At 36.5% G+C, this 54,773-nt stretch carries 37 protein-coding genes (1 of these 37 cut by a window edge); 24 read left to right on the top strand and 13 right to left on the bottom strand.

The window, feature by feature from the left end:
- The first annotated feature begins 346 nt into the window (after positions 1-346).
- The 9 genes from FLA105534_RS04890 (at position 347) to FLA105534_RS04850 (ending at position 14,084) form a co-directional block, all read left to right on the top strand.
- Entirely contained in the window at positions 347-805 is a 459-nt protein-coding gene (locus tag FLA105534_RS04890; protein WP_173964912.1) for a hypothetical protein, read from the top strand.
- Positions 806-1,369: 564 nt separating this feature from the next.
- The gene (locus FLA105534_RS04885; protein WP_173964911.1) at positions 1,370-2,842 is read left to right on the top strand and encodes a hypothetical protein; all 1,473 of its coding nucleotides are present in this window, start codon (positions 1,370-1,372) and stop codon (positions 2,840-2,842) included.
- A 35-nt stretch (positions 2,843-2,877) separates the two neighbouring features.
- Positions 2,878-3,048: a hypothetical protein gene (locus tag FLA105534_RS04880; protein ID WP_173964910.1), complete on the top strand. Its 171-nt coding sequence runs from the start codon at positions 2,878-2,880 to the stop codon at positions 3,046-3,048.
- 33 nt (positions 3,049-3,081) lie between these two features.
- Complete coding sequence (locus FLA105534_RS04875) at positions 3,082-3,258, top strand: hypothetical protein (protein ID WP_173964909.1); 177 nt, start codon at positions 3,082-3,084, stop codon at positions 3,256-3,258.
- A 55-nt stretch (positions 3,259-3,313) separates the two neighbouring features.
- A complete protein-coding gene (locus tag FLA105534_RS04870) occupies positions 3,314-4,657 on the top strand; it encodes a PKD domain-containing protein (RefSeq protein WP_173964908.1) in 1,344 nt (447 codons plus the stop codon).
- Between the two features lie 7 nt (positions 4,658-4,664).
- Positions 4,665-7,121, top strand: coding sequence for a hypothetical protein (locus tag FLA105534_RS04865; RefSeq protein ID WP_246253165.1), 2,457 nt, complete (start codon positions 4,665-4,667; stop codon positions 7,119-7,121).
- Between the two features lie 22 nt (positions 7,122-7,143).
- Positions 7,144-11,808 carry a hypothetical protein gene (locus FLA105534_RS04860; RefSeq protein WP_246253164.1) on the top strand — a complete coding sequence of 1,555 codons (4,665 nt, stop codon included), beginning with the start codon at positions 7,144-7,146 and terminating at the stop codon, positions 11,806-11,808.
- Positions 11,809-12,091: 283 nt separating this feature from the next.
- The gene (locus tag FLA105534_RS04855; protein WP_173964907.1) at positions 12,092-12,958 is read left to right on the top strand and encodes an AraC family transcriptional regulator; all 867 of its coding nucleotides are present in this window, start codon (positions 12,092-12,094) and stop codon (positions 12,956-12,958) included.
- Between the two features lie 70 nt (positions 12,959-13,028).
- Positions 13,029-14,084, top strand: a complete 1,056-nt coding sequence (locus FLA105534_RS04850) for a hypothetical protein (protein WP_173964906.1) — start codon at positions 13,029-13,031, stop codon at positions 14,082-14,084.
- A gap of 166 nt (positions 14,085-14,250) precedes the next feature.
- Here the strand turns inward: FLA105534_RS04850 and FLA105534_RS04845 are convergent, their stop codons facing one another.
- From FLA105534_RS04845 to FLA105534_RS04835, 3 genes are all read right to left on the bottom strand, one after another.
- Positions 14,251-15,009, bottom strand: coding sequence for a class I SAM-dependent methyltransferase (locus FLA105534_RS04845; RefSeq protein WP_173964905.1), 759 nt, complete (start codon positions 15,007-15,009; stop codon positions 14,251-14,253).
- 84 nt (positions 15,010-15,093) lie between these two features.
- Positions 15,094-16,854, bottom strand: coding sequence for an alpha-keto acid decarboxylase family protein (locus FLA105534_RS04840; protein WP_173964904.1), 1,761 nt, complete (start codon positions 16,852-16,854; stop codon positions 15,094-15,096).
- A gap of 1 nt (position 16,855) precedes the next feature.
- Entirely contained in the window at positions 16,856-18,577 is a 1,722-nt protein-coding gene (locus FLA105534_RS04835) for a flavin monoamine oxidase family protein (protein WP_173964903.1), read from the bottom strand.
- Positions 18,578-18,969: 392 nt separating this feature from the next.
- Between FLA105534_RS04835 and FLA105534_RS04830 the strand changes: the two genes are divergently transcribed.
- The 9 genes from FLA105534_RS04830 (at position 18,970) to FLA105534_RS04790 (ending at position 25,710) form a co-directional block, all read left to right on the top strand.
- On the top strand, positions 18,970-19,278 hold the full coding sequence (locus tag FLA105534_RS04830) for a hypothetical protein (protein WP_173964902.1): 309 nt from the start codon (positions 18,970-18,972) through the stop codon (positions 19,276-19,278).
- A 23-nt stretch (positions 19,279-19,301) separates the two neighbouring features.
- The gene (locus FLA105534_RS04825) at positions 19,302-20,447 is read left to right on the top strand and encodes a hypothetical protein (protein ID WP_173964901.1); all 1,146 of its coding nucleotides are present in this window, start codon (positions 19,302-19,304) and stop codon (positions 20,445-20,447) included.
- 95 nt (positions 20,448-20,542) lie between these two features.
- Positions 20,543-21,289: a hypothetical protein gene (locus FLA105534_RS04820; protein WP_173964900.1), complete on the top strand. Its 747-nt coding sequence runs from the start codon at positions 20,543-20,545 to the stop codon at positions 21,287-21,289.
- Between the two features lie 87 nt (positions 21,290-21,376).
- Positions 21,377-21,838: a hypothetical protein gene (locus FLA105534_RS04815; protein WP_173964899.1), complete on the top strand. Its 462-nt coding sequence runs from the start codon at positions 21,377-21,379 to the stop codon at positions 21,836-21,838.
- 64 nt (positions 21,839-21,902) lie between these two features.
- Positions 21,903-22,313 carry a hypothetical protein gene (locus FLA105534_RS04810; RefSeq protein WP_173964898.1) on the top strand — a complete coding sequence of 137 codons (411 nt, stop codon included), beginning with the start codon at positions 21,903-21,905 and terminating at the stop codon, positions 22,311-22,313.
- Between the two features lie 28 nt (positions 22,314-22,341).
- Positions 22,342-22,635 carry a hypothetical protein gene (locus tag FLA105534_RS04805; protein ID WP_173964897.1) on the top strand — a complete coding sequence of 98 codons (294 nt, stop codon included), beginning with the start codon at positions 22,342-22,344 and terminating at the stop codon, positions 22,633-22,635.
- Positions 22,636-22,641: 6 nt separating this feature from the next.
- Positions 22,642-23,640 carry a hypothetical protein gene (locus tag FLA105534_RS04800; protein ID WP_173964896.1) on the top strand — a complete coding sequence of 333 codons (999 nt, stop codon included), beginning with the start codon at positions 22,642-22,644 and terminating at the stop codon, positions 23,638-23,640.
- A 73-nt stretch (positions 23,641-23,713) separates the two neighbouring features.
- Positions 23,714-24,745, top strand: coding sequence for an oxidoreductase (locus FLA105534_RS04795; protein WP_173964895.1), 1,032 nt, complete (start codon positions 23,714-23,716; stop codon positions 24,743-24,745).
- 122 nt (positions 24,746-24,867) lie between these two features.
- The gene (locus FLA105534_RS04790) at positions 24,868-25,710 is read left to right on the top strand and encodes a hypothetical protein (RefSeq protein ID WP_173964894.1); all 843 of its coding nucleotides are present in this window, start codon (positions 24,868-24,870) and stop codon (positions 25,708-25,710) included.
- A gap of 2 nt (positions 25,711-25,712) precedes the next feature.
- Here FLA105534_RS04790 and FLA105534_RS04785 read toward each other — a convergent pair whose 3' ends face one another.
- The 8 genes from FLA105534_RS04785 to FLA105534_RS04750 are packed head-to-tail and all read right to left on the bottom strand — an operon-like array spanning position 25,713 to position 43,477.
- Positions 25,713-26,261, bottom strand: coding sequence for a hypothetical protein (locus tag FLA105534_RS04785; RefSeq protein WP_173964893.1), 549 nt, complete (start codon positions 26,259-26,261; stop codon positions 25,713-25,715).
- 7 nt (positions 26,262-26,268) lie between these two features.
- A complete protein-coding gene (locus FLA105534_RS04780; protein ID WP_173964892.1) occupies positions 26,269-27,522 on the bottom strand; it encodes a condensation domain-containing protein in 1,254 nt (417 codons plus the stop codon).
- A complete protein-coding gene (locus FLA105534_RS04775) occupies positions 27,519-28,790 on the bottom strand; it encodes a condensation domain-containing protein (protein WP_173964891.1) in 1,272 nt (423 codons plus the stop codon). The genes FLA105534_RS04780 and FLA105534_RS04775 overlap by 4 nt, the downstream gene beginning before the upstream one ends.
- 3 nt (positions 28,791-28,793) lie before the next feature.
- Complete coding sequence (locus FLA105534_RS04770) at positions 28,794-31,199, bottom strand: glycosyltransferase (protein WP_173964890.1); 2,406 nt, start codon at positions 31,197-31,199, stop codon at positions 28,794-28,796.
- Entirely contained in the window at positions 31,192-31,974 is a 783-nt protein-coding gene (locus FLA105534_RS04765; RefSeq protein ID WP_173964889.1) for an alpha/beta fold hydrolase, read from the bottom strand. The genes FLA105534_RS04770 and FLA105534_RS04765 overlap by 8 nt, the downstream gene beginning before the upstream one ends.
- Positions 31,965-32,264 (bottom strand): phosphopantetheine-binding protein, encoded by a 300-nt coding sequence (locus FLA105534_RS04760; protein WP_173964888.1) that lies wholly within the window; start codon positions 32,262-32,264, stop codon positions 31,965-31,967. The genes FLA105534_RS04765 and FLA105534_RS04760 overlap by 10 nt, the downstream gene beginning before the upstream one ends.
- Complete coding sequence (locus FLA105534_RS04755) at positions 32,252-36,490, bottom strand: type I polyketide synthase (RefSeq protein ID WP_173964887.1); 4,239 nt, start codon at positions 36,488-36,490, stop codon at positions 32,252-32,254. Before FLA105534_RS04755 ends, FLA105534_RS04760 begins: the two co-directional genes overlap by 13 nt.
- A gap of 21 nt (positions 36,491-36,511) precedes the next feature.
- Positions 36,512-43,477, bottom strand: a complete 6,966-nt coding sequence (locus tag FLA105534_RS04750; RefSeq protein WP_173964886.1) for a type I polyketide synthase — start codon at positions 43,475-43,477, stop codon at positions 36,512-36,514.
- 990 nt (positions 43,478-44,467) lie between these two features.
- On the opposite strand from FLA105534_RS04750, the gene FLA105534_RS04745 reads away from it, so the two are divergent.
- The 6 genes from FLA105534_RS04745 to FLA105534_RS04720 all read left to right on the top strand — a co-directional run bounded on the left by FLA105534_RS04745 (position 44,468) and on the right by FLA105534_RS04720 (position 53,368).
- A complete protein-coding gene (locus tag FLA105534_RS04745) occupies positions 44,468-45,301 on the top strand; it encodes a universal stress protein (protein WP_173964885.1) in 834 nt (277 codons plus the stop codon).
- A 124-nt stretch (positions 45,302-45,425) separates the two neighbouring features.
- Positions 45,426-46,526: a sensor histidine kinase gene (locus FLA105534_RS04740; RefSeq protein ID WP_173964884.1), complete on the top strand. Its 1,101-nt coding sequence runs from the start codon at positions 45,426-45,428 to the stop codon at positions 46,524-46,526.
- A 1-nt stretch (position 46,527) separates the two neighbouring features.
- Positions 46,528-47,283 carry a LytR/AlgR family response regulator transcription factor gene (locus tag FLA105534_RS04735; RefSeq protein WP_173964883.1) on the top strand — a complete coding sequence of 252 codons (756 nt, stop codon included), beginning with the start codon at positions 46,528-46,530 and terminating at the stop codon, positions 47,281-47,283.
- A gap of 333 nt (positions 47,284-47,616) precedes the next feature.
- Positions 47,617-48,735 carry an efflux RND transporter periplasmic adaptor subunit gene (locus FLA105534_RS04730; RefSeq protein ID WP_173964882.1) on the top strand — a complete coding sequence of 373 codons (1,119 nt, stop codon included), beginning with the start codon at positions 47,617-47,619 and terminating at the stop codon, positions 48,733-48,735.
- A gap of 71 nt (positions 48,736-48,806) precedes the next feature.
- Entirely contained in the window at positions 48,807-51,956 is a 3,150-nt protein-coding gene (locus tag FLA105534_RS04725; RefSeq protein WP_173964881.1) for an efflux RND transporter permease subunit, read from the top strand.
- A 2-nt stretch (positions 51,957-51,958) separates the two neighbouring features.
- Positions 51,959-53,368, top strand: a complete 1,410-nt coding sequence (locus FLA105534_RS04720) for an efflux transporter outer membrane subunit (protein ID WP_173964880.1) — start codon at positions 51,959-51,961, stop codon at positions 53,366-53,368.
- A gap of 269 nt (positions 53,369-53,637) precedes the next feature.
- Here the strand turns inward: FLA105534_RS04720 and FLA105534_RS04715 are convergent, their stop codons facing one another.
- Positions 53,638-54,234 (bottom strand): hypothetical protein, encoded by a 597-nt coding sequence (locus FLA105534_RS04715; protein ID WP_173964879.1) that lies wholly within the window; start codon positions 54,232-54,234, stop codon positions 53,638-53,640.
- 75 nt (positions 54,235-54,309) lie between these two features.
- Positions 54,310-54,773, bottom strand: partial view of a hypothetical protein gene (locus FLA105534_RS04710; RefSeq protein ID WP_173964878.1) — the end only. 571 nt of this gene lie beyond the right edge of the window; 464 of the gene's 1,035 nt are visible here — the last part of the coding sequence; its start codon lies off the right edge, out of view — the gene reads right to left on this strand; its stop codon occupies positions 54,310-54,312.

Below are 54,773 nucleotides of genomic sequence, written 5' to 3'. Positions count from 1 at the left end.
GGTCAGATAAATGATGATTTTGGCTGGTTTTCTATTGAAAAATATCGAAAGGTAAAATTATTTGAGAAGGTTATAATTGAACCTTTATCAAAGAAATATAAAAGAGTAGAAGTTGATTGAATTGTATGCCGATTACTTTACTAAAAACCATTTTTCATCCCGCCGCTCTTGCACGAATCCTTTCGTGTGGCAGTATGTATGTCAAGGCCTAGTCTCGTTATAAAGGTTTAAAATATTAAAAACGAGTAGAAACTATAATTTTCGTAATTCTGAGAGTGCAAGTAGAACGTACCAAACGAAAGGATTTGTGCGGGAACGGGGGAAAAAAATGAAAAAATATTAAATTATGAAAGTTATCAAATGGTCGATTGTTTTAGGTGTTTTAGTATGTAGTATAATTATTTTGTACTGGATTGGTTTTGCTTTTCTCTATTCTTATGGTGCTGGATCTGGTGGAACTGGAAAAATCAAAAATTATAAATTTGAAGCACATGCTAAAATTAGTATAAATGAATTTAGAAAAATTTTTGAAGGACAAAACATTATTATATATGATACTATTGTTAAAAGCAGTGCTTTTGAAAGAGAAAATGTAATAATTTATTTAGAGAAAGAAAAGACGAGATATATAATAAGTTTTCCGAGTGAGGATGGTGATTTTTCTAGTTTTATGTTGATTAAAATTAATGGTCAGATAAATGATGATTTTGGCTGGTTTTCATTGGATAAATATAGAAAAGTAAAATTATTTGAAGATGATATTATTGAACCATTATCAAAAAAATATGAGAGGATAGAAGAATAATTTTTCCTAGGCTACCCCAAGCTCCCGCACGAATCCTTTCGTGTGGCAGTATTTATGTTAAGGCCTAGTCTCGTTATAAAGGTTTACAATATTAAAAATGAGTAGAAACTATAAATTTCGTAATTCTGAGAGTGCAAGTAGAAACGTACCACACGAAAGGATTCGTGCGGAGCGGGGGATTAGGAAGAAAATAGTTTGATAGTCAAAGTGAAGAATAAAATCTTTTAAAATAGTATAAACCAACTTAGATATTATTGTAAGCTTTATCACTCCCATAGTTAAGCTTACAATTTTAAACATACCAACAATACCACACTTTATAATTGAAGAATAACCTAGCCATTTGAACAAATAGGCTAGGTTATATTATGATTAAAATTAATTAATAAAAGGTATTTACATATTAAAATTTATTTTTTAACCCTATTAATAGTATTTTTTAATGCAATACGATGAAGGTAGAAAGATCAAAATTGACTTAGGAGGTTTTGTTGACATGCAAAACAATCAACAAATTTTACAAAAAAATGAAAAAAAGTTTTATAAAATAAATAGATAAATGAAATGAGAAAACAAATTATGACAATTGCATTGGTTTTGATAAGTGTAGTAAACCATGCCCAGAATTTTAAAGTAAAGGGAAGTAAAATAGTAATTGATGATCAGGCAATTGCCTTGATAGATAATAAGAAAGCACTTTATACTATTAGTAGTTTAGACAAAACTCCTAAAATGACCGTTGAAGTCAAGCAGGTGGTTTATGATAATGGTGCATTTGATTATTGGTATGAAATCACAGATGCAGCAACCAATAAAAAAACGGAAATTCCTTATGTAAAATCACCAAATGGATCCTCGTTTGGATATGAAAAAAATCTGGTTGCCAATCTTATTGAGTCTCCACGTCCTTTATTATCTGCACAAGGAATTAATGAAAGCTTATTAAAAGAGATGACAGATACAGGTACGACCAAGATTTCTGAAGAGTTGGAATTAAAAAAGAGAAAAATTACAGAAGATTACAACAATGCCATAGCATTATACAATAAGGATAAAATAGCTATTGACGGAGTTGGAAATATTTTAAAGAACAATGTTTTGGTAGGGAAAATTTCCAGGCGATCTACCAAAGACCTGATAGAATCTACTCATGTTGATTATACAGTTTTTGATTCTAATAACATAAAAGTTGGTGAGTACTATCAACAAGGTGGTTTAAATCCTAATAATAATTCTTATTTAATACAAGAATTGCTGACTATTGATAGAAAGGTATTTAAAATAAAATTAGTTGGATATTCAGCTGCATTTCCCCTTAGTAAGGATCAAAATGCAGTAAACATTGTGGCAACGTTACTTTATAATGGATATGAGTTGGGAGAACAAATGAAAGGAGTAATCCAGGAACAAAGAATGGAAGATGCCCAACAAACTGGTAAAGCGCTCGATGAAGCCAAAAGTAATTCAAAGAACATTTATGATGTATCTGGTTATTTGATTGATGAAAAAGGACAAAAAAGAGAAGGTACTCTTAATGCCTTATTTGAAGACGTAACTATTAATAAGAATAGCAGCAATGGTATAACAGATATTACCACTTATGGCAAAACAGTAACTCTTACTTACACAAATGAAAAGGGAAAAAGCAAAAACGAATCTTTTAAGTCAAAAAATGGAATCCGTTTTTGTTTAAATTCCGGAGAGTGCTATTTAGGATTAAAAACGATAGGGAATACAATGGCTACTGCTGGAAGCCTAAATTCTTTAAGCTTTGATTTTTCAAGTTTTTATAAAATTTTGTATGAGAAAGATGGTTACATGGTTTTGGTAGATCCAGTTTTGTCATCTGATTTTATTATAAAAATTCCAACACAAGAAAAGGGCTTGTACACAAACAAATCAAGCAACGATAAATTGAAGAAAAATGTCATCGAATATCTAAAATGTGATTCATTCGTGTTTGAAAACTATAATTTTAAAACACTTGAAGGATTGATAAAAGTGTTAGGAGATTATGAAAATAACTGCAGTAAATAATTTCTCAAAATAATGTTTTGTACCTAATTGATAATATGAGTACAGGAGCATCTACAGCTTTTGTTAGTTCTAATATTAGTAAACTTGAATATGTAAATAATGAATGGAAAGTATCAACTTTAATTTCGACTACAAATGTAGTTGCCTATTATCATGACATCGTATTTGATTGTAAGAATGATTTATATGTATTAGTTAGCGGATAAGGCATCTATAAAGTAAATCTTCGGGATAATACTTTGTCACTTTTCAAAGACGGAGAATTTAAAGTAGGAAAAGGTGATACTCATTTTTCGTTAGATTGTAAAGATATTAGAATGATGAAGATTAAAGGAAACGATTTGTATTTAGAAATACGTTTGTATTTAATTAAAATATCTGACTTCCACTCCAAATTTGCTGTAACGGCAAAATAAAAAAATAAAAAAACCACTACAATCTAAGTATTGTAGTGGTTTCAAAATTGTAATCATGAAAAAAACTATATTCTTATTTTTATTTACAGTAATTACTTCGTGTTATAAGGAAACCTCAATGATAGTTGATGGTGATTTTACGACATCGTATGTAAACGCAGATGAATCAGCACCAGTTATCGTTAAAATAGATAGCAAAGTTACAGGTGCAGATACCTACGAATGGGCATTTGAAGGCGGAAGCCCGAGTAGCTCAAACTTGAAAAATCCGGGAGAGGTTTTATATGAAAAGCAAGGCACTTATACCATAAAGTTGAAAGCTGCGAATATAGACGGTGAGAGTAAAGAAATTAGCAAAACGGTTGTGATTAAAGAAGGAATCCATATTGACTTTACACATGAAATTGTAAAAAGCAATTATTCACCGGTAGAAGTTATTTTAACTAATAATACCGCAGGTGAGGGACTTACTTATGTATGGAATTTTGAGGATGGAATACCTGCAAATTTCACAGGAAAAACACCTCCCAATGCAGTATTTACTACTCCGGGTGATCACACAATTACTCTAACCGTTTCTAATGGCTTTGAAACAGAAAAAGTAATAAAAAATATCACAGTTGCTCCGTTTTTAGTGAGCCTGTTTTCGTATGAACCAAAGTTTGAAGATGATGATTATGAGGCTCCGGTAACGATTAATTTTAGCAACAAATCGGTTAGTGCGACGAATTATAAATGGAGTTTCGAAGGGGGAAATCCCGCAACATCAACAGAAGAGAATCCAACAGTTGTGTTTAGTGGAGTAGGAAGTCATGAACTAACATTAGAAGCTTCAAACGATAAAACAATCCAGATTTTTAAAACAACAATTACGGTGTTGCCGGATACTAATTTGCGTACTCTGACCAATATTAAATTGGGAATAAATACAGCCCATAACGGGAATAATATTGGTGCTATGTTTTCAACTGTAACGAGGCAGGTTTATAAAGCAAATGAAATTAACGATCAGAACAGCAGTTTAATAGATGTAGTTTTTCAGGGGTTGAATGGTAATTTCGGCTATAATAAATTTATATCGCCCAATCAGGTAAACAATTATGGTTTTTCGGCACTCAAAAATGAACAAAATACCATTTTTGTAAATTCTCAGAATTTGTGTAATTGTGGTTTGAATTTTAACGAAGCGCAATTTGACGCTATGGTAAATGATAGCCCAATAAAGTTCTTAAATATAAATTATAGTGCGGCAGGAGCTCAGGACTTTGGTTTTATGCATCCAGGAATTGTTTTGTTTAAAACACAAAATGGAAGAAAAGGGGCTATAAAAATTAAAGATATGGTAAAGAACGGAGCAGGTTCTTATATCCTGTGTGACATCAAAGTACAAAAAGAATAATCAATAAATGAAGAGATTAAATAAGAGAATCTTATTTGGGTTATGTATTGTTTTTGTTTGTTGTATTTGCAAAAAAGGATATGCTCAGGATGTTGATTTAGAGAATTTTTATAAGCCAAATTTTAAAGTTACCGGTAATGTTAATGCCAATATGATGTATTATAAATCTAATATGCCAGATCAGCGTGAGCCTTTTACCTACTTGCTTTCAGGAAACCTGAATATTAGCGCATTTAATTTTAGTGTTCCATTATCTTATAGTGTTACCAATCAGGGAAATAACTTAGGGTATACAGCTCCATTTGATTTTAACAGATTGAGTATTATGCCCAAATACAAATGGGTGAAAGCCTATATAGGTAACGCCAGTATGACATTTTCACCCTATACGTTAAGCGGTTTTCCGTTTAAAGGAATTGGCTTAGAACTTACGCCACAAAGTCCGTTTAAAATATCTTTAATGGGAGGACAGTTACTCAAAGCAGTTTCAGAGGAAGATGCTTCAGGAGGAATTCCCGTATATCAACGTTTTGGATACGGAGCAAAAATAGATTTTGAACAGAAAAAGTATAAAATAGGCTGGATTGGTTTTTATGCCAAAGACGATGTTAATTCCTTGAACTTAAGGAATGATAAAGGAGTTACACCAAAAGAAAACTTTGTAAATAGTTTGATTTTTAATACTTCTTTGATGAGAAATTTAAATTTTAATGTAGAGTATGCTTTGTCTGTTTTAACAGATGATCTTCGAAGTAATACAATATCAGGTGGAAGTTTTAGAGATAAGTTATTTTCCGGTAAAGAAAGTACAAGCTTTATGAACGCATTAAATGTCAATTTTGATTACAATATTCAAAAGAGTATTGTCGGTTTAACATATGAGCGGATTGATCCAAACTACAATACTTTAGGAGCACTGTATTTTAACAATGACTTAGAAAATATTGCCTTGCGTTTTTCGCGTCCTTTTTACCAGGATAGAATTACGGTATCGAGCAGTTTAGGCTATCAAAGAGATGATTTGGCTAAAGCTAAAAAACAGGACACGAAACGGGTTGTAGGGGCAATTAATATGAATTTCAGAGTAACGGATGAATTGAATGTTATGGGGAGTTATTCTAATTTTTCAATACATACTAATAAAAAACTGGATCAGTTTGAACTTATTAATAACCCTAATCTAGTTCACTCTGATACTTTAGATTACAGGCAGTTATCACAGAATGCCAATGTAAATATGTCCTATGTTTTTGGGAGAAAAAAGAATCAAAACTTAAATTTTAATTATAGCATTGCCGGTCAGGCCAATGAGCAAGGTGGAATAATACGAAAAGGACAGGCAAGTACTGTTCAGAATTATAATTTGGCGCACTCGATTAATTTGATAGGAGTTAAAGTAGCTTTAAACAGTTCAATTAACTACACCAGCAATGAAGTAGTAAGAAATAATAATTCGTCAGTTGGAGGAGCTGTTGGAGCTTCAAAAAAAATGCTTAAAGACAAGTTGAATACTAATTTGGGATTTCTTTATAATAATTCTCAGAGTAATGCGAATTCGAGTTCTGTTTTTGGAGTTAAGTTCAATAACAGTTGTGCACTCCTCGAAAAGCATAATTTTAATATGAGTATTATTTCAATGTTTAGAAACAGCTCTACTGCTAAGGGATTTAACGATTTAACGGCAACTTTAAATTACTCTTATTTATTGGATAAGATTAAATTACCGGCAAAGAAGGAATCCAAAGAAGAAGCTAAAATTGCTACGAATCCTATTTTAAAAGTGAAGTATAAAGGAAAGACTTACGAAGGAACCAGAAATGAAATTTTCAAACAGCTTGAAAATCTGCAATTAGCATTACGACCAATGCCTAGGGAGGATTTAGAGGATTTAAAACATTTACTGACTCTTACTATCCTAACTGCTGACGATGAGAGTTTTAAAGAAAAGACACTGAATTACTTAGAAGTCCACGATTTAAACAACAACATCTTAGACCGATATAATAGGTTCATTCTTGAAACCGTGAAAAGTCTTAAGGAAGAAATGATTCGAAAAGATGAAGGGTTTGAAAATGATTATGTCATGGCTTTGGGAAGAGTGAATAAACATAAAATGCATGGTTTAAACGAACAGGATGTTACAAACAGAATAAGTTATAATTCTTATTTAAAACTGGTAGAACGGAAAAATAAAAAATTGCAGCCCTTAGTAGTACATCGGTGGATAATCAATGAGATTTCAATTCTGGCTAATGTCTCGGCAGATGAAATTCATCAAAATGAAAATCTTTCCAATTTTAATAAAAATGAATTGGGTTACTTCTTTAAAATGATGAAACAGAAGAAAACAGATGGAGAAATAATTGAAGAATTAAAAATCAAATTAATTCCTTTTTATCACAATTTAGCTCTTAAATATGTTAAAGATAATGAGGTTGAATTTAGATATTTAAAGAATAACTAAAGAATTATAACAAGAAGTTACTATGCTTTATTTTAAAATAGAAGAAGGAGGTTTGCTAATGAAAAGGTTTTACAGAATACAATTATCGTTATTATTGATTATGCTTTCGGTTGTTTTTTCTTACGGGCAGGAAATTGCAGCTGTGCAGCAAGTTGGTACGGCATCGAGTTCAATCGAGAAGATTGAAGCGTCTGATCGTTGGGTTGATAAATTCTCGAATCAGGATTTGGTTGAGTTGCCAATCGGAATTCGTAATACAGTAAACAATGTTCAATACTCGATTGGAATTACAAAAGCAGTTTTTTCAGCAGAATATACAACACTTACCGTTTTTTGTAGGATTGATATTCCGCAAAAAGATAAAAACGGGCAACCAATGCAATTGTTTTTTGGTGCCGATAATGTAAAATTATCGCATCAGGGGGGAATTATGGGAGAAGCCAAATTAGTATTGTTGGGCAATGTTGATATTCCGTTCAGCGATAATAAATGGCAGGTTTCTTTATATGGTGGTTTTGATATGGCTACCGGTAATGTCAATGACCTAACTTACGTAACTATTGATTGTAATGGGTTTAAAGAAATGAAAATTTCGGGAGCTGTTGAGTTTTCAAGGAACTTGATATTGCCTATTGATCCCGCAACCAATACAGTTGACGAAGCCTTATTAACCGTTCCAAAAACGTATTACAATGGGAAAACGGTTCAGATTCCTAATCGTGTCAGGGGAGAGTTTAGTTTTATGGCAAGCAGTTGGAATGACATTTTAGTGAATGTAAGCTTGCAACCCTTTGTTTTAAAAGATAAACGAAATGGAAAAGATTTTGAGGGTAATTTTCAGTTTTTAGTAAATAATGCGGTCCTGGATCTAAGCGACTTAAAAAATGACCCAATAACTACCTTTCCGGAATATTATATAAAAAATGCACTTTTAGCCCCTAGTCAGGAAGCATGGAAGGGAGTTTTTATTCAGACTTTTGATGTTGGTTTACCTAAGGAATTTCAAACTACAGATACAGCATCAAGTAAAGAGAGACTTTTTGTAGGAGCCCGTAACCTTATTATTGACAAATTCGGGGTTTCGGGAACTTTTTACGCCGATAACGTTTTTCCGTTGGATAGAGGTATTACCAGTCAGGAAAAATCATGGGCCTATTCTTTAGATCATATTGATGTTACTATTGCAGCTAATACTTTTGTAAAAGCAAATCTAAGCGGAGAAATCTTACTGCCAATTACTAAATCGACAGCGACAACTGCAACAAATTCTAAGCAGGCCCAAACGAATAGAAAGGGGTTGTTTTACAATGGATTTATATCCATGAGTGAGCAGCAGTTAGTTGTTGTTACTAAAGACTCCTTATCTTTTGATATCTGGAAAGCTAAAGCCTTATTGCTGCCTAATAGTTCTGTTGAGTTAAAATTGGTCAATGGAAGGTTTTTACCCAAAGCTAATTTAAACGGAACCGTTTCTATTGGAACAAATAAGAGTGCTTCAGATGACAAGGATATTGAGGGGAAACGTACTGTCGATTTTAAAGGAATTTCTTTTGAGAATTTGCAATTGCAGACCGTTTCTCCATTTATTTCTGTTCGAAATATGGGGTATAAGGGTATGGTATCCTTTGGTAATTTCCCCGTTTCGATAGGCAATATAAATGTGATGATTAATGGAGATGATTCCCGAATCGATTTTGATTTAGGGATTAATTTGATGGATGCTGTTGGAGCAGGGGCCACGGCTCGTATTGGGATAAAAGGCAAAATGTACAATGATGGTTATCGACAAAGAAGCCGTTACGACGGACTGGATTTATCGGCAATCAATATTGATTGTCAATTTAGCGGACTGACGATTAAAGGTGGTCTTATCTTAATGGAAAAAGACCCTGTTTATGGAGACGGATTTAATGCAGATTTAGAAGTCGATGTTGCTAAAGTTGTAAATGTAAAAGCGAAGGCTATTTTTGGACGTACTACTTTTAGGTATTGGTATTTTGATGCTGCAGTAAAATTTCCTCCAACACCAGGTACCCCCTTTATGATTACTGGTTTTGGTGGAGGTGCTTATTATAAAATGCGACGTAATTCTGATATCTCCATTGCAGATTTCTCCCCGTCAGGACTAAGTTATACTCCCGATGAAAAAATAAGTTTAGGAGTAAAAGCATTAATTTATTTTCACTTTGGCTCAGAAACGATTTGTGATGGTGAAGCCGGATTTGAAATGGCTTTTAACTCAAAAGGAGGGGTAAATAGATTGGCCATTTTTGGAAAAGCAAATGTTATGGCAGAAATACCAGGAATGAAAAAAATTAATGATCTGATTGGAAAAGTAGCAAAGGATGCCAATGCAAAAACAAGTTTCTTAGGTGTTAGCGAATCTGACTTAAAAGGTTCTTTTGCCAGTAAGTATATACCGGAGGCAAATAAAGCAGTTCCCGGACCATTATCTGCTGACGTTGGTATCCGAATGGCAGTGGCAGTAGAATTTGATTTTCAGAACAATTCTATACATGCCACTACGGATGTATACATTAACACACCCGGAAACTTTCTTTCCGGAACCGGTCCTGAAGGAAGAGCAGTTTGGGGAGTTTTTCATAAAGATCCTAAAGACTGGTATATGTACATGGGAACACCAAAACTAAGATGTGGTATAAAAATTGGCGTAGCTGGTGTGTTCTTAAAAACCACAAGTTATTTTATGGCTGGTACGTTGCTTCCGGAAAGCCCGGCACCACCACCGGAGGTCGCGAGTATTTTAGGTGTGGACGCCAGAGAATTAGATTACATGCGTAACGAGAATGAACTTGCAAATGGAGGAGGTTTGGCCTTTGGAGCGAGTTTAGATTTTGATACAGGAGATTTAAGTTTTCTTCTTTTTTATGCTCGCTTTCAGGCAGGAATGGGGTTTGATATTATGCTGAAAGATTATCAGGAAGCCAGATGTTCTAACACAGGAAAGACTGTGGGAATTAACGGTTGGTATGCTAACGGACAATCTTATGCTTTTCTGCAGGGGGAGCTTGGAATTAGAGTTAAATTATCGTTTTTGAGATTTAAAGTTCCAATTATTTCAGGAGCGGCTGCCGTTTTATTACAGGCAAAATTACCAAACCCCGTTTGGATGCGTGGATATGTAGGCGGAAACATGAATGTTCTAGGAGGATTAATTAAAGGTAAATTCCGTTTCAAGCTTGAGATTGGACAAGAGTGTCAGTTTGAGAACGCATCGCCGCTTGGCGGACTTAAGCTTATAACTGATGTGACACCAAAACAGAATTCAGCAGATGTTGATGTTTTTGCCGTACCGCAAGCTGCCTTTTCAATGAAGGTTAATGAAGCCTTTGTAATTCCTGAGGATACGGGCGATGTAACCTACAAAATAATCTTAGAGCGATTCAAGGTTTTTGATGGTACAAAAGAAATTCCGGGTACTTTCGAATGGAGTTTTATGAAAGATAAAGTTAATTTTGTTTCAACAGATATCTTACCTCCGAATAAACAGCTTAAAGTTCAGGTTGAGGTTAGTTTTCAAAAGATGGTAGGGGGAGTTTTTCAGCCAATAAAAATAGATGGTAAAGTAGCGACTGAATTAGAGGAAAGACTCTTTACGACGGGAGGTGCGCCAAATCACATTCCTTTGCATAATATTAAGTATTCGTATCCTGTGGTAAATCAAAAATACTTCCTGGAAGAAGAATATCCCAAAGGATACATCCAGTTGAAAAGAGGGCAGGATTATTTGTTTGAAGATGCCAGCTGGGAAACCAGTATTAAATTAGATCAGGACGGAACTTCTAATTCAAAGACTGCTGCATTTAGCTACAATACCAATTCAAATGAAGTGTATTATCATTTACCTAATATCGATCAGGAAAAGAGGTATAATTTTTCGATAGTGAGTACTTTAAAACAAGCATCGTCAAGAAATGCTACAGTCTCAGCCAAAACAAACACGATTGATGATGAGGGGAACGATATAAAAGTAAGGGAAAATCAGGCCGACGCATTGTCTAAAGCTGAAGGAAGTATTGAGCGTTTATCTTATTCATTCCATACAAGTAAATACAAAAATTTTACTTCTAAAATGAATTCCATAAGTACTGAAAGTTTTAATTTTGGCGTGTTGACTTCAGATATTATTTATTTAACCAATACGATTTCAAGTAAGGAAGCATTTGATATTGTTGATCTTCAAGGTGTAAATTATAGTGATAATAAACCAATGATAAGTGCACAATCAAAACTTAACGATGAGTATTATGCGATTGATGTTTATCCTTATTTATACAAAGATTATCCTTTAAATGACAGTTATTCTATAAGTAAAAGAGATACGAATGAATTAGGAGTGATTCCTGTTAAAGCAATACCACTAAGTGCAGCATATATAACTTATATAGGAAATGACACAAACCAATCGTGGACGAGAGATAATTTTCCCTATAAATACAATATGCCATTACTTTATAAAGAGGATTGGATTGATTTAAAGAATCAGATTGTTAATGCTTATAATAATGGTGATACTAGTGTTGAGTTAATAGCAAAACGTTTTATAAAAGCTAATTTTTTGTGTATGCGATACGGGAATTATGAAATAGTAATGAAGTATAATTTACCGGGAGATAAACAGTCTAAAGAGTTTACTTATAAGTATAGAAATAATAATAAATTTTGATAGTTACATATTCATTATCCATAAGGTTTAGTTCATTTTTTTTTAAAACTAAAGCCCCCCTTTAAACTAAACAACCGACCAGGACATGTTTAACATGTTTCGTCTTGGAATAAGTTAATACTAGATTGACTTAATAAGAAAGAGGTCGAAAATAAGTAATTCCTTTTTGATAAAAACGGAAAATAAGTGGCCTTAAGGTTTTGTGGCAAAAAAGGTATTCCTTCCGACAATGAAAAATTTGTATTTTTAGCTCATCTGAAAAACAACAAGAAATTATAAAGGAATGGCATTGGTCACAAAAGTTAAAACGTATCATTTTCTTCCGTACAAGTATGGTTCGGAATTGTTGTTGGATATTGGACGTATCGAAACATTGGAAAATTTTGTATTAGATGATACATTACATCAACTTAGCTTTTACGAAGTTCTTTTCATCGAAGAAGGAACGGGGACTATCACATTGAACGAGAATGAAATAGTAATAAGTCCAAGAACTATTATTTTTACAAGTCCGGGGCAGGTGCGTCGTTGGGAGATTAAGGAGGAGGTAAGAGGCTATACACTTTTCTTTGAAAAAGATTTTCTTCATCTTTTTTTTTCGGATGAACTATTTCTATATCGATTTCAATATTTCCATCAATATTCAAGTCCAACCGAGATGCAGATATCCGAGATATCATTTGAAAAATGTCTTGAACTTTTATATGGAATTGAAAAGGAGTTTGGACAGCTTCAGAATGATAGCAGTCATTTGATAAGGTCACTTCTATATCAATTACTTGTAGTTCTCAATCGATATTATGCAGCGGTCCACAATGTTCAGGGGGATACTTATGTTCATTTAGATTTTTATCGATTTCGATCTTTATTGGAAAAGAAATTTGTAGAGGACCATAGTGTTGAAGCCTATTCAAAAATACTCAATATTAGCTCTGCATTTCTTAATAAAATTTGCAAACAATTTAGTGGATTATCAGCCCAGCAGATGATTCATTACAAACTGATTTCAGAAATAAAGAAACAACTTAGCCAGAATAAATCCGCAAAAGAGATTTCCTATGAGTTTGGATTTTCAGATCCGTCCAATTTTAACCGTTTCTTTAAAAAATTTACGGGGACCACACCGCAACAATATCGAAAGAAAATGTAAATGACCTTTTTAAAGATAAAATGACCATTTTGGCAGGATAAAAGTATTCTAATTTTACAAAAAAAAGAATATGATAAAATTCACACTTAATTTTCTATTGGTTTTTATGAGCGTATTGTCCTTGCAGGCAGAACAGCTATACGTTAATCCTCAGATTGGCCACGATGCAAATTCCGGATTGAAATCTAATCCTTTAAAAACACTTGCAGAGGCCGCCAAGCGAGTAAACCTAAACAAAGAGCAGGGAGCAACTACAATCTATCTTTCAGAAGGTGTACACCTATTAACGGAAACAGTTGTATTCACAAATGACAAATATACCTTTAAAAACCGTCTTGTCATTCGTGCGTATAGTATGCCTGACGACGCGGACTGGACTCCTCAAAAAATGCCGGTTATAGTAACGGCAGTTCCACTTTCACTGGGAGTGGGAGGAGAAGAGGCAAAAGGGATCCAACCTGAGGTTAGCCATGTAACCATTGAAGGTTTACGATTTACAGGTAGTCCGGATTACTCTTACATAGATGGTACCAATCTGCGTCGTTCTTACCCTATATGGCGTAATGGAAAAAAATTAGACGATTTGCTTGTAACTCAATGCCTGTTTGCCGGAGACGTTGATGTATTACCGTTACATGTGGGAGTTATAGCCAATGGTTATGGTTTGGTTATCGATCATTGTGTTTTCTTCAACTGCAAAAATCCGGTTGTTTTTTGGCAAAACGATGGAGGGACCGGTAGCCCTAATGTTATGCGTTATTCACTGGTATATGGTAGTTATTTCAGTGGTGTATGGACTACACAAAGTACAAATGGAGACAATTTTGACTTCCACCATAACATTATAGCAAACAGCAGTACGGTATGGATAAGAGAAAAAGGAAGTACACGTCAGTACAAAGCTTATGATTGTCTTTTTGCTGATTATACCAATCTGGCAGGATATGGTAGCGGTCCGTTGAGTGGTAACGATGCAACAGCAACAGATTTTTTAAAGATGGAGAACGTACAAACTACCGGAACTGTAAAAATTGAAAAAGATCAGAGTAAACGCAATTACCTGCAATTAGCAGAAGGTTCAATTGGTTCAAACCTAAAAGCTGGGCTTTTCAAAAAGGATCTATAAGCTTTGAAACGTTCGTTTTAAAATATAAAGATTAGACCATAACTATCGAAACAAGATAGTTGAACAGTAGCATCATTTTGTAAAATGGAGAATACAAAAATAACTTTCGCACACAAGGGTTTTTACGTCAGCTAGTTTGACGTATAACCCCTTGTAGCGTCTGTTATTATAGTCGTTTTACGGCTCTTGTTGCTATGAAAGACGGAAAAAATTCGTCTATTTTGTTTTCTTCGCCCCAAATGTCTTCATACAGATTTGTCACGCTAAAACCGGCCTCTAATTGACCATTAATTTGGTCTGTCAGACTATGTCCAAAAACTAAAGCTTCCTTATTTTTTTTCAATTCTTTTAATTTTTCAGCTGGCAATGAGTGCAGGTCAGAAAATGGTTGCTTGTAAATTAGCTTCAAATTTTCTTCGTCAAGTTGAAATGAAATCGGATTAATTAGGCCTGTCATTAGAATTCCGTTTGGTTTTAAAACCCTGAAACACTCTTTCCAAACGGGTAAAACATTGTCAACAAAAACTATTGAGCAAGGATTAAAAATCAGGTCAAACGAATTGTCTGCAAAGGCAGAAAGATCTTTCATATCTCCCTGAACTGTTTTTATGTTAAGGTCAAATCTGTCGCTTAAAGTTTTGTCTTGCTGCAGCTGTTTTTCAGAATTGTCAAAAATAGTAACTTCTGCCCCCAAAGTAGCAAGAATAGGTCCTTGTTGTCCGCCACCTGATGCAAGTCCTAAAATTTTCAAACCTTTCAGTTCGGGAAACCAATTACGAGGGACGCTTTTTCTAGGTGTCAAAACAATATTCCAGTTTCCATTTTTTGCATTTTCTAATTCTTGTTCGGAGACGGGAATTGTCCAATGGTCTTTTTTTTCAACGTAATTGTCCCAAGCTAATTTGTTATGTTTTACAATGTCCATTTTTTTGTCGTGATATGTTGTTCTTCAATTGACGTTAACTTGTTTATCTTGACGGAATGTTTTAAAAATCATTCCATTTTAAACCTAACATAGACTCCAGTTTTTATCCAGAAATTCATCCTCTCCGGGCTCCTCTGTTTTATAAGCAATGGCTTCGGGAATAGAGGTCTTAGGGATGTTTACGTGTACAATGGTATTTTCGGTAATGCTCTCAAGCTGGTTCAAAACTTCCTCGAGTTCGTCGAGAGTGTTCACTTCAAAACCTTTGCCTCCAAAGACATCAACGAGTTTCGCATATTTCCAACGGTGCATTTCGTTGTAATCATAAACGTTGTTTAAATCGGGAATGCTATATTCTACCTTGTCTGCACCGCGAAACGGATTTGGATTAACAAGCATTTGTTCAATGCCATAAATACCATTATCCAAAACAAAAACAATGGTGTCGTGTTTCAGTTTATTCTGTGTAGATATCGCTTGACAAGTTTCCTGAAAAGCGCCATCCCCAACAAAAACTACTGGCCTTTTATCAGGTCGGGCACATTTTATTCCGGTTGCCGCAGGAACAGAATACCCTATCGAAAGCCATGATGCCTGCGCTACGAATCCGTTTGGTTCCGCAATACGGATGCCTTGGGCACCCAATAAAGGAAAACCAGCATCGGCAACCACTATATGTCTCTCGTCTATAAAAGTATTGATTCGCTTGAAAAAGGTATCATAAGTAAGCACCGGCTTCCCTTTTCTCGTGATGCTGTCATCAGCTAAGAAGAATGATTCAGATAGCTCATTACTATCATACATTTCGTAAGCACTAAAGGTAACTTTAGTAAGTTCTTCTTTCAGGAATAGGATAAAATCTCTTAGCGATACATTGGCCACATAAGAAGCACCAATTCTTACACCGCTGTGATTAGCAAGTACAGTGTCTTCTTTCCAGACATCAAAACCACCCAGGTTTTTACCGGTGGTCCATACGCCAAGGCCAATTTTTAGTTGGGCTTTTTCGAATTGTTCTTTGACATCTTTTGGTGATGCCTTACCATTGAAAACACCTTTGAACTTCGGATGATTTTCCGATACGATTGATTTTCCAAGTATAGAGGTTACAAATTCTGTATCGGTAGTTTGAATCAGATCGAGGAATTCCTTCTGAATACCGTAACGCTGGATTTCGATACCACCCCAGAAAATAATTTCTTTTCCGCGTGCCATTGCCGCTACTCTTTGGGCAGCCTTGCGTGCACTTGTTTGACATTTAGAGCCCTCTCTTTCTGCTAATGGAGCGACAGGCGAATCGCATTCCATTCGCCACGCATCTTCAAAAACTTCTAAATAAACGGGTCTTCCATATAAAATACAGGCATTCAACACTGCATCAATTTTATAAGGAGCATCTGATGAGCCTGTGACTTGCTCTGCCGCAACGGTAACGTTTCGGAACACATTGATGTTACTGTACATATCACCTGTCATATGTGATGCCAGCATGCCCTGAACAAGGCTTCGTTGTTGGTCTTTGTTCGTTGGAGCTCCATTAATGACAAGTACCGGACAGTGCTCTACATACGAACCTGCAACCGAATTGAGTAAGGTGAATGCGCCCACGCCATAGGTTACCGCTACTGCAGCGAAACCATTTTGGCGTGCGTAAGCATCAGTACAATGCCCAGCATTTATTTCATTTGTATCGTTAACGATTTTAATTTTTGCATTTTTGTCTTCGTGAATTGTATTTAGAAACGGCGCGGTATAATTACCTGCAATTCCAAATAAATGGGTAAGTCCTAATTGCTCCAGACGTATTTGCAGGTATTTTGCAACGGTGATTTTTTTCTGTGACATCTTAAATGGGGTTATTCAGGTTACCGGTATTTTCGTTGACTTCCAGTGCGGTGCGAATTCCGGACTCGATGGCGCCTTCAATCCAGGCATGTTTCAGCGAAGTATGCTCTCCGGCAAAATGTGCTTTCCCTTCCCATTCGGTTGAGATGATATGACGCTGCAATAAGTTTAACTGCCCCGGATTAAATATTGCCGCTTCACCATAGGCATAGGGATCGCGCATCCAGCTTTGTGTCGCACCACCAATTAATTTTCCGCCTTTCTTTTTATAGTCCTTGATGCTCGAGGTAATTACGGCTAGGTCGATAATACGCTGCTGTTCCTTCTTGTCATCGGAGTGCATGATGGCCAGGTTTTTAAGTGCATAAAAATACCTGTCGTCATCATCCATAGAATCCCAGCGGCTTGCTTCGTCAGACCAGCAATAAGATGCCAGTATGAGACCATGTCCTTTACTTCCCAAATCATTGCTTGGATAATAGGTGAAACGGTTCGAAAAATCAGTAATCGTACCTCCGCCAACAATATTATAGGGTGCTTCCTGCCACCATTTCTGACGAAATTCCAGCAATATTTTAGTAGCAGAATCGTAGTGTAGTTCGCGGATTGCTTTTCGTTTGGGCTGATCAAATTGAGGTGTTACGTAAACATGTCTTAATGCCGAAAAGGGTATGGTGACAATCACCTCATCAAATTCGAGCTCACCGACAGGTGTTGTTAATGCTTTGAATCCTGCGTCTTCATAAAACTGAAAGTCACGCTCTACTTCAATATCCACTTCTATCTTTACCTTGTTGTTAACGAGCATCATTTTGGTCATTCTGCAATCAAAATAGGTGTTTTCTTCGAGGTGATGCGCTTTAAAGAACGCATTGGGTAGCAGGTCACTTCCGCCAACAATTTCCAGAAACTGAGTAGAATCCTTAATGATATTTTGCTCAATGAAACTCTGGATAAAATCATAGGCCATTCTGGACTCCAGATTTTGCATGACCCCAATCATCTCAATGGCATTCTCTGAATATTTTGAATTTTCCTTTAAGAAACGACGCATCGAATATTCTCCGTAACGCTCGATCAGTACAGGCCAGTTTTCCTCAGGATTTTCTGCAATAAAAGCCTTAAGCGGATTAATGAGATCGGCCATTAACTCGTCGGCACGTCTATTTTCGCTGGTTTCCAGATTAAAGTCCAGTAGTTTGTTTACATCGACCTTAGTAGTTTTATCTTTTGGGATATATTTATTCTGGACAACACGTTTACGGTTAACGTAGAAAATAGAATTTCTAGTAACATCCGGCTCCTTTTTAGTTGAGCCTGCCTGATATGCGATTGCTTGTTCTTTATCGACAGACAGATAATAAAAAGGCTCAGTTTTGAGTCCGAGTTTATCAATGTATTTGAGAACCATACTGTGTATGGTTGGGATACGCATCGCGCCCGCTTCGCCATAAACACTGTCGTCTTCAAAATATTTTTTGTTTTTAGAATTCCTGAAAGTCTTGATCCTGCCGCCAACACGGGTGTTTGATTCGACTATCGTGACCTTATGGCCGGCCTGCTTTAACAGACTTGCGGCTACCATTCCGGCCATTCCTGCACCAATGATCAATACGTCTTTTGGTTTATCCGTACGTGGGATTCCTTCGTCAATGTACTTTAAGTATTGCTTGATAATAGGGTCTTTGTCTTCGTCGAGTAAGCCGTGTAAATAGTTTTCCATAGTCAGGTAGTTTTGTTATTGGTTTATTCTTTTTGGGAATGAAATTCTATAACAAATAAACTCAGTAAAATCCGAATTTTTAAGCGTAATTCTACCTGTTTTTATAGTGTAGAGTGCAGGAATTTTAATTTTTCGGGTCAGAAGCCTTCATTATTGAACCTGCAAAAAAAACATCGTAATAAAGTTTCGAATACAAATTATGCTTAACAGTCGAAAAGGTTTATACGGATTTATAAAGAATATTTACGAATATTCAATTGTTTGATACGAATTTATATCAACTTACATTCGCGTTATCTTTTTTTAAAATTTGTGTTCCGACGTCTATATGCAGTAATACTAAAAACGAAACAAACGAATCGGCGTTAATAAAGTATGATAAATAGCAACCTATGAGAATCTACAAATTCATTTTAATTAGAATTGCGATAGTACTGATTGCTCTCCTAATAATTTATAATGGAGCTTATTATACTTTGCCTGAATATTTACAAGAAGACAGGTTTAGTTTTGTTACTGAAATTGATCGAATTCTTGAATTAAGTTTGATTTTTTCAATTGTATTTTTACTATTTCTGTTAGCAGAAATCTACGAGTTTAACAAACGACAACAATATAATTTACGTAATGCAGCAATGATTTTCAGTCTGTTTATAACCATTTTGATGATTGCTTTGTTTTACGCTAATGGAATTTTTTAACCTAATGATTAACCCAATTAAAAATGAAAAAACTTTTATTACTGCTTGTAATTTTACCATTTATGATTTCTTGCAAAGGACAAAAGAAAATGGATTTACTAAAATTAAATCTAAACGAACCAATCAAAGATGTACTAAACTTCGATGACAATGTGCTTATTGGCGTTGAAACTATTGAATACCCGTTTTGTTTGTTGATTGAAGTAGAAAAATCTGAAAATTATAGTTTTGAAGGAATTGATCTGGAAGGACAAAAAATCTTTTTTCAAATAAACTCTGAAAAACTCAAAACAGATAGTATTTCAAGATTTGGCGGTGGTCATATTGATTTAAAACCAATCAAAAATGAAGACGAGTTAAAGAAGACTTTACTCAATTTTAATGCAGAAAGTAAAATTTACGGGCTGAGAATAGAAATGAAAACTCCGGGTTTAAAAACGGAAATTTTAAAGAAGATAGAATTAAAATATGGTAAGGGTATAAAAAACATCAATGCGGCCAACGGTTTATATTGGAATCTGAAAAAGGAGAACAAATATATTTTTTTCGCACCCGATTATGACAGGTTGATTATCCTGAACAACACCAATTTATCTACTACTTGTTATTGGGATACTTTTAACGGGCTCATTGATTTTGGAGGTTGTGATAGCGAAAAATACACCAAGGAACTAACAAAAAACAGCACCAAACCGGAGGATACTAAAAACAAACCCATTATAAAAATTGATAAAAACTGGAATGTAAATAATCTAATTACAGGAAAATCAACCGAAGAGGATTTTGCAAAATCTCAAATGAACAAAAGTTTTGAACGAATGGAAGAAATTGATGGAAGTACCGGAAATGTAAATGAAATTATGTATCGGGATGAATATCATGACTTTTATTTTTATTTATCCGCCAGCAAAGTTAACCCTGAAAATAGAAAAGAAAACCTAATTGTTGGGTATGCTATAAACGACTTCAGAAAAGTTGAAATTTCATTTGAAAATGGATTGAACGTAGGTATGAAATTCGATGACGTAGTCAAATTATTTGACAAAAAATCAATAATTGACTATGAAGATTTAAAATTCGCAAACTATATTGAAATTAAAAACGGACCTTACAAAACAACTTTGATTTTTGATAAAAACAAGTTGTTCTCAGGAATTTTTGTAAAATAAAAAACCCTGTAAATCCGAGACTCTTAGGCTATACTTTAACTCAAATAAGAAATATTAAAATAAAAATCCTTCCATCAACAACCAAAAGAAAAACAATGAGAAATAACCAGAGCTTATTTTTATCAATCATCATCTTCTTAAGTTTTGTTTTGCAATCTTGTGAAAACAAGGTAAAAAATACAAACGAGATAAAAAATACAGATCAGCATAAATTGGATACCAAACAAACGGACTCTAAAATTACTCAGGCTAAAGAAGAAGTTTTTAAAGATATTTTTGAATTTTCAGATTACAATGACGATGGAGATTACACCTCTCTCTTTGCAAAAAAAGGAGATGAATTGTACAGCTTTGTCAATGATAAGAATGAGGACAGGAGTTTATTAAGAGGCGATATTTGTGAAATTCGATGGAAGAAAGACACCATTTATGTTGCGGGTGATGGCGAAACTCCAATGCTTGAGGATTGGTTGATTTCGGTTAGGAAAATTAAAGATGGAAATGTTTCTAAAATGAGAAAAGAGTACAAGAAGGAATTTAAATACCATTGGAGTAAAGAGGATGATTATTCAAAGGGTTTTTTAGATAAGATTTATTTACTGACGGAATATTACATTGCCAATTCAAAAAACGAACTTCTGCAGCTTCATATCAAAAACAAAGAGCAAATTAGCTATTCAATAGAAAATCAAAAAAGAGAAAATAAGGATTTTACAGTTATGGGAATTGGTTATGAATTTGAAAAACGTTTTACTATTATTCAATGGCTGTATTACGATGGCGATACTGATAAACTTTACGAATATGATTTGGGCAATGATAAGCTTAATGAATTTAAATAAAAGCGACCGTTAGGCAGGTGTTAATGATGAACATCAAATCAGGAGAGGTTTTTTTTTAAATTCGTATCATACTAACTCAAAATTCTTATGAAATACACAGTTCTTTTATTCAGCCTTGTTTTTTGCCTGTTTCCTTTCAAAGATTTCGAGATACAATGGTTTGAGAATCTCGATGGCGATTTTTCTTTTTCACAAAAACAGAGTTTAAAATGTGAAGCCTGGTGTTATGAGTACGCAGGTGCTACCGAAATAATAGCAAAACGATTGAATAAAGACAGCATTGAATGTTATACACTGGCCAATGCGGCTACCCATTCTGTGTTGCACTTTTATATGATCAATAATGTCATTTGTAATCCAAGAATTGAGCTGAATAGTATTGTTGATGGAAAACGAACCTATTCGTGTAAGGATGGCAGTATAAAGATGGACAAAAAAGCCATGCAAAAAGGAATCTTAAAAGCCCAATTTGATATGAAGTTTGACCATCCTGAAAATCCGGAAAGAATAATGTTTTGGAAGGGAAAAATCTATACCAAAATAAAATAAACGCAACCGCTAAACGATAGTTTGGTTTTCGAACTTAGTAGGAAAGCTTAAAAAATAATAATAAATGAAAAAGAAAAAAATAGCCTTCAGTGCCTTACTAGTGGTGGTATTTTTATCATTAGTTAGCTTTAAAAGTATTTATCGGATCGAAGACAAATTTAGAGATAACACCGATCAGGAAATTACAGGCGTTTATGTTTTGACCTCCTGTGAAAATTCGAGATTTAAAATTAAAATTGAAAAGAAAGCGGGCGTGTATTTCTTTTTAGTTTTGGATAAGAACAAGGTAATCTCGAAAGGAAAACTTAAAAAGGAAGAAAGTGATCATGTTGTCTATCTCACTTTTGGAAAAATGGGAGGAATGTACAGCGTAAATAAAATCCAAATTCAGAATTATGGAAACGCCATGAATGAATACGAACACTTTACACAATGTGACGAAAAATATTTATCATTTGTAAAATTGGAAGAGTAAAATTTTTAAGCCTAAACACAATTCATCAATGAGAAGCAACCCTTTTATTACCGTTATCCTGTTGTTTGCTATAGAAATACTAGTCTATTCTTATATAGATTATACCAATTTGATAGTGCCATCGTCCGAATATTCAGAACTGGTTATGCTTGTTTTTTGCTTTATAGTTCCTGTAATTTCGCTTTTGATTTTGGCTTTTGTTAAAGATATTGCCTATAAAAAGGCATTTCGATACTTTTCAATATTTCTTCTAATTGCTTCCATTATCATATTTGGAGCATTGTCTTTTTTTATGGCTTTAGGAGGAGCATATCAACATTAAAAGCGCATGAAAACAACAAGATTAGATTATATCAACATTTTCTTAGCTATAATTTTAGGAGCATTAGTGATCCTCAATTTTGGTGTAAGATTTAAAAATAAAGAACAGGATAAGCTGTTGTGGAAAGCAGAAATTCACAGTGCAGCAGGCGATTCTTTAGCAGAAAATTCCAATGGGATCAGAATTATAGAAGCCGTTTTTTTGAATAATTTCAACCATTCTGAAAGCGGTATTGATTCCGAATCAAAACTGCTAACAAGTGCTAAAAGTGAAGATTATGTTTATTTCAAAATCTGGGAGAAAGAGCTTTTACCCGATTCTTTAAACCTGAAATATTTTTCGATAGATGAACGTAAATTTTATCGGCTTACCACCCCGGTTCCCTATAAAAAAATAACAGATTGGGTGGATGAAAAGAAGGTGACTCCCATTTTAATTTTAGAGATACAGCCTAAAGGTAAAATCTTTTTGAAAATAGTAGAGGATGAGAAAGAAAATGCTCAATCGCAGCTTATAGAGGCATTTACGGCTAAAGAAACTACGGGAGATTTAGATATGCTGGTTTATGAAAAATCGTTAGGAGAAAAGTACAATCGTTATGAAAGTATTGAGAATATTACCGATTATTCAGATTTGCTTCAAAATCAGTACAAATGGACTGTGAAGATCGAAAAGGAAGAGCAGGATGTAGTAACGAGCGTTTATGCGTATTCTTTTAAAGAGGAAAGAGTTGAAATTTTAGAAGAAAATCATACAGCCGTAGTTCGAAATATTCCGAAAGTATTTTATATTTATTGGAAAAATAAAAACAAAAAAGAATACAATATTCAGTACGAATTGAGGCCAATTGAAATTTTAAATGCTTTCCGAAAACTAAATGAAACCGATGTATCAGACGCTATAATTTTGACGTTGAAAGTGCATAAAAATGCTTATCCCCAATGTGAAATTTCTAAAAATGGTGTCGCCATTCCTTTAAAAGATTTATATCCAGAAAAACCATAAAACACATTGATAACCAGTCTTAAATACACACTTAAATTAATCTATTTTATAAAATACCTAAACAGCATTAGAAATGAAAATAACCCGCCTCTTGTCTGCCTTCTTATTGCTTTTACTTTTTGCCTGCAATAAAAAAGAGAACCTTAAAAGTGCCCAATCGGGTTTAGTTGGAAAAGATCAGGTTGAAACCGATTCCATATCAAAAGGAGATGAAGTAGCTCCCCAAAAGGGAAGCATCAATTTATTCACTTTAACTCCGAAAGACAGTAGTGATGTTGCTTTTGTTTCCCTTTCGGATATTTATCCTGTAAATGATGAAAAGGACACGCTTATTTTACCTAACATCGAAAAACTAGGAAAATACAATGCTCAGTATTTTACTTTTGATAAAAACTACCGAAAAAGATTTTTATCTAAAACCAATATATCCGAAACCGATTCAGTTTTTATATTCGATTATGCGAAACGTAAGTTGGTTTCGTTTGTTGTGAAAAACCTGAAAACTGCCGCTATGTTAAATGGATATTCTTCTGAGGGAGACTGGCCTTATCACAACTATGATTTTATGATTGGCTTTGAAATCAATAAGAAATACTTAAACGGATTCAGTGACTATTTTAGAGCTGCATTCGTATACGTGGGTAAAGAAAATCCATTTTCGAAAGAAGGTTTAAAGTCAATTGACTGGAAAAAAGTTAGCAGTAAAGAATATCCGTCAAAACCAATGAAAAGTGAAGATCGTGCTTTGTTGAAAAACAAGTTAATGGGTACTGCTTACGCGTTTAAAACAGCCGATTATCAGTATTTTTTACAGGACTATTTAGAGGCTAATAAAACAATTTATGCCAGACGTCTTTTAGTGACTGATGCTAAAACGAAAGCTATCATCATTGAAAAGCTTTACAGTCAAAGTGAAGGTACTTCTCCCGCTCCTTTGAATTATGAAGAGGGGGACAACGAAATTAATCAGTGGACCGGAAAACTTTTTAAAAATAAACCGGCTGTTGTTTTTGGGTTTGAATATTTTTCTTTTGGATGCCCGGAAATTTCAATTATTGACAAATCAAATGAAGAGATTTTTATTCAATGTGACAATCGTCATTAACAATGTTATTGGGATGTTCGATTTCAATAGAGGTGTAGACGAGGCTAAGAAAAATTACTGATAAGTAAGACTTAGCGCCAGATGTACTAACTTACAAAGTCAAAGAGGATAAAAAAATGAATATGAAGAAAGCAATATTTGCAATTTTGATAGTTATAATGGCTGTAACAAAAACTTATGCGGGCTGGTACGAATGTTTTAGCTACAAAGGTAAAATTGATAAATATCCTATTTCCCTTTCCTTCCAAATTAAAGAAGGCTATTTTGGAGAAAAAAAGAAAAAAGACTTCAATCTTATTGGAGTTTATAAATATGACAACCATAACAACCCAATCAGACTTGAAGGTGTAATTGATTTTAAAAAGAATAAAATTTTATTATATGAAATCAGTAATGAAAAATACACCGCTACATTTGAGTTTGAATTTTCTAAAGAGAAATGTGTTGGAGTTTGGACGAATCTTTCGACAAATCAGCATTTGTCTTTACAATTAACCAATACTTCTATTTTAATTGATCAAATAGAAGAAAATGAATTTAAGGATATTGAAATTTTGCAAGCCGGTTCTTTAAAAGAATTCTATTTTATTGGTATATATTCCAAAAAGAGCAATCACGATCAGGCACAAATGGACAAACTGAAAATAATCCATAAAAAAGACAATACTGTTTTTCAAACAATTGATTTTTCAAGAATAAAAACCTTAACCGGTAACATAAGAACTATAATTTTCGATAACGTTGAAATAACCGATAATAAGAAAAAAGAGTTGATTGTCTGGAATGATGTTGGAAGAATGGGCGGTTATTTAACCATTACATTTAATGCAAAAACCAATAAATTTAAATTAGATCCGAAGCCAATAATAGATGGCCCAATTAATACGGGCAGTACTAATTTTAAAGGCATAAACATTACCCATTTTTGTAAAGTTGCTTCCAATGTAGCAGGTCATCTGCGCTGAGATTAAACTTCCTGGTAATGGTCAGTCTCTTTTAGTTGCGCCTTTGGCAAAGGGGCGTGTAAATGTTTTTTCAGCCTGTATATTGGAAGATACGTAAACAATATCGAAAGCACACCTGCAAGAATAGCATCCAGAATGGCCATAAGGGTAGGATTTAATTTATGGTGAACCGTTAGGCTCTGCTGGGCAGCGAGTAATACTGCTAATACCAGTAAACTGGTTACAATGCCGTGTATCAGACATAATTTGGCTATAAACCTGTTTTTATTCAGCTTAGGGTCTATTGCCACTTCGATTGATTTTTGTTCGGCGGCAACAATAACCCGTTTGATGATATCCATTGTCAGGATTACAGGCAAAAACAGGGCCATTGGTAATGTTAAGCGTGCTAAGCTTTGGGGACCGGCAAAAAAATGAGTATACCCTAATTCCTGAAAACTGGCATAAGCAATAATAAAATTGAACCCTACGTTGGGAAGAATATAGTAAATCGCACGTTTTCGAAGAAAGCGTTTGAGGGTTGTTTTTTTGGGCTGAGCAGCTTTTGTCATACGTAATTTATAAGGATAAAGTCAACAACTCGATGGCCTTATCTTTAATTTTTAAGGCTTCTTGTTTAGGCAGGAAATCCTGATTAGACATCAACGTAAAGTCCATTTGATTGCGATAGCTAGTCGTTACTAAGGTGTTTGAATTTAACCACGGAAATGCTACTGTCGGACTAAAGATATCTTCCAGAGTGAAGTTTTTGTAAGCATTTTGGATCTGAAGGTTCCCCATATTGGAAAGCGTCAGATCGTGTCCGCCCCGGCTTGATTTAAGCAGCGCAATCATGCGATGGGCCAGTGGGTGCATTTGTTCTCCCATCCATAACAATTCCCGGGCATCCATTTTTTCTATTTTTTGAGTAAGGTCCTTTTTGATATATTTTGCCTGGTCCAGTACCTGAAGAGTTTTCTTTTTTAAGGAGAGTTCTACTGTTGGAGCAAAGGCAAACATATGATCTTTCTTGATTTCAGGAATAAAATGGCGAATGTCAATTGGACTAATTACTTTTCTTTTTGCTGATTCGCCTTGTACTTCTTGAAAAGCCTGCATAAAGGCTGTACAAAGAATGGCATGTACAGAAATACTATTGTCTTTGCATTTCTGCTTTATAACAGCTGAGTCTGCCGGATCTAATTTCCAGTGAATGGCATAATTTTTTCCGAGATTTCTTTTTTTATTTTTCCGCTGCAGCAAAAAGAAGCATTTTCCCAGAAGTAAAAATAGCTTTGCTTTGCGTTCTTTTTTTTGAAGATCAAACTGTGGTGATAAAAAATGGTTTACCGATTGGAACAATGGATAAGGTTCGAGATCAAGAGTCGGATCATCTATTAAAGCAAGTAATTCCTGCATCAAAGTTACCATGCTCGTTCCATCGCAGATACAATGTGGCGATACCCATAACAATTCGGACAATTCGGCTCCTTTGATCCATACCAATTGAGCCAAAGGAGAATCTTCCTCTTTAAACGGTCTGTACCATTCCTGTTCGGATTCTTCCAGCCAATGGGTATCGGTTTGACGTTTTACGATCCGAAGCGGAATAGGTTTCATATTTTCTTTGACTACAAAAACAGGATGTTGCTTATCCTGCAAGTCAATTGCAGCACGAAGCAGCGGGTGTTTCTTTTGGATTTTTGCTAAGGCAATTTCGATTTGTTCCTTCGAAATTTCACCTTTGATTTTTGCAGTAAATACGCAATTTAAAGGTGTAGTGGCATCAATATACATGATTCGTTCCACTAATAAGAGTTTTCGTTTGATCATGAGGCTGCTTGATAATTTAGTCGGCGTTTAATAGAATCAATTATTTCATCACGAATCGCTAAGGCTTCTTGATAGGGCAAATACCCTTCGCTTCCCATAAAGGTGAAGTCCATAACACCTTGATAAGTGGAGGTGAGTATTGTTGTTGTATTGCCCAATGGTCCAATGACGGTTGGACTGATAATAGCCTCCACGGTAAAGGATTGGTATTGATGAGGTATCTGAATACGTCCGAGGTTGGAGAACATACAATCATTGGATGACTTGCCCCGTTTTAGAAGCTTTGTAAAATTGTTTAATGCATTATGGGCAGATTCCATAACCATCAGGACGATATAAGGATTAAGTTTGGCTGTTTTGCGGTCTACATCATTTTGCATTACACGTAAATTGTCTAAGAAATCGAGTTTGGGATTGGATGACATGACGATCATCAAACCGAAGGCAAAAATATGATCTTCTTTGACCTGTGGAGCGAAACGCCTGATATCTACCGGACAGGAAATCTTATTAAAGGCTTTGTTTCCGCGTACTTTTTTAAAGGTATCCAGCACGATAGCACTTAAAAAAGTGTTGACTGTGATTTCTAGCGATTTGCAGTGGGAAATAAGCTGTTGACTCGTGCCAGGGTCTAGTTTCCAATGAATCAAATAGTCTGTTTGCCGATCAATTGCTTTTTTGCCGACGGGAATGCATTTGATCGCAAATGTTGCCAGCTGACCAATCATTTTTGCCTTAAACCTTTGCCTGTTATTTTTTAAAATAGGGGCAGGAACAACATCCTGAATACCCAGAATAGGATTTTCGGTGCCTATATCCGCTGTCGGATCATCCAATACCTTTAAAAATTCATGAATTAAAGTCATCGCAGCACCGCCATCACACAGGCAGTGATGGAAGACCAGCAACATATCGGAGCGATCGTTTCCTTTGATCCACACCAGGCGGATCAAAGGTTTGTTTTTGTAATCAAAGGGTGTCTGCCATTCCTGCATAGCTTCTTGTTGCCAGTCCTCTTCGTTTTTTTGATCCTCTATACGGATCGGAATAGGATTGGTTAGTTTAGACACTTCAAACCATGGAACATTCTGCTCATCGAGATGAATGCATGCTCGTAACCAAGGGTGTTTTTTCTGAAGTCTGCCTAAAGCATACTGAATGTCTTTTTCGGCAAATACACCGCGCAGTCGAAAAGGAATAACAACATGAAAGGGGTCTTTTCCTTCGCCCAATAACATGCGCTCTCCAAATAACAATCTTCTTTTCATATTTTATAGTGTAGCTAGTACCGAATGTTCTTGTTTTACAAAATCTTCCAATAATGCAACCGCCTGATCATTACCACCTGCTGTTAAGAAAGCGGTCTGAACTTCTTTGGCGGCATTTCTGTATTTCGGGTTTTCCAATAGTTCAAAAACGGTCTCCCTAAGCGCTTCTATTCGAAGTCGTTTGTATCGGATACTGATTCCACAGCCGGCCTGTTCAATTAGCTTTGCGGTATGGAAGTGATCGTAAGCAATGGGGGTAATCAGCATGGGCAGACCATTGGTAAAGGTGTCGTTCACAGTATTAAAACCGCCGTGACAGATCACCATATCCATATGGGGCATCAAAGTTGATTGTGGGACAAAGCCATTTACGATAAAATTATCGGGCCATTTTTCAAATATTTCGGGCGGTGTTGCTGCAATTATAGTAACAGGTTGGTCTGCAAAGGCTTCAATGAGTTTACCAAAAAAAGCTTTTCGGATGTCCACTAATAAAGTACCCAATGACACAAATATTTTAGGCGTTGTGCTGGCTGCCAATCGTTCCCAGTCAAAAGGACTATTGTTGGGACGGCCTTTTACCGGACCTACAAATTTCATGTGTGAGGGTACGGTTTTAAAACCTGCAAAGGTCTGCGAGGTGAACACCAGATTTAATTGATGAGAATGTATAAAGATACCCTCATCAAGAATACCTATTTCTTTTTGTAACCCTTTGATTAGGTTTTGCTGCCATTTAAATATTTTGGGAGCACTTTTCTCGGTGTCACCCATAACATCCGGTGGTACTGGGGTTGTTGTCACAGAAGGGATACGATGTTTGTGTGCAAATAAAGCGCCACCAAAGGTGATGCAATCATTGATGATAACATTAGGTTGCCAGTGACCGAGTAGTGTTTCTAATCCCGGCATCATCATTTTAGCCAATGGAACATAGGTTTCTTCCAGTGCTAATTTCATGACTTCCGGTCCGGAACAAGAAGGGCCATCATCTTGTCGTTTTAAGATGCGCTTAAGTTCGTCCTGAAAGGGGATAAGATCCTTCTCGGGATAGATATAGGTTCCTCCTGTCGGAATATGTTCCTCCGCCAGTGGTGTAATACCAAACCATTTGACTTCATGACCACGGGCAAGTAAACTGGCGCCCAAACTTAATGTCGGACTGATGTGCCCAAAAAAAGGTGGAATAACGATGAGAAATTTGGTCGGAGATTCGACTGCTGACTGCGCAGGAGCTATGGCCTGTTCCAATAGATCGGCTGCGGTTTTTGTTCCGCCTGCTTCTATAAAAGATTGACGAACTTTGAGGGCGGCTTCACGATATTGCACCAGATTCAGGATATTATGAACACTGTCTCTTAGGTGATTCGCTTTAAATCGGTTAAAATTGAGACGTTCACCTGCACCGGTACGTACTACACGTCCTGCCACATGTGATTGATCGTATGCAATTGGAATAACAACGAGTGGCAGACCATGGGAAAGGGCTTCTGAGACCGTATTGTGCCCGCCATGGCAAACTACAGCATCTAAATGCGGTAGCAAATCCAATTGCGGGATTTGCGAATAGACCATAAAATTTTCCGGCCATTGATCAAATAGACTGGAATCTGAAACCACTACTACCGTTAGATCTTCATCCTGAAAGGCATCGATTACCTTTTGAAAAAACGCTTTTTTATGCTCATGGGCGAATGTGGTGCCAATACTGACTAAGATTTTTTTCCTTGGATTACTTTTCAGTTGCTCCCAATCAAAGGCACAGGCTAAACGGCGTTCTGTTATTACCGGACCTGTAAATTTAAAGTTTGAAGCGAGATCCATTTCTCCAAAGAAATAGGGGGAGGTTAATACCAAAGTGAGAAGATCCGAACAATCCAAAGATCGGTTTTCTTTGACTCCAAGTTCTTCCTGTAGCGCCATGATCTGCTTGGTTTCCCATTCATGCACTTTAGGAAGCTCACTGACAATCTTGATTGCTGCCGGGGCTGTTACAGTGGTAGCATAAGGGCGATTAATTTTTTTTGCCGCAATTGCCGCAGCAAATAATTGATGATCACCAATTACTAAATCCGGCTCATAAGCTTCCAACAATTTAACGATTCCTTTATAACAATGTCTGTTTAAAGGGATCAAAACTTCTTCGTATAAAAACTTGATACTGTCAATGCCGTAAACGATCTTTTTTGAAATGATATCCAGGTATTGTTCGCTTTCTCTTTTTTCTTCGTCTGTTTGATCGTATTGAATAAGCAATAGTTCTCCGTCTACAGGAAGTTTAGACTCTAAGTTTTGATCAAGACTGATCCAAGCTACTTTATGTCCTCTATCTAAGAGTTCGGCACCAATGCTCAATGTAGGATTGACATGACCTGTCAGTGGGGGAACAACAAATACAAATTTAGCCATGATTTTGTAATAAAGGGTTAGTTAAAAATTGAACAATAGTTTCTGCTATCTGAATGGGAGCCTGAATGGGAATATTGTGATCTCCATCGATGAGCTCTAGCTCAGCTGTACTGATTTGAGATTGCAACCATTCTCCTGTTGGTTTGCAATTGGAAGCTGATCCATATAGTAGCAGGGTGGGTATGTCTAATTCGGAAATAGAAAGCTGATGTAGAAAATGCTTTTCATTTACCATATCTGCTTTGATGCTGGTTTCGTTAAATAAAAACTCGTATAACCGATGATTTTTTTCCAACTGTCTTTTTCCCATTTTCACTTTTGTGGTATCGGTAAAATTGGCGATGTAATGTTCGAGAAATTCCTTGCTATAAGATTCGATAATATCCCGAGCTTTCTCATCTTGGGGATCAGGTGCTTCAATAATAACCAATTGCCCCACACGTTTAGGGGCTATCAATGCAGTTTTGAGTGCAATAAGTCCCCCAAAACTATAGCCAACAAATTGTGCTTTTTTGATTTGGAGGTAATCCATCATTGCGATTAAATCGGATGACATATTTTCTAAATCATATCCTTCTGATGTGCGCTCACTCCTGCCATGACTTTTTAAATCATACATGACCACATGAAAGTGCTGCGCCAAAATGGGAGCAATGTTAAAATAATAAATAGAAAGATTACTAAACATACCGTGAATCAGTATCACGGTATCTTCAGCACCTTTATTTAGTTCCTGTACGTGAACTTTTTTATTATTAACAGTAATTATTGGCATTCGTAAATGTAATTGATGATCTTATTCAGATCAAGATTAATCAGTTCATCAAGATCCATAGCAGAGAGCCAACCTGTGAAATCAATTTGATCGCCAAAGTGTGCTTTGATTTTTTCTGAAAAGGAAACAATCTCTATACTGTCCATTTCCAAATCTTTAGTGAAGGAACTTTGTGGAGTAATATCCATCTCTTCTATAAATTCTTCACCGATAATTTCCGTAATAAAACCCTTTAATAGGGTAAATAACTCCTCATGATTCCTTTTTAATGTCGTGTTTAAAGTGTCCATCCGATGATATAGTTTTGGTGTTTGACTGTTTTGATTTCTATTTGATCGATCCACAGATGATCGCCTTGTATGCGTGTTACTTCGTATTTTTTTGGGTTTCCTTGTAGCCCTGTGCCTAATAGTTTGCTATAAGCTTCTTTGGCTACCCAAAACCGTGTGGTCCATTCCGCCTGATCGCGTTCTTTTAATAAGGCCGATTCTGTATCGGTGAAGACCAATTGATAAAATTCAGAGCTGCGTTCGGCAATGATTTCCATATCGATACCCACAGCTTTATCCTGCCGTGCAATGGCAACGGCATCTTTTCCTTTATGGGCCAATGAAATTTGGATCTGTTCTGTGGCATTCCCTTTGAGATAAGGTTTGCCTGCTTTATCAGAATAAATTTCAAAAGTTATGGGGTAACTGGGTTGATTTTTCTGTTCACTCAATACATGGCGTACAGCATCTTTTACCGCTACACGACTTACCATCCAGTTCTTTCTGCGGTTGGGCAGGAGTTCCTGATAGTATTGTTTTTCCCTTTGATTAAAATAACGTTTCAATATAAAATCCCAGGAAGATACTCTGGAATAGGCCTGATGAAAGAAAAATACCTGTGGGGCGATTTCTTCAGACAGACGGTTATGAAGTGGCGACATCGAAACATTCCATAAAGCTTCGTCAATTTCTAATCTTCGGTTTTGCCATCCTTTTATTGCACACCATACTTTTCCGTTTCTTTCAAGTACAATGTCAGCGATTGCAAATTCATCGTTTAATTCCGTCAGTATACAGGTACATTCAAATTCACCATCCTGATCGTGCATGTCTTCGAAAAATTCAATTTGTTTGATTTTTACCGGGAAAGCAATGCGGTCTTTGGTTAAGGTAAGTTGTAGCCATAATCCAAATAATTGTCCTGCATTGTCTAATAAAGAACCTTTTCCGCCATTTCCTTTTATCCGTCCTGCAATACCTTTCTCGCCAACAGCCGATATAGCTGTAATACCTTGATAGGCGTCTCCATGAAACATATGCTTCTCATAGATTTCTAAAGGAGTCCGTTCGATTGGTAATCGTTTGCCTATCGAAAGGTCAAACGTAGGTGGCTGCCGATGTGATGCTTCTAAAAATACTTCGGCGTTGGCAAAATTCTCGATATCCAGATAGGCGTGATTGTTGGAGCGCCAAACACCTTTTATTGTTTTTTCAAAAGGCGTGGCAACGTTCATCCACTGAAATACACTGACGTGCATGATCTTGTGAATTTTTGTTTCCGGTTGTTCTGTCAGTGCTGTTTCGGCCAATACTTCAAAGATCATGGTCATTGGAATCACAGGTTCCATATCGGCTACCTCCGACCAGCCTTTGGGTTGTCGTAAAAGACTGTGATCAATCAAATAGGGATGTGTAACCAAATTAACCTGTAGTGTTTTTGAAAAAGGACTGTTGCTCAGTTGTTTTTTCGTTAAGACAGGTGTAGCAATAGCAGTTTGTGTATGATTTTGAAAGACGTCCAATACTTCTTCCTGCATTCGGATCATATCGGCGATATTGTCCTGAAATGCCTGAACTAATGGGTGACTTACTTTTGTTGCTGTTTTGGTAAAAACCTCTTTTGGGCGTACGGTATCGATAGATTTTCGCAAGTTTTTTATAGCTTCAAAATCACGGATAATAGGTGATCCTAATTGCAATTTTATACCTTTTTTTGGTACTACTTTTCTGTGATTTTGGATGTCTAAAAAATCGAGTGCCAGAACTTTGCCTTCTACAAATAAGGCGGCTACTACCCGTTGCAATTGGGCAAGTGCTGTTCGGTTGGCTACACTTGCGGCAAGTGTACTGAAGGCTTTCCCTTTTAACGTATCATCAATAAAACCAATTAATCCTCCTGTACCGATCTGGATGAAAACACGGACTCCTTCGTCATAAAGCTTTTCAGTCAGTTCCCGGAATCTTACAGGCTGAACAAGATGTTCGGCACTTAGCTGACGGATGGACTGCAAATCTGCCGGATAAGGCAGGAGTGTAGTGGCCGACCACAACGGGATTTTTGTTTTTTGGAATTGAACTTTTTCCATCCCTGCTAAAATTACCTCCAGTTTATCGGCAACAAAAGGGGAATGAAACCCGGATTGAAAGGGTAAAATTTGATGAAAGATCTGTTTTGATTTTAATAAAGGCGTTAATTCTTCGAGTGCGACATGGGTACCGCACAGGATTACCTGATGTGGACAATTATCATTTGAAACATAGAGGTTCGGAATTTGTTCAATCAAAGGTGCTACATCTTCCAGACCTGCTCCAATGGCAATGAATTTAGAGTCTTTTAGTTCAAATGTTTTTGGATCAAGTACATCGATCAGATCCTTGACAGTACTTGCTTCGGCCAGATCTGATGCATATCCCGCTAACCATTCTCCCAAACTATGTCCGGCATTCATATCCGGATAGATCCCCAGTTTTTTTAAAGCACTGTCGAGTATACCACAATTATTAAAAACACCTAATGCTTCGTTCAACAGTCCTTCACCGGTTGTTTCTATGGGAGCTGTCAATTCAAAATATCGACTTACCGTTTCGACTTCGCCTTTTGCTAAACCATCCAGTCCCGGGAATACAAAGGCTACTTTGCCACCTGCCTGTAAAAGAGGAGTGGAGGTGTACCATATATCTTGTTTGTTGCGCCAGGTATTATTTTTAGACACAATTTTGATCGCTTTTTGAATACGTTCGGTTGTCGGATCAAAGAGCGCAATACGATAATCGCCATCTCCAACAGCAGTATCGTTATCCTGAAGTGCAGAAAGCAAGGCTTCACGTGTTGGTCTTGCAAGCAACAATACTTCATCTTTTTTAGGGATGTCATACCCCTCCAGAACTACATGGGCGTTGATACCTCCAAAGCCAAATGCGTTTACTGCTGCAATCTTTGGTAAACCGGTTTGCGACCAGTTTTTAGCTTCCTGTATCGGTGTAAATCTGGTGAGTTGCATGGCGGCAGTAGGATTTTCGCAATATAAGGTAGGTGGTAATATGTCGTGATACAGGGCCAGACAGGTCTTGATTAAACCTGCTATTCCGGCAGCTGGCATGGCGTGACCTATATTGGATTTGACTGATCCTATACCGGCACGTGCAGCGGTTTCTTCTTTTCCAAAAAATTGAGCCAGAGTTTGCAATTCTGTTTTATCTCCTAAGGGAGTTCCTGTGCCATGAGCTTCCAGATAGCCAATTTGTTCTTTATCTAAATTGGCCTGTGTCCACGCTTGTTCCAATGCTTTTAACTGGCCTTTTACAGAAGGGCTCATCACGCTTGTTCCATTGCCATCACTGCTCACGCCTACACCTTTGATGATCGCATAAATTTTATCCTGATCGCGTACGGCGTCTTCCAGCCGCTTCAGGACAACGAAACCACAGCCTTCTCCAATGAGCAGTCCGTCCGCATCTTCGCTAAAGGGTTTGATTTGCTGTTGCTGAGATAATGCTCCTAATTGGCTGAATATGCTCCAAAATGCAGCATTTTGACCTGTATGAACTCCTCCGGCAATCATCATATTGCTTCGGCCACGCTGCAACTCTTGTACGGCATGGTCTACGGCTACCAGAGCGCTTGCACAGGCCGCATCAACGGTGAAAGCAACACCTCCAAGATTGAATCGGTTGGAGACTAATGAGGCAACAAGGTTGGGGATTAACCCCATGGCCGTATCTGCAGAAAACCGTCCTTTACGTTCCTGAAATGCCTGTTTTATTTTTTCAATATCTGCTGAAGATACCTCCGGCAATAGTTCTTGTAAAAGGGAGGAAATCTGTTCGCCAGTACGTACAATTTCAATGGCGCGTGTAGCTCCGGGACCTGTATAATTCCCTTTTCCGATGACAATTCCGGTTCGTTCCAATGAAGCTTTTTTTCGGAATACACCTGCGTCTTCTAATGCTTTTTGAACGAGTTCAAGTGTTAACAGGTGGTCGGGTTCAGTGCCTTCAACGGCAAGAGGTAGGATACCAAATGCTGTAGGGTCGAATTCATAATCAGGTATAAACCCGCCACGATTACAATAAAAGCGGTCCACAGCTTCCTTGCTATCGCTAAAGTGAATAGGATCGATGCGTTCTGCCGGAACAACTTGCGTGGAGTCGACTTTATTGATGATATTCTGCCAGAACGCCTCGGCATCTTTTGCTCCGGGAAACAGGCAGGATAAACCTATAATAGCAATATCTGTTTTTTTCATAATAGACGAATACAGCGGTTTTTACCAATTTTTACCTGACATGATTAATACCTGACTTTCTGTTCCATACTTGATTTCGTTAAGAAATAGCTCTTTTCCTTCTTCTAATGGGATCAGCGAAATTCCGCGACGTTCGTATTCATTTTCTAAGGATGAGGAAACCATTCCTGCACCCTTCCATGGTCCCCAATTGATCGAGATTACTTTTCCTTTTAGCCTTTTGTTTAATACATTGGCATAATCATCCAACACACTATTTGCGGCTGCGTAATCGGTTTGTCCTTTGTTGCCATAAACGGAGGCAATGCTTGAAAATAGGACTACGAATTGGCAATCTGAACGTAACTGTTCCACTAGTACACGTAAGGGTTTTACTTTAGTGTCAAAGACACGTTCAAAAGAGCTGGTTGTTTTCTGCTTGAAAAGTTTGTCTTCCAAAAGACCAGCACCATGAATGACACCATCTAATTGGCCGTATTGTTCATAAATATCATGGAGAAGCTGAGCCAATCCTTCTTCATCACAAACATCTAAGGATTGATAGACTACTTTATTTCCCAATTGTTCCATGTCGTGAATGGTACGCAGAATCTGATTGTTTTTGAAAATTCGTGATGTCTCTTTTTCAATTTGGGGTGGCGTGGTAAAATTACCGGTCTTGATGAGGTAACTTCTGATTTCTTCTCGCGATTTCATCAACTCTAATTCTTTTGAATTCGTGCTGACTTCTCTTGGATCTGTTGATCTGCCGACAAGGATATAGGTACACGGATAAGTTGCCGACATATGTTTTACCAGTTCAGCAGTAATACCCTGTCCTCCTCCGAGGACTAAAACAACCGATTTTTGATCCAATTGGATATGTGCCTGGTCAAGAGTTGTTAATAAAGGTGAAGGTATAATGTCGACTTTATGTCTTTGATCGTTTTTGTAAATGACTTCAGCTGATTGGTCTGTTGTTAGGATCTCACGTAATGTAATTTGTGCTATTTGATTTATTTCCTGTGGGGTATTAAGACTGATTAGTCTACAGTTGGTTTGTTCAAACTCACGGGCTAAACTTTTGAAGAAGCCTGGATAACCTTGATAATGACGCAGTGCACGGGTGTCTTTTAATTCTTCAACATGTGTTGGAATATCTGAGATCAAATAAATCCATTGCGCTTTCTCAAGATCCATCTTTTTAATTAAACCAACGTGGTCGATGATACTATGTTTGACAGCAGCGGAGCCTATATCGAAAATAATCAGTCCATCAAATAGCGTCAGATCCTGATCAGTATGAACCAATTGTGCAATTGCACCGTGTTGTTCAAGTATCGTTTTAATTGCTGCTGTTTGTGTTCCATTGTCCGGAGCTATTGCAAATCGTTTTCCTTTAAGTATTTCGGTATTTTGTGCTTCAGAAATAGCGGTTGGTATCAAATCAAATCGCAGGCGTGTTAGTAAACTTTGCACGGGTTCCGTTGTACTCATTTCAGTTATCCAGTTTGCCAAACCATTTAGTGTTTTTATGGCAGCTAAGTTTTCCATAAGATCGTCAGCTTGCTCCTTGTCATCACCAAATCCGATTTTGATTTTTAATTCACTGATAATTTCCATTCGTTTGATAGAATCTATACTTAAATCTGCTTCAAGATCCAGATCCAGTCCTAACATCTCTTTTGGATAGCCGGTCTTTTCGCTGACAATATCTAAAATGGTTGTTTGCAATTCTGCAAGTGTACGTATGGCTTTAGGGGCGATTACGGGTAATTCGGGTGATAATTCAACCGTTGTGACAGGGGAAGTGACAGTTCCTGTGTATTCCGTAAGCCAGGTTACGAGTCCATTTAAAGTCTTTATTGCTGCCAGTTGTTCCATTACCATATCTTCATTTTCGTGATCACTGTTGAGTATGCCAAGCTCATTGCGGAGCGTTCCGATGATTTCAACTCTTTTAATAGAATCTATGCTGAGGTCAGCTTCCAGATCCATTTCCATCCCTAACATTTCATGTGGATAGCCCGTTTTTTCGCATACTACGTTTAACAGCAAGGATTTGATATCTGTTGAAGGTGTTGACAGGGTTACTGTAGCAATTGGTTTATCGTTGGTAATTAGTGTTGGTACCAATTGATCAGCTGTAATGTTTTTTGCTGTTGCAGCATAAACAGGTATTGGGGTAATGTGTTCCTGTTGTCCTAAAAAGGAAAGCATGACATCACGTTGAGCCTGAATGAGCATTTTCATACTGTTTAAATATTCCTGTAGTACGTGTTCTGTAGCAGGTTGTGCCTGTGGTGTTTGGATAATAGTAGAGTTTTTCATTTGAATTGGGGTTACTATAGGTAAGGCACCATGAGCAGGTAATGTACCTGTTGTTGGATGAGCGGCTTGTCCATTTACACGCCAAATCGTTGAACTTTTTTTATAAAGATCAGGTTGATCGATCTGGATTAAAGTCGTGTGTCTGCCTTCAAAAAGTTTTTTTAAATTAAGGGTTCGGCCAGTTCCAAGGTATTGCGCAAGCATACAAAGGAAATGGGTGAGACTGTTACGGTTATTGTCCTCGACATGTAGGGTTATTGCATCCTGGTTGAGGCAGGATTTTGTTAATCCGGTCAATACTTTTCCGGGACCTACTTCAATAAATATTCTCGCTCCATCGGCATACATCGCCTGGATTTCGTCAACAAAACGTACGGGTTGAACCAAGTGATCGGTCAATTGTACTTTGATATCAGATACCGGGCTTGGGTATAAGCTTGCGGTAGTGTTTGACCAAACTGGAATTTGCATTTCCTGAAAAGGAATTTCTTTCAGAACATTGGCATACAAATCTTTGGATTTGCTTACCAGAGGACTGTGAAAGGCGCAGGCAACTTCTAGTTTTTTGGAAGAGATACGCTCGTTTTTAAGATGTTCTATAAATTTGTCAATGGCCGCGGTACTTCCGGCAACAACACATTGAGTTGGTGAATTATAATTGACAGGATAGCAGTCCGGATGCTGTTCAAGAATCGCTTTCAGACGATCTGCATCGATGTTTACGGCTACCATAGTTCCGGGATCACCATCTTCAACAGCCTCTAAAATGCTTTGTGCACGTTTGCTGCTGAGTTCAACCAACTGTTGTTCGTCAAATACACCGGCGAAACACAATGCCGGTAATTCTCCATAACTATGTCCTGCCAGCATATCAGGCTGGATGCCAAATGACTGTAACAATTGTGCTAGGGCAAGATCTACAATACCTAAAAGCGGTTGTGCCAGACGCGTATCCTTAATGGTTTCTTTTTGTTTTTTTAATGCCGCGGTATCAAATGTGGCTGCAGGAAAAACAACTTTTTCTAAATCAGGATATTGTGCTATAAGTTTGCGCAGAACCGGAAACAGAACGAACAGATCTTGTGCCATATGAATGTTTTGGCTGCCTTGACCGGGGAACAGAAATGCTGTTTTACCAGCTTGTTTGTTGACAATAAAGATATCTTTACTTTCAATGCCCGTTAACAAGAGTTCGATTTTCATCATCAAATCTTCGGCTGTATCGGCAACAATACTTAGTTGTATCGGTTTTTCAGAACCGGCGACTAAACTGTAGGCAATGTCTTTTAAGGATAAGCTATCATTGATTTCCAATAGCGTTTTTACCTGTTCCAATTGAATTTTGGCCTGCTCATAATTGTCCCCACGGAAAACGAATAGCTCAGACGACCAGGATTGTAGTGTGACAGCCTCTTCTTTTTGCGGGTGATTTTCGATTACCATATGAAAATTGGTACCGCCAAAGCCGAAGGCACTAATACCGGCATACCGTTTTTCTTCAGACCATAATCCTGTTATGGAATGAAAAGCAAAAGGACTTGTATGCACATTGTAATAGGCATTGGGCTGTTGGAGATGAAGCGTAGGAGGTTTTACGCCATGGTATACCGCCATAGAGGCTTTGATAAGTCCGGCTAAACCTGCAGCACATTTGGTGTGCCCAATTTGAGTTTTTACAGATCCGAGATGTGTTTGAGCGGGTAAGGCTCCGGATCTGCTAAATAAATTGGTGAGCGCACTAAGTTCTGTTTTGTCTCCAACTACCGTTCCGGTGCCATGAGCTTCCACTAAACCAACTGCTGCTGCACTGATACCCGCCTGATCATAGGCACGTTCTAATGCACGTACCTGACCGATTTTTCGGGGTGCTGTCAAACCAAGAGCTTTACCATCGCTGGATCCTCCAACACCTTTAATAACAGAATAAATACGATCACCGTCGCGTAGGGCATCTTCATATCGTTTTAAGACCAAAATAGCAACCCCTTCGCCAAGAGCGATACCGTCAGCAGTGCTGTCAAATGTTGCGCAGCGTCCTTTGCGGGAGAGGGCATGTGTGCTGGAAAACATCAGATAATCGTTAATACCGTTGTGTAAATCGACTCCTCCGGTAAGTACCATATCCGATTTGCCCAGTATCAGTTCCTGACAAGCCAGATCAATGGCCGCCATCGATGAGGCACAGGCTGCGTCTACAGTAAAATTTCTTCCACCCAAATCCAGGCGGTTTGTGATTCTTCCGGCAATAACATTGGCTAATATACCCGGGAACGAATCCTCGGTGGTGTGCGGAAATGCTTTTTCGACTTCTTCATGAAGCTCTCCAAAAACTTGTTTATAATAGCCTCTGAAACTGTAACTGTTGGCAAGATCATTTCCGCCTTCAGCACCGATGATAACCGATATATTTTCTCTGTTGATTTGTTTTTCACCATAACCGGCATCTTCCATTGCACGTTTGGCAACGAGTAAGGTTAAAAGCTGAGTTGGCTCTATCGCCGCAAGTGATTGTGGCGGAATACCAAATTCTAAGGGATCAAAATCTATTTTTGGGATAAAACCACCCCATTTTGAATGGGATACATCTGAAGCATTGGAATCAGGCTGATAATAAATCTCTTTATTCCATCGCTCACCCGGTACTTCGGTGACGCAGTCTTTTCCAAGAATGATATTACGCCAGTATTCTGCTAAATTTTTGGCATCTGGGAACACGCATTCCATACCTATGATAGCTATATCCAGGGCTTTTTCGGTTGATGAAGGTTTTTCCGGCAGTGCTGCCTGTTGAATATATTTTTGATTTTCGATAGCAACATTATGATGGAGTGATTCAAGTGTAATCACCTGATTGTGCATGGTGGCTACCTGCCCAATCATATACATGCCTAAATCAAGTTGTTGGTTTTTAGGTATAGTAATGAGGGCGTCGCCTTGACGGTCAATGCCTTTTGCAGCAATCCTGAGACGTCCTACATTCAGTTTTTCAAGTTGTTCCCAAATTTGCTTTTTGTCCGTTCCAAGGGCTAGTAACTTTTTCTTCTCACTGTCGAAATGTAAGGCGAATGTGGTATTTAAGCAACGTGTTTCGTGACCAGGTGCAGTTTCCAGCAGAACGGTGTCTCTGGCTTGCATCGCTTGTTGCTGGAACTCTTGCTGAATAGCACCAGTGCTCACAGCTTCCTGTGTATACAAATAGGCCGTTCCCATCAATACACCGACCTTTACACCGCGGGCAGCGAGCGGAGCGGCCATGATAGATACAAAGGCTGTGGAAAAAGCATTATGAATTCCACCGGCAAAAAAGACACTTATATTTTCCGGATGATCTTCTTTTAGGATACGTTCGATTTGTTTTTCCCAAAGTACTGTACTGGAAAGTGGACCAACATGTCCACCACACTCCCTGCCTTCAAATATGAAATTTTTGGCACCTTCTTTTAGGAAAATATCTAATAACGCAGGTGAAGGGACATGTAAAAATGTTGTTATACCGGCTTTTTCAAATACTTTAGCTTGTGCAGGCCGACCTCCTGCGATCAGTACTACTGGAGGTTTGGCTTCAAGAATATAGGTAGTTTGTTCTTCTCGCAATTCCTGTGGTGCAAAACCTAATATACCTACACCCCAAGTTTTATCGCCGGCCAATTTTTGAGTTTCGATGACTAAGGCTCTTGCTTGTTCCCCTTTGAGTAAAGAAAGGGCTATAAAAGGTAAGGCTCCTGTTTCTGCAACAGCATTGGCAAATGCCGGAACATCACTTACGCGGGTCATTGGTCCTTGTGCGATAGGATAGCGTAGGCCAAGTTGTTTTGCTAATGGATTGTTTTGGTCAATAATTTGAGATGCTTTTGCTTGTTTCAGATGACCATACATGGCTTCTTTAAATCCAAAAATCAATTTTTTTAACGTTGTGAAATTTTCATAGAGATCTGTTGCTAAAGCAATGTCTTGCCCCATAGGAATGTAACTTTTGTTGGGATCAAGGTCATTAAAATATTTTTCTAACTCTTCGATGGAAGCATTTTCAGATAAAACAGGTGAATTGGGTCTAACCAATACACGATGGTGCGCGATGATCTTGGTTTCTGTACCATTTAATTTTGAACATAGATTTTTGAGGTCTTGGGGAATGCTACTTTCTGAATATAGTGCCAATTGACTATCTAATACAATGCCTTTTGCTCCAAGTGCTTTTGCAGCAGCGGCCGTATGAAGGCCTATTCCTCCTTGTACCCATACAGGTATAGTGTTGATTTCTTCTATAACACGTTGAAATAAAACAAATGTGGATTCATAACCAACTAATCCTCCAGCTTCGTTTCCTTTCACAATAATTCCAATTGCTCCCAGTTGTTCGGCTTCTCTGGCTTGCTCAAGGCTACTTACCTGATAAATTCGTGATAAGTTAGGATAGGTGTTTACTGAGATCCCAAATGGAAGAATAATAAAATTTACCTGTTCGGACAGTTGAAGAGATGTTAGTTTATCATTTGTGAGATGTATACCATAGGAAGGTATATTGATCTTGTCAAGTTGTTTTAATGTTTCTTGAGCGATTACTATATCATGTCCCAAACTTAATACGGGGAATGCTCCAGCCTGAAATAGTTTAGACATCAGGTTGACGTCAGGCTTTTCAAAAGGCGTTACTCCTAAAATGGTTAAATTTTTCATACGTCGATGAGATTGAAATGAGATTTGGAAATTGTGTAAACTATAATAAAAACCTTTACGGTATTATTCGTTAATGTGGTATAGTGTAGTAAAAGTAGTTAATTTCTTCTAAATTTTAAGTATTAGAATTAATTTTATAATGATTTTTTTACAAAACCTTTAAATATCGAATTATTATTAGCTTGTTTGTAAAAAAATACTTCTTTTTTTATGATTTTTATAGTTTTTCTTATTTCGTTCGTACTGTCATCTAATGTATTTGCTTCATTTTTTGATAACTAGAGAGGGAAGATTTCTAAAATATTGTTGTACGTTTTAATTAAAGCTAATTGAAATTTAAATGTAACTTTTTATTTTTGTAAAAATTTACTGTATTTTAAATGAAAACTTACGGTTATTTGAATGAAAATTCAAATCAGTCGGACAAAGTAATTGACAGCCCACTGAAAATAACAAAGAAGGCATTTAAGATGTCAATAAAACAGGTGAAGATCTACTTAAGATGTCAATAAAAAGATGATTGAGGATAAATTAAAAAATTAATCTTACTGTGGTAAAGTTTCGAACCGGAGTATTTTAGATGCTTGTTTTGTTGGTTTGCTCTTTTAAAAAATACCATCTGCCATGATTTTTCCACGAAACTTAGAACGCCAATTTTTTGAACTTTTTTTAGGTAATTTTCGGCATAACTTGTTTAAATGAATACATAAAGTTTTTGCGGTAAAGAAGTTATCTCTTATATTGTAGGATTAATCGTAAAACCACAATTTTTTGGAATGTAAAAAAATATTTGTAAGCTCGTATTAAATTAGATTTAAGTGAAATGAACAGAGTTAAAAAAAATCAATAAAATAAAATGTTCTAGCTTCAATATTTCAGAATGTAAAAATTACGGTTGAGGTTAAAAATATGATTCTTCAGTAACTTAAAAATATGTTGAAAGCCATAATTAAACAATTTTACCCTAATAATTGTTTAATTGATCTATATATGAGTTCACCACTTACTATAATTGCTGCCACAAATTTTTCTGATATATCGAATAATGCTGTTACTTATGCAGCTGGAATTGCAAAAACAGCAGGGGCTAAGCTGATTCTGTTTAACTCTTTTTCATTAAGTTTTCACAGCGCCAATTCTCTTATTTCAGCTGAAGGCTTGCAGAAACAAATTGAAAAAGCCACTCTAAGGCTTGAGACACTGAGCGTAGAAACAGCTGATTTATACAATATAGAAGTAAGTTCTGTATGCACTTATTCTTTTTTAGAAGATGAACTTTCTTATCTTATTGGCAGTACAGCGGCAAGTCTTGTGGTAATGGGAATGGCAGAGCGTTCTTTTGAACAGGAATTAATGGGAAATTCAACTACAGCTGTAATAAAAAATTTGAATATTCCTGTTTTGGCTGTGCCTTTAAAAGCCCGTTTCCATAATATCAAAAAAATACTTTACGCTTCTGATTCTTTCAGTTTATCATCAATTAAAAGATTTAGCTGGATAAGGCATATTGTTGGCAAATTAGAAGCAGAAATTGAGTTCTTTAGCGTAGAAGAAAAACTGAATAATTTAAAAGAAGAACAAGATAAAATATTGCTGACTTCTACATTAGAGAAAGAATTTGAGCAAGTGAAATACATGTATAAAAGCGTAAAATCAAATGCCGTAATTAATGAAATAGAGAAAGAAATCAAAAATTATGATGCCGATATTTTAGTAATGGTACCTCAAAAATATGGTTTTTGGGATTCTTTGGTTCATAAAAGTAAAACCAGAATTATGGCGGCAGGTCTGGATATTCCGCTATTGTCTTTTCCAAATTATTAGAAAACAATAAACTAAGATCATCTGTCAGGAAGAAAAAGATTTTAGAAGTGTAATAGGCATTGTCAATTTTTATCTTTGTCTCAATTAAAATGCATAAATTTAATATTTAACCAATTATTAGTTAATGAATTCAAGTATTCAAAATAAACTATCCGGAAAGAATTTTTTCTATAAATATTATAGAGTTATTGTTATACCGGTGGTTTTTCTGATTTATTTATCCTCTTATTATTTCCTGAATCCCTATCAGGATTTTGAGCATAATACTTTATTAGTAATAGATTGGACGCTTGATATATTTATAATCCTTGTATATTGTGCTGTACTTACAGAGTTAAGTCTTTTTGTTGGGCGTAGTCTAAACTATTGGATCAGTTGGGAGCAAAAACCAATTTTCAGAGCTTTTGCACAGTTTGTATGCATTATTTTAGGTAACATTCTTTTAAACTACTTTTTTTCGTATCTGTGGGAATATTTATATTCCTGGACACCAATAAAAGAAAGTGAACTTGTTCAAATCTGGCAGTCCAATTTAATGGCTGCGATATTATCCCTTTTTATAAGTTTTATACATACGAGTATATTTTTGCTGAACCGCTGGCGTGTTACTTCTGAAGAAGCGGCAGAACTGAAAGTAAAAGCTTCTGAACTTCAGGAAGCTGCTGCAAAATATGAATTAGAGTCCTTAAAATTACAGCTTGATCCGCATTTTATCTTTAATAATTTCAGCGCTCTGACCGAGCTAATTCATGAAGATCCAAAAGCCGCTGCATCATTTTTGGAGAACATTACAAAGGTGTATCGTTATATGATTTCAAACCTAAATAAAGATACCATAACAGTAAAAGAAGAGATTGAATTTTTGAATGCTTATTTTTATCTTTTAAAGAAACGACTTGGTGAAAAGGTTGATTTGAAACTTCAAATTGATATGACTTGTTTAGATCGTCATTTACCACCATTAACATTACAATTATTAGTCGAAAATGCCGTAAAACATAATATGGCGACAGTGTCAAATCCCCTTACGATTTCTATTTATTCTGATCTTGGTGATCTTGTGGTTAGAAATAATCTACAGCCAACAGCCGGAAAGAGTTTGGTTTCAACAGGAATCGGGCATAAAAATATTGAGTTTCGATATAAAATTCTGCACGATAGAATGCCCGTTTTCTCGGAGTCAAATGGGGCTTATTGTGTACGTTTGCCTTTAATTTCAAAATAGTATGAAAATTTTAATTGTAGAAGATGAAAGTATCAACGCCAGCCGTTTGAAAAGACTGTTGGAAGAACTGGAACCTCAATGTGAGATTCTGGCCATTATTGATACCGTTGCAGATTCAGTTAAATGGCTGAATTCAAACCCTGCGCCCGATTTAATCACGATGGATATTCGTCTGGCAGACGGATTGAGTTTCTCTATTTTTGATGAAGTCGAAATTACTTCTCCCGTCATCTTTACAACAGCTTATGACGAATATGCCATAAAAGCTTTTAAGGTAAACAGTATTGATTACCTGATGAAGCCAATTGAAAAAAACGAACTTGAATTTGCTTTAAAAAAGTTTAAGTCCGTTTCTAAAGTTGAAAATAGTACCACAGATATTGCCGGAATTCTAAAAGGTTTTATGAATAAACCCTCTTTTAGATTGCGTTTTTTAGTAACCTATCGCGACGGTTATAAAAGTGTAGATGTTGCCGATATTGATTTTATATATTCGGAATTTAAGACCAGTAATTTAGTGCTTAAAGACGGCACGGCCATTCCCGTAACTCAGACTATGGAAGAATTAGAGCAGGAACTTGATCCGGATGTTTTTTTTCGTGCCAACAGACAGTTTTTCATTCGGGTGGAAAGCATAAAGTCGATCTCAAACTATTTTAATGCAAAGCTAAAAATACAGCTCAGGTTAGATCCTGAACGTGAGGTAATCATAAGCAGAGAAAAAGCGCCTGTATTTAAACAATGGATGGATCGCTAGTAAAGGTCCTGAGATACTAAGTTGCTAAGGTTCTAAGTAAAATCATATTTTTTAGTTGCCTCCAGTTTTAACTGGAGGTAAAATAAATTCATTATCAAGGGCTTTAGCCAAAAGATGAGTTTGACTAAAGTCTTTTCCATCCTATCAATACCTCCAGTTAAAACTGGAGGCTATTCAAAAAATTTAAACTTCGTGCCATTGTGTCTTTGGCATTATCATTCTCATTCGTTTCAGTATCGAAAAATTCCGTTTGGGTAACTTTCTTCTGTTTAAAGGTCATTTTGTGCTGTTCTTTTGCGGTCAAATTCTATGTATTCATTAAAGTGAAATAAAATGACAAAACAATTTTTTCAAAATTATAAAACATTCAATAAGGTTGTAGTCTTATTGATTATCATCGGTTTTTCTTCATGCGGTAAAAGCGGATCTGAAGCAGATGCAATGGCGGTTCCAAAACCGGAAGTAGATTTTTTTCAGGCAAAATCTGTTACAGGTGAAGTGGCGAAAAAATACCCCGGAACTGTAGAAGGTACTGTAAATGTTGATATTAAAGCTCAGGTTTCAGGATACCTTGAAGCAATTTATGTAAAAGAAGGTGATTATGTAAACAAAGGACAGTCACTTTTTAAAATTAAAGGAGATGTTTACGCAGAGCAGGTTAACAGCAGTCGTGCAGCATACAAAAGTGCTTTGGCAAACTTAGCGAATGCTAAACTTGAAATTGAAAAAGTGAAACCTCTCGTAGATGCAAAAGTATATTCGGACATGCAGTTAAAAACAGCACAGGCAAATTACGATGCAGCACAGGCACAGGCAGCACAAGCAAAAGCAGCTTTAGGGTCTTCACAATTAAACGCTGATTTCTCTTTGATAAAAGCTCCGGTAAGCGGTTATATCAGCCGTATTCCAAATCGTGTTGGAAACTTGGTTACGCCATCAGATACTGTTCCGTTAACTATTTTATCAGACATTAATACAGTTTTTGTTTACTTCTCGATGAGCGAATCTGATTATCTGACTTTCTCCAAAGATTCAAAATCAAAGAAAACAGTAAGCCTTATTATGGCCGATGATAGTGCATACGATCAAAAAGGAACATTAGAAATCGCCAGCGGAAACATTGACAGAACTACCGGAACAATTGCCTTAAAAGCGATTTTTCCAAATCCTAAAAAACTTTTGCGTGCAGGAGGTTCAGCAAGAATTATTTTAAACAGCAGTTTGTCTTCTGTTGTAACGGTACCAATGGCAAGTGTAAAAGATATTCAGGATAAGTTTTTTGTTTTTGTTTTAGGTAAAGGCAATAAAATAGCCATGACTCCAATTGAAGTTGCCGGAAGTTCCGGTACAAATTATTTTGTAAAAAACGGTGTAAAAAGCGGTGATAAGATTGCATTAAATTCTATCGATGTGCTAAGTGATGGTATCGAAGTAAGAGCGATAATCAAGTAATGCTAAATGCTATTATCGTAAAGGCTCTTAGTAAAAATAATTTTTAGTTTTTAATATAAATAACATTTTCCATGTTAAAAAAAATAATAGACAGGCCGGTATTGGCCACAGTAATTTCCATTGTTCTGGTGATCTTGGGTATTATTGGTCTTACCAGATTATCGGTTACCAGATTTCCTGATATTTCGCCGCCAACGGTAATGGTTAGTGGCTCGTATCCGGGAGGAAATAGTGAAACAGTAATCCGTTCCGTAGTAACTCCGTTAGAAGAACAGATTAATGGTGTTGAGAATATGCAGTACATTAAATCTTCTGCAAGTAATGACGGATCTTTTTCGATCAGCGTTATTTTCAAACAAGGGGTAGATCCGGATCAGGCTGCGGTAAACGTTCAAAACAGAGTGCAGCAAGCGACTCCAAAACTTCCGCAAGAAGTAATCAGAATGGGACTTACAACATCGAAACAGCAAAACAGTATGATTGTTATTTTCAACTTGTATACAGATGATAATAACAAGTACGATGAGCTTTTTCTTCAGAATTATGCTAATATCAATTTGGTTCCGCAAATGAAACGTGTTCCTGGCGTAGGTCAGGTTCAGATTTTTGGTCAGAAAGATTACTCTATGAGAATTTGGCTTGACCCAAGAAAAATGGCAAATGCAGGTTTGGTTCCATCTGATGTTACGCAGGCAATTGCAGATCAAAGTTTAGAATCGGCTCCGGGGAAACTTGGAGAAGAATCAAAAGCGGCTTTAGAATATGTAATTCGATATAAAGGAAAGAAAAACAAACCGGAACAATATGAAAATATTGTGGTTAAAAATGACGGTAATAATTTGTTGCGTCTTAAAGATGTGGCAAGAGTAGAATTTGGTTCGATCTCTTATAGCGGGGACAATAAATCGAACAGTAAAAATGCGGTTACAATGGCAATTTTACAGACTTCGGGTTCTAATGCAAACGATATTGAAATCGGGATTAATAAAGAAGTAGAGCGATTATCGAAGTCTTTTCCTCCCGGAATTAAATACGTGAACGTAATGAGTACCAAAGAACGTTTGGACGAAGCGACAGGACAGGTAAAATCGACTTTGTTAGAAGCTTTTATTCTGGTATTTATTGTCGTATTTATATTCCTTCAGGACATTCGCTCCACGATAATTCCAGCTATTGCGGTGCCAGTAGCGATTGTAGGAACCTTTTTCTTTCTGTTGGTTTTCGGATTTACCATCAACATTCTAACACTTTTTGCCTTGGTTTTGGCCATCGGAATTGTAGTGGATGATGCTATTGTTGTAGTCGAAGCCGTTCACAGTAAAATGGAAGAAGACGCCGGTATTTCGGCCAAAGAAGCGACTCATAGTGCAATGGCAGAAATTACCGGAGCGGTAGTTTCTATTACTTTAGTCATGTCGGCTGTATTTATTCCAATTGGTTTTATGACAGGATCTTCAGGGATTTTCTATAAACAATTTGCTTATACTTTGGCAATTGCGATTATTATTTCGGCTGTAAATGCCTTGACGTTAACTCCTGCTTTATGTGCGCTTTTATTAAAAAATCATGGTGACAAACACGGAAATCACGAACATAAAACCAGTTTTAAAGACCGTTTTTTTGTGGGTTTCAATACGGGTTTCAACAATTTTACCGGAAGATATATCAAAGGTGTTCGCTTCCTTGTGGGAAGAAAATGGATTGCAGCAGGATTAATTACCGGTATAACAGCTCTTGCAGTTTATATGATGATGTCAACGCCAAAAAGTTTCGTTCCGCTTGAAGATGATGGTTTTATGGTGTACAGCTTATCTATGCCACCGGGAACAGCGCTAGATCGTACGACTGAAGTAGTTCAGAGAATGGAGAAAATATTAGAATCAGAAAAAGCGATTGATGTTAACACCAGTATTACCGGATTTAATATTTTGAGTAACAGTTCCAGTACCGCATACGGATTAGGTTTTATTAAATTAAAGCCTAAAAAAGAAAGAGGTGAAGTTAAAGATATTGATGAAATTTTGAATAGTGTTGCAGCCAAATTATCCACAATCAAAGAAGGTTCGGTTATGGTGTTTAGAATGCCACCTGTAGAAGGATTTGGTGTAACAAGTGGTGCCGAAATTGTATTGCAGGACAGAATGGCAAGAAGTCCGGAAGTTTTAAAAGCAATGTCAGATAAAGTGATCGCACAAATTATGCAGCAACCCGGAGTTCAATATGCGTATACGACTTTTAGAGCCGATTATCCACAGCTGGAATTGGAAGTTGATGAGGACAAAGCACGTCAAATGGGAGTGAACATAAAAGAACTGCTAGGAAATATTCAGACATATTTTGCCGGAGATCAATCGTCAGATTTTACCCGATTTGGTAAGTTTTACAGAGTTAATGTAAAAGCCGATGGAATTTTCAGAATGGATGAGGATGCATTTAACGAAATTTTCGTTAGAAATGCACAGATGCAGATGGTTCCTGTAAAATCAATCGTAAAATTCCATAAAGTGTACGGACCGGAATCGGTAGACCGTTACAACCTTTACAATTCGGTAAATATTACAGCAATGGCATTGCCGGGTTACAGTAACGGTCAGATTATGGGGAATTTAGAAAAGGTTTTAGATAAACTTCCAGCTGATTACAGTTACGAATGGACAGGTTTAAGTTTGGAAGAAAAAGCTGGAGGAAACCAAACGATTGCCATTTTCGGATTATGTCTGTTGTTTGTATTCTTTTTATTGGCAGCACAGTATGAAAGTTATTTACTACCGTTGGCGGTTTTACTTTCGATTCCAACAGGAATTTTAGGCGCTTTCGCCGGAGTAAAAGCTGTTGGTTTGGATAACAATATTTACGTTCAGGTCGGACTCATTATGCTAGTGGGACTTCTCGCGAAAAATGCCATTTTAATTGTAGAGTTTGCACTTCAAAGGCGTATATCAGGTTTAAGTATTGTTGAAGCGGCAATTGAAGGTGCAAGGTCAAGGTTGCGACCAATTATCATGACTTCGCTTGCTTTTATTGTAGGTATGATTCCGTTGATGTTTGCTTCTGGAGGAACAGCAGTAGGAAACAGATCGATAAGTGTGAGCGCTTCAATCGGGATGTTGAGCGGAGTTATTTTGGGAGTTTTTGTGATTCCGTTGCTCTTCATTGTATTTCAATATTTACAGGAAAAAGTTTCGGGCAAGAAAACCATAGTTCAATCTATAAAAGAATAATAATGAAAATACTATATAAAATAGGAATTACTTTGTTTACCGGCTTGATTTTGACGTCATGTGTGGTAGGAAAAAAATATTCCCGTGCAGCATTAAATTCACCTGATAAATACCGCGAAGAAATTGCTGTAACGGGTGATACGGTTTTACTTCCGTGGAAAAGTTATTACAAAGATCCATTACTGGTTGATTTAATTGAAAAAGCCCTCGTTAAAAATAACGAGGTGCTTATCGCAATGAAAAGCATGGAACAGCTGGATTTGAATTATAGGCAGGCAAAATTAGCATTGCTTCCTACACTTGATTTTGATGCAGGAGCAAGTAGAGCTTATCAGTCTAAAAATTCGCTGAATGGTTCCTTAAGTGCCCAATTTACGAGTAAAGATTATTTGGATGATTACAGCGCCAATCTTCGTATGTCCTGGGAAGTTGATATTTGGGGAAAAGCAGCAATGCAAAAAAGAGACGCAAAAGCCACTTATTTTGCTCAGAAAGAAAATCTTTCGGCATTAAAAACCAGAATAATTGTTCAGGTAGCGCAAGCTTATTATAACCTTTTAGGATTAGACGAACAGCTTAAAATTGCTCAGAAAAATATAGAATTGAGCAGTAGCACTTTAAACATGATGAAGTTGCAATACACTGCAGGATCAATAAGTTCTCTGGCAGTAAACCAAAGTGAAGCTCAGAAAAAAACAGCCGAATTATTGGTTCCTTTAGCAAAAGCGAATATTGCAGTTCAGGAAAATGCATTACAGATTTTATGCGGAGAATATCCAAATACTGTAGCACGTGCAGGAAACTTAAATGCATCAGAATTTGAGGTTGAGGTTCCGGCAGGAATTCCAGCTTCACTTTTAAGCAGAAGACCAGATATTAAAGCAAGTGAATATGCTGTAATGTCGGCTTATGCAAAAACTGGATTAGCAAAAGCTACGATGTACCCAACATTAAGTTTGAGTCCGTCGATTGGTGTAAATTCATTTGAGTTTGATACCTGGTTTAATTTTCCGGGATCTGTAACCAAATCGATTGCAGCAAATTTAGTGCAGCCTATATTTAGAAAGAAAGAGTTAAGAACAGCCTATCAGGTTGCACTTTTGGAACAAGAAAAAGCAGCGATTCAATTTAAACAATCTTACATAACTGCGGTTGGTGAAGTAAATGATGCTTTGTCAAAACTAAAATATGCAGATGAGCGTATTACACTTGTAACAGAAAAATCAGCTTCGTTAGAAAAAGCAACTGCAGATGCAGGTCTTTTATACAAAAGCGGAATGGCAAGTTATCTTGAAGTAATTGTAGCGCAAAATAGTTCTTTACAAAACGAACTTGATGTTGTGACTATAAAATTAGAAAAGCTAGATGCAGCAATAAATTTATACCGCGCCTTAGGCGGAGGAGTGCAATAAAAATAATATTCAAGAGTTCATCATCTTTAGATTAATTTGTAGAGATGATGGATTTTTTTGTTATAATAGTATACTCTAAAGAGCATTTAGGATAATTCTGGGTATATTTATACAGAAGAGTTTATTTTACAAATAGGAAAAGATTCTTTTAAGAAGGAAGTATTTTAAATTTATGAGTTTAAAACATAACGACTTACATAACAAATTAACATTGGGAGGCTTGTTGAATCCCGTAAGATAAATTCAGATCGAGACAATTTTAGATATTTTTAATTTTGTAAATCGTTTAAATTTAAAAAATCCAGCACCTTTGGTGAAACTTTCAAATCAGATCGGAACTTTAAAACGCCCTTTATGAAATGTCTTTTTAGTTCTTTTGCATTGCGTATTGAAAACGGAGTGTTGAATGTAATGGCTTTATACATTATTGCGTTTCTGGAGTTATCGAAGTAATACAAACAAATATCATGAGCTGCATCTTCTCCCACCGATAAAACGATATCATAATTTTTCAGATCGGGAGTTGGACATAAAGACTCAAAAGTTAGGGATTCAAGAATTATTTCATCTTTATAATGGTGCAAACCATTTTGATCCACTATTACTTTTGTGATTTTGTTTTTTTGGTGAATAATCATATCCTTTACTACAAAATACACCAAAAAAGATAAAAGAATTACGGATAGTACTGCAGAACAAATTTTAAATTCAACAGATAGTTTAGATTCGATAATAATTATTTCTAAGTTAATTATTCCTAAAACGGTACCTATAAAAATAATTGCCCCTAAAAACTTTACTATAAAAGTTGTTTTCTTTGATTCTAATGACTCTATTTTTGAAAATTCATTATTCTGAAAATCCATTTTTTGTTAGGAGTTAGAAATTAAACATTACAGTTGTTGAAGCGAATTTAAGAAAGATAGATCTAATTTCGACAATTAGTAAAAGCTGTAGGTTATGTTTAGAATTCGATCCTCAAAGTAATGACTCATCTTAGCTGTGTCTGATTTTCTTTGTATTGTTGTGAGAAAGCCTTTTTTATCATAAGTCATCACCAATTCGCTTACTTTTTGCGCACTCCATATATCCTCCATCAGTACCAGATTTTTATTCTTATTATAAGTGTATTTTTCGCTTTGGGGTTCAATGCTGTTTGGAGCATCAGCCAGAGCTGAAAGAAATCCTTCTTTAAATTGGTATAGTTTAGATGGAGTGGTCTTATCGACACAGCCATTATGTAGAAACAAAGCAACAGGGATTCCGTCTAGATAATAATACGTTTTTTTCTGATTACAAGTCTCTTGATTGTCATTCTTCTTTAAAAAATCATAATATTCCGTGCACTCTTCTACTTCAAATCTATTTTCGTTATAATAGCGATAGTGCCATGAAGAAAAAGAGT

Origin of the sequence: Flavobacterium collinsii, from assembly GCF_902804485.1 — a bacterium.
Lineage (GTDB): Bacteria > Bacteroidota > Bacteroidia > Flavobacteriales > Flavobacteriaceae > Flavobacterium > Flavobacterium collinsii.
This window is presented reverse-complemented; position numbering and strand designations above follow the sequence as displayed.

Bases quoted from the DNA above. Each gene is read 5' to 3' on its own strand.
- FLA105534_RS04720 (WP_173964880.1), top strand. From the start codon at position 51,959: ATGAAAATACTATATAAAATAGGAATTACTTTGTTTACCGGCTTGATT.
- FLA105534_RS04725 (WP_173964881.1), top strand. From the start codon at position 48,807: ATGTTAAAAAAAATAATAGACAGGCCGGTATTGGCCACAGTAATTTCC.
- FLA105534_RS04740 (WP_173964884.1), top strand. From the start codon at position 45,426: ATGAATTCAAGTATTCAAAATAAACTATCCGGAAAGAATTTTTTCTAT.
- FLA105534_RS04780 (WP_173964892.1), bottom strand. From the start codon at position 27,522: ATGATCAAACGAAAACTCTTATTAGTGGAACGAATCATGTATATTGAT.
- FLA105534_RS04845 (WP_173964905.1), bottom strand. From the start codon at position 15,009: ATGGACATTGTAAAACATAACAAATTAGCTTGGGACAATTACGTTGAA.
- FLA105534_RS04840 (WP_173964904.1), bottom strand. From the start codon at position 16,854: ATGTCACAGAAAAAAATCACCGTTGCAAAATACCTGCAAATACGTCTG.
- FLA105534_RS04835 (WP_173964903.1), bottom strand. From the start codon at position 18,577: ATGGAAAACTATTTACACGGCTTACTCGACGAAGACAAAGACCCTATT.
- FLA105534_RS04735 (WP_173964883.1), top strand. From the start codon at position 46,528: ATGAAAATTTTAATTGTAGAAGATGAAAGTATCAACGCCAGCCGTTTG.
- FLA105534_RS04810 (WP_173964898.1), top strand. From the start codon at position 21,903: ATGAAAAAGAAAAAAATAGCCTTCAGTGCCTTACTAGTGGTGGTATTT.
- FLA105534_RS04775 (WP_173964891.1), bottom strand. From the start codon at position 28,790: ATGAAAAGAAGATTGTTATTTGGAGAGCGCATGTTATTGGGCGAAGGA.
- FLA105534_RS04750 (WP_173964886.1), bottom strand. From the start codon at position 43,477: ATGAAAAATTTAACCATTTTAGGAGTAACGCCTTTTGAAAAGCCTGAC.
- FLA105534_RS04770 (WP_173964890.1), bottom strand. From the start codon at position 31,199: ATGGCTAAATTTGTATTTGTTGTTCCCCCACTGACAGGTCATGTCAAT.
- FLA105534_RS04870 (WP_173964908.1), top strand. From the start codon at position 3,314: ATGAAAAAAACTATATTCTTATTTTTATTTACAGTAATTACTTCGTGT.
- FLA105534_RS04730 (WP_173964882.1), top strand. From the start codon at position 47,617: ATGACAAAACAATTTTTTCAAAATTATAAAACATTCAATAAGGTTGTA.
- FLA105534_RS04850 (WP_173964906.1), top strand. From the start codon at position 13,029: ATGATAAAATTCACACTTAATTTTCTATTGGTTTTTATGAGCGTATTG.
- FLA105534_RS04805 (WP_173964897.1), top strand. From the start codon at position 22,342: ATGAGAAGCAACCCTTTTATTACCGTTATCCTGTTGTTTGCTATAGAA.
- FLA105534_RS04790 (WP_173964894.1), top strand. From the start codon at position 24,868: ATGAAGAAAGCAATATTTGCAATTTTGATAGTTATAATGGCTGTAACA.
- FLA105534_RS04800 (WP_173964896.1), top strand. From the start codon at position 22,642: ATGAAAACAACAAGATTAGATTATATCAACATTTTCTTAGCTATAATT.
- FLA105534_RS04820 (WP_173964900.1), top strand. From the start codon at position 20,543: ATGAGAAATAACCAGAGCTTATTTTTATCAATCATCATCTTCTTAAGT.
- FLA105534_RS04855 (WP_173964907.1), top strand. From the start codon at position 12,092: ATGGCATTGGTCACAAAAGTTAAAACGTATCATTTTCTTCCGTACAAG.
- FLA105534_RS04890 (WP_173964912.1), top strand. From the start codon at position 347: ATGAAAGTTATCAAATGGTCGATTGTTTTAGGTGTTTTAGTATGTAGT.
- FLA105534_RS04745 (WP_173964885.1), top strand. From the start codon at position 44,468: ATGAGTTCACCACTTACTATAATTGCTGCCACAAATTTTTCTGATATA.
- FLA105534_RS04715 (WP_173964879.1), bottom strand. From the start codon at position 54,234: ATGGATTTTCAGAATAATGAATTTTCAAAAATAGAGTCATTAGAATCA.
- FLA105534_RS04755 (WP_173964887.1), bottom strand. From the start codon at position 36,490: ATGAAAAAAACAGATATTGCTATTATAGGTTTATCCTGCCTGTTTCCC.
- FLA105534_RS04815 (WP_173964899.1), top strand. From the start codon at position 21,377: ATGAAATACACAGTTCTTTTATTCAGCCTTGTTTTTTGCCTGTTTCCT.
- FLA105534_RS04860 (WP_246253164.1), top strand. From the start codon at position 7,144: ATGCTTTATTTTAAAATAGAAGAAGGAGGTTTGCTAATGAAAAGGTTT.
- FLA105534_RS04830 (WP_173964902.1), top strand. From the start codon at position 18,970: ATGAGAATCTACAAATTCATTTTAATTAGAATTGCGATAGTACTGATT.
- FLA105534_RS04865 (WP_246253165.1), top strand. From the start codon at position 4,665: ATGAAGAGATTAAATAAGAGAATCTTATTTGGGTTATGTATTGTTTTT.
- FLA105534_RS04880 (WP_173964910.1), top strand. From the start codon at position 2,878: ATGAGTACAGGAGCATCTACAGCTTTTGTTAGTTCTAATATTAGTAAA.
- FLA105534_RS04825 (WP_173964901.1), top strand. From the start codon at position 19,302: ATGAAAAAACTTTTATTACTGCTTGTAATTTTACCATTTATGATTTCT.
- FLA105534_RS04760 (WP_173964888.1), bottom strand. From the start codon at position 32,264: ATGGACACTTTAAACACGACATTAAAAAGGAATCATGAGGAGTTATTT.
- FLA105534_RS04765 (WP_173964889.1), bottom strand. From the start codon at position 31,974: ATGCCAATAATTACTGTTAATAATAAAAAAGTTCACGTACAGGAACTA.
- FLA105534_RS04785 (WP_173964893.1), bottom strand. From the start codon at position 26,261: ATGACAAAAGCTGCTCAGCCCAAAAAAACAACCCTCAAACGCTTTCTT.
- FLA105534_RS04885 (WP_173964911.1), top strand. From the start codon at position 1,370: ATGAGAAAACAAATTATGACAATTGCATTGGTTTTGATAAGTGTAGTA.
- FLA105534_RS04795 (WP_173964895.1), top strand. From the start codon at position 23,714: ATGAAAATAACCCGCCTCTTGTCTGCCTTCTTATTGCTTTTACTTTTT.